We start from the raw sequence: 56,770 nt of genomic DNA, 5'->3' as shown, positions 1-56,770 counted from the left end.
CTGACAATAATAAATAATATCATGATTAGTGCGATGAGACAGAAAAGGATTCCCAGCAAAGAAGAGAACACGAGAGGTACGGTGGTGAAAGCGAGGATTCCGTCCAGCGCATACACCAGGAGCTTCCAGAAGGACCATTTTGTCTCGCCGGCCACTCTTTCCACATTTTCGTATTCCAGCCATTTCTTTTTAAAACCAACCCAGCCAAAAATACCCTTTGAGAAACGATTTTTCTCCGGCATGCTGAGAATCGCGTCGACTACTTTTCTCCGCATCATCTGAAAATCTCTCGCGCCATCCACAACGTCTGTTTTGGACATACGGTTGATCATTCTATAAAACAAACGCGCAAAAAACGAGCGGATAGGAGGCTCTCCCTTCCTGTCAACGCGGCGGCTTCCTACACAGTCAAACCCTTCTTCTGTGATGAGACGGTACATTTCCGGAAGCAGCGACGGGGGATCCTGTAAATCCGCATCCATAATCACAACATAGTCTCCTTTTGAATATTTCATTCCCGCATATATCGCAGCCTCTTTCCCAAAATTTCTGGAAAAAGACAGATAACGAACCTTTTTATTTTCTTCACTTAATTTTTTCAGCACCGCAAGGGTATTGTCTGAGGAACCGTCGTTTACAAAAAGATACTCTACATCCACCGGCATCCGTGATGTATATTTCTCTGCTTCATTGAGAAAAATTTCTATGGTTGGCTCCTCATTGTAGGCCGGCACGATAATTGATAAAAATTCCCTTTTCATCTTCTTCCTCCTGTATTCAGACAGCAAATAAAAAGTATGTTTTATGATATCCCATAAAAACTCAAAAATTTTATCTGTTGTCCTATATTACAATAATATTTAGAATTGTACTCTCTTGCTTTTATTATTGCAATAGCTATCTATTATATGAAAGAAAAATAACATATCGTTATAAAAATGAAAGAATTATAATACAAAACAGCCGTCAGATTCTTCCTTCCAATCAAGACCAGTGGATATGCAGGAAAATCCTGCATCCGCGCTGTCCTGATTGAAGGCCTCATCTAAACGGCTGCCTTAAAATATATTTTTCAAATTAATCACTTAAAAATCCTGTGTAATGTCTTACCAGCATCTGTGATTCAATCTGTTTGATTGTCTCCAGTACAACTCCGGCGATAATGATCAGAGATGTTCCACCGAAGGAAACGTTTGCTCCAAAAACTCCATTGAAGAAAATAGGAATCACTGCGATGATACACAAACCGATTGCTCCAACAAAAATAATGTAATTGAGAATCGAATTCAGATAATCAACAGTTGGCTTTCCAGGACGAATACCTGGAATAAAACCGCCCTGTTTCTTCATGTTATTTGCAATCTCCAACGGATTAAATGTGATGGATGTATAAAAATATGCAAATAACACAGTGAGGAGCAGATAAACAACCAAACCAACAGAACGCTCCGGATGCTCCGGATCACACCAGTTTGCCTGATTCAGACAAGCAAAAATGAATCCTGGAATACCATCCGGGTTTGCCCCCACAAGCTGCTGTATTACCAGCGGAAACTGCAGCAATGAGGATGAAAAGATAATTGGAATAACACTGGCTGTATTTACCTTGACCGGCAACACAGAACCCTGTCCGCCAATCTGCTTTCTTCCCTGCAGCTTCTTTGAGTACTGAACCGGAATACGTCTCTCCGCATCATTTAACAGTATTGTCAATACAAAAGTTCCAATAATGATAACCAAAATCACTGCCACCGCAATCACGATACCGCCAATCTGTTTTCCCTCTATAAACTGTTGATACAGACTGTAGAGGTCTCCCGGAATACGTGAAACGATGTTGATAAGGAGGATAATAGAGATACCATTTCCCACTCCCTTATCGGTGATCTGCTCACCCAGCCACATAACAAATACGGCGCCGGCTGTCAGACATACAACCATCTCGATAACAATCAGCGGACTGAAATCGGATAACAATCCCTGACGTCCAAATCCAATGGCGAGACCAGCACTTTCCAGAACTGCCAGAGCCAGTGTCACAAATCTTGTGATATTGTTTATCTTCTTACGTCCGTCTTCTCCGTCCCGGTGCATCTCTTCAAGCGCCGGGATGGCAATAGTAAGGAGCTGAATGATGATCGACGACGTAATGTACGGCGTTACATTCAGCGCAAATACGGACATAGACTCAAACGAGCCGCCAGTAAAGGAATTCAACAGGTTAAAAGAATCTCCCAGCAGCGAATTCAGATACTCGCTGATGCGGGCGCTGTCAATTCCCGGAATCGGCAACTGACTGCCCAGCCTTGTTATGATCAAAATGAAAAGCGTAAAGAGAAGCTTTTTTCTGATGTCCTTTACTTTCAGAGCGTTTCTGAGAGTTTCAAACATTAGATCACCTCAGCTTTTCCACCAGCAGCTTCAATCTTAGCAATCGCGCCTTTGGAGAACGCATTTACCTGAACTGTAAGCTTCTTGCTTAAATCTCCATTTCCAAGAATTTTTACACCATCAAAAGAGTTCTTTACCATTCCTGCCTCTTTTAATGTTTCAATTGTTACTACGCTGTCTGCCTCAAATCTCTCCAGATCGGAAACGTTAATTCCGATGATTTTCTTGGAGTTGATGCAGGTGAATCCTCTTTTCGGGATACGTCTGTATAAAGGCATCTGACCGCCTTCGAAACCTACACGGACCTTTCCGCCTGAACGGGATTTCTGTCCTTTCTGTCCTCTGCCTGCTGTTTTGCCATTTCCTGAACCGTGTCCACGGCCTACACGAAATGCATCGCTGTGTTTAGAACCTGCAGCAGGATGTAAATTGGATAAATTCATTTACGGATACCTCCTTATCTGCAACTAAATCTCTTCTACTTTTACGAGATGTCTAACATGCCAAATCATGCCGCGGATGGCATCATTGTCAGGCATTTCAACTGTTTTGTTTAATTTTTTAAGTCCCAGGGCTGCTACTGTTGCTCTCTGTTTTGGGATAGCACCGATAGGAGACTTAACTAATGTGATTCTTAATTTATCTGCCATCTTCGTTCCCTCCTTTTAGAGCTCGTCAACGGATTTGCCGCGCAGTCTTGCGACTTCCTCCGGTGTTTTCATAGCTTTCAGACCTTCGATCGTAGCAAGTACAACGTTCTGTTTGTTGTTGGAACCCAGTGCTTTCGCACGGATGTTTCTGTATCCGGCCAGCTCCAGTACGGCACGGGATGGGCCGCCGGCGATGATACCGGTACCTTCCGGAGATGCTTTTAACAGTACGGATGCACTGCCGAACTTACCAATAAACTCATGTGGAATGGAACCCGCTTCATTTACAGGTACCTCAACCAGTTTCTTCATAGCAGCTTCTTTTCCCTTGCGGATTGCTTCAGGGATTTCGATTGCTTTTCCTAAACCAGCTCCAACATGACCGTTTTTATCACCAACGACTACCAGTGCAGCAAAACGCATGTTACGTCCACCCTTTACTACCTTGGTAACACGTTTGATTGACACTACTGTTTCCTGTAATTCTAATTGACTAGCATCAATTAATTCACGCTTCATGTTTTTTCCTCCTTGTTAGAAATTCAGACCAGCTTCACGAGCTGCTTCTGCCAGAGCCTGAACTTTGCCCTGATAAATGTATCCGCCTCTGTCAAAGACAACTGTTGTAATACCTTTCTCCAGCGCTCTCTTGGCAATAACTGTTCCCAGGTATTTTGCTGCAGCAACATCGTTGGTTTTTTCGAGTTCTGCCTTTACGTCCTTCTGTACTGTAGAAGCTGAAACGAGAGTATGCTGAGCGACGTCGTCAATAATCTGAGCGTACATATGATTGTTACTTCTAAATACGGCTAAACGTGGAGTAGAAGCGGTTCCGCTGATACGGTTACGAAGTCTTCTATGTTTTTTAACACGTACTTCACTTCTTGATTTTTTACTAATCATTCTTACGTCCTCCTAATTATTTCTTACCTGTCTTACCAACTTTACGTCTGATAACCTCATCAGCGTATTTGATACCTTTGCCCTTGTACGGCTCAGGTCTTCTCTTATCTCTGATCTCAGCTGCGTACTGACCAACTTTCTGTTTGTCGATACCTTTGATCGTGATCTTGTTCTGTCCGTCCAGTACAGATTCCAGACCTTCCGGGTCTTCCATTTCTACCGGATGAGAATATCCGAGGGAGAGGATAAGTTTCTTACCCTGTTTCTGTGCTCTGTAACCAACACCGTTGATCTCCAGAACTTTTTCGTATCCCTTTGTAACACCTGTTACCATATTTGCGATCAGGGTTCTTGTAAGACCGTGTAAAGATTTCATTTTCTTTAAGTCGTTCGGTCTTGTAACTACTACCTGATTATCTTCCATTTTAATGTCCATCTCTACAGGAAGACTCTCTGTCAGAGTTCCTTTTGGACCTTTCACAGTCACTACATTGTTCTCTGCGATGGTTACTTCAACACCGGCAGGGATCTCAATAGGTAATCTACCAATTCGTGACATAGTGCACCTCCTTAGATTGTCGGAAGAGACGAGTATGTCTCTTCTGTTTTCAGCAGTTTATTTATATATTTAAATCTATAATCCGGCTGCCGCTTTCAAAGCGGCGCCCGTCAAATATCAGCTTTCGCTCAGTTCAGACTGTTGTCCTTCTGATTACCATACGAAAGCAAGAACTTCGCCGCCCACGTTCATGGAACGAGCTTCTTTGTCTGTGAGTACGCCTTTGTTTGTGGAAATGATAGCCACACCTAAACCGTTGAGTACTCGTGGAAGGTTCTCAACGTCAGCGTAAACTCGAAGTCCCGGTTTGGAGATTCTCTTAAGACCGGAAATAATCTTTTCATTTTTATCTGCACCGTATTTTAATGTGATACGGATTGTTTTAAAAACACCATCTTCGATTACATCGTAGCTTTTGATATATCCTTCTTTTAAGAGGATATCTGCGATGGCAAGTTTCATTTTAGATGCCGGAACATCTACTGTATCGTGTTTTGCAGTATTTGCGTTACGGATTCTCGTAAGCATATCTGCAATAGGATCGCTCATTGTCATATTGGTTTTGCCTCCTTCCTGATTCTCTTGGTTTACCAGCTTGCTTTCTTAACTCCAGGTATCTGACCTTTGTATGCTAATTCACGGAAGCAGATTCTGCAGATTCCGTATTTTCTTAAATAAGCATGTGGACGGCCACAGATTCGACAGCGGGAATATTCTCTTGTAGAAAATTTCTGTTTGCGCTGCTGTTTAATTTTCATTGCTTTTTTAGCCATTAGAAATCCTCCTAACTATTTTGCGTACGGCATTCCGAATAAAGTAAGTAATTCGCGGGCTTCTTCATCAGTGTGAGCGGTTGTAACGAAGATTACATCCATACCTCTGACTTTTTCTACCTTATCGTACTCGATTTCAGGGAAGATAAGCTGTTCCTTAATTCCCAGTGCGTAATTACCTCTTCCATCGAAAGCGTTAGGATTCACGCCTCTGAAGTCACGTACTCGCGGTAAAGCAAGGTTGATCAGACGATCAGCAAATTCATACATTTTCTCGCCTCTTAAAGTTACTTTACAGCCAATCGGCATTCCTTCTCTTAACTTGAAGTTCGCAACTGATTTTTTTGCTTTACAGATAACGGCTTTCTGACCTGTGATGATCTGCATGTCGTTTACAGCCGCATCCAGTAATTTATGATTATCTTTCGCATCACCAACACCCATATTGACAACAATTTTTACGAGCTTTGGAATCTGCATTTCATTTTTATAGCCAAACTTTTTCATCATGGCAGCTTTAATCTCGCTGTCATACATTTCTTTCAGTCTACTCAACTTTGTCAGCCTCCTCTCTTAAATTAGTCAATAACTTCGCCGGTGGATTTTGCGAAACGAACTTTTTTACCGTCAACAAATTTGAAACCAACTCTTGTCGGCTGACCTTTATGAAGAAGCATTACGTTGGACACGTCAATCGGTCCTTCCTGATGAATGATTCCGCCAGCCTGGTTCTGCATACTTGGTTTCGTATGTTTGGTAAGCATGTTGACGCCTTCCACGATGACTCTGTGGTTCTTTCTGTCAACTGCGATGACCTTTCCTTCTTTATCGATATCTTTACCGGCAATCACTCTTACCATATCGTCTTTTTTAATCTTCTGAGCCACGAAAATACCTCCTTATAATACTTCCGGTGCTAAGGAAACGATCTTCATAAATTTCTTTTCACGAAGTTCTCTGGCAACCGGTCCAAAAATACGTGTTCCTCTTGGGTTCATATCATCTCTGATAATTACTGCAGCATTTTCGTCAAATTTAATATAGGAACCGTCTTTACGGCGAGCACCTTTTTTCGTACGAACAACAACGGCTTTTACCACGTCGCCCTTCTTTACAACACCGCCTGGTGTTGCATCTTTAACCGTAGCAACGATGATATCACCGATATTAGCATATCTTCTTGTTGAGCCGCCCATAACACGGATACAAAGCAGTTCTTTTGCTCCTGTATTGTCAGCAACTCTGAGTCTAGATTCCTGCTGAATCATGCTGTTTCCTCCTTCCGTGCTAACTATTTAGCTTTTTCAACAATCTCGACAAGTCTCCATCTCTTATCTTTGGATAAAGGTCTTGTCTCCATTACTCTTACTCTGTCACCGATTCTGCACTGATTCTCTTCATCATGTGCTTTTAATTTATAGGTTCTTTTTACGATCTTACCGTATAAAGGATGTTTCACATTATCAGTAACGCTGACAACGATAGTCTTATCCATCTTGTCGCTTGTTACGAGACCTACACGAGTCTTTCTCAGGTTTCTTTCCACAACAAATTCCTCCTTCCCGATTACTCAGCATTCTTCTCAGCGATGATACCCTGGATTCTGGCAATGTTTCTTCTGACTTCTTTGATTCTGCTGGTGTTATCTAACTGATTTGTTGCGTTCTGGAATCTTAAATTAAATAATTCCTTTTTAGCAGCTACTAATTCCTCATTAAGTTCTGCGATGGATTTTGTTCTTAAATCTTCTACATACTTAGTTGTTTTCACTGTTATCACCGCCTTCTAAATCTTCACGAGAAACGATTTTACATTTTACAGGCAATTTGTGCATTGCAAGACGTAAAGCTTCTCTCGCTGTCTCCTCAGGTACTCCAGCAACTTCAAACATTACACGACCTGGTTTAACTACTGCTACCCAATATTCCAGTGAACCTTTACCGGAACCCATACGGGTTTCAGCTGGTTTCGCTGTAACCGGTTTATCCGGGAAGATTTTAATCCAAACTTTACCGCCACGCTTCATATAACGTGTCATGGCAATACGGGCTGCTTCAATCTGGTTGGATTTGATCCATGCCGGATCCTGTGCTACCAGACCAAACTCACCGTAAGTAATTTTATTTCCTCTTGTAGCCTTTCCAGTCATGGAACCACGGAACTGTTTACGGCGTTTCACTCTTTTTGGCATTAACATTATTTATCGCTCCCTTCCTTAGTTTCCTTTGTAGGAAGTACCTCACCATGGTAAATCCAAACCTTTACACCTACTTTTCCGTAAGTAGTATCAGCTTCGGCAAAACCATAATCAATATCTGCTCTCAATGTCTGCAGAGGAATTGTTCCCTCGCTGTAGAACTCTGTACGCGCCATATCAGCACCGCCCAGACGTCCGGAACAGGATGCTTTGATACCTAAAGCGCCGTTTCTCATTGTTCTCTGCATGCAGGACTTCATAGCACGACGGAAGGAGATACGGTTCTCCAGCTGCTGTGCGATGTTTTCTGCAACCAGCTGAGCATCCTTATCCACATCAAATCTCTTAACCTCTTTGATTTCGATCATGAGCTTTTTGGATGTGAGTTTCTGAAGCTCTTTCTTTAATTCCTCGATTGCGGAACCGCCGCGGCCGATAACGATACCTGGTTTAGCGGTGTGAATGATGAGTTTTAAGCGATCAGACGCTCTCTCGATTTCCGTTCTGGAAATTCCAGCGCTGTATAATCTTTTTTTGATATATTTTCTGATTTTATCGTCTTCAACAAGATTGTCTGCAAAATCTTTCTCTGCATACCATCTTGAATCCCAATCCTTAATGATTCCGACTCTTAAACCATGAGGATTAACCTTCTGTCCCATCTGTAAACCTCCTTATCTTTCATCCAGAACGATGGTGATGTGGCACTGTCTTTTCTCGATTCTGTACGCTCTGCCCTGTGCTCTCGCTCTGATTCTCTTCATTGTCGGTCCTTTGTTCGCATAACACTCTGCGATGTAAAGGTTCTCTTTGTTCATTCCGTTATTGTTCTCTGCGTTGGCAATGGCAGATTTCAGTAACTTGCCAATGATTTCAGATGCGTATCTTGGATTATATTCTAAAATACCCAAAGCTGTCTCCACGTCTTTGCCTCTGATGGCATCCAGTACGAAACATGCTTTTGTCACAGAACATCTTGCATAAGAAAGCTTTGCAGATGGTCTTGTATCTTTATTTGCATTTCTTTCTCTCTTAATCTGGGATCTATGTCCTTTTGCCATGGATGAACCCTCCTTTCAGGCTGTCAAACTATCTAACTTTACTCTTCTTCTCGTCTTTACCATGTCCTCTGTAGGTTCTGGTGGAAACAAATTCTCCTAATTTATGTCCAACCATATCCTCTGTAACATATACCGGCACATGTCTTCTTCCGTCATGTACGGCAAATGTATGACCTACAAATGTCGGGAAAATCGTAGAACGGCGGGACCATGTTTTAATCACACTCTTGTCGCCGGACTTATTCATCTCATCTACTTTTTTTAATAAACTTTTATCAGCAAATGGTCCTTTTTTCAGTGAACGAGCCATGTGTTACCTCCTTATTTATTTAACGTTCTTTCCGTCTCTTGTTCTTACAATCATCTTATTAGACTGTTTGTTTTTCTTTCTGGTCTTCAGGCCGAGAGCCGGTTTACCCCATGGAGTACATGGACCTGGACGTCCGATACCTGCTTTACCTTCACCACCACCGTGTGGATGGTCATTAGGGTTCATAACGGAACCGCGAACTGTAGGACGGATACCCATGTGACGTTTACGTCCTGCCTTACCAATGTTGATCAGGTCATGGTCAATGTTTCCAACCTGTCCGATGGTTGCGCGGCAGTTTAAGGATACCATTCTCATTTCACCGGATGGAAGTCTTAATGTGGCATATTTGCCTTCCTTAGCCATAAGCTGTGCGGAGTTACCGGCGGAACGAACCATCTGTGCTCCTCTTCCCGGATGAAGCTCTACGTTGTGTACCTCAGTACCAACCGGGATGTTAGCCAACGGCAGGCAGTTTCCGATGTGGATTTCTGCGTCAGGACCATTCATGATGGTTGTGCCGACTTCCAGTTTATAAGGTGCGATAATATAGGATTTTACGCCGTCTGCGTAGCAGATCAGTGCGATATTAGCTGTTCTGTTCGGATCGTATTCGATAGCAACAACCTTAGCCGGAATACCGTCTTTGTTTCTCTTGAAATCGATCATTCTGTATTTTCTTCTGACTCCGCCTCCGCGATGTCTTACTGTAATCTTACCCTGATTGTTACGACCGGAGTTTTTCTTTAAGGAATAAGTCAGGGATTTCTCCGGAGTAGTCTTTGTGATCTCAGAGAAATCAGAACCGGTCATATGTCTTCTGGAAGGTGTATATGGGTTATATGTTTTGATTCCCATTACTGTCTCTCCTTTCGTTTCCGAATATTTAGTCTCACGCTTCTATTGCGTATAATGTCTCGTCGTTTTTACAGACCTTCAAAAATCTGAATATCTGCGCTGTCCTCAGTAAGCTGAACGATTGCTTTCTTTCTTTTTGCAGTCTTTCCGTAAACCATACCGCGGCGTTTTTTCTTTCCGTCCAGGTTCATGGTGTTGACCTTAGCAACCTTTGCGCCTTCGAACATTTTCTCAACAGCCTCTTTGATCTGGCTCTTGTTAGCGTCCGGATTTACATAGAATGTATATTTTTTCTCTGCCATAGCAGTCATACTTTTTTCTGTAACGACTGGTTTTAAAATGACGTCATAATATTTTAAATCTGCCATTATGCGTATACCTCCTCAATCGTTGCAACTGCTTCTTTGGTAACAACAATTGTATCGTATTTCAGGATATCGTATACATTGATGTTATTAAGAGCTGCAGTTTTTACTGTTGGTAAGTTGTTAGCGGACTTAACCACAACATCGTCTTTCTCTTTTGTCACGATTAAAGCCTTCTCAACTTTCAGATTATCTAAAACTGCTTTGATTCGTTTTGTCTTGATCTCCGGTAATGTGAGCTCTTCTAAAACGATGAATTTATTCTCATTTACTTTCTCAGATAAAACAGACTTCATAGCGAGCTGTTTCTCTTTTTTGTTCATTTTTACGGAATAATCTCTTGGCTTCGGTGCGAATACCATTCCGCCGCCAGTCCACTGTGGTGCACGAATGGAACCCTGTCTTGCGTGACCTGTTCCTTTCTGTCTCCATGGTTTTCTTCCGCCGCCGCGTACTTCGGAACGTGTTTTTGCGCTCTGTGTACCCTGACGTTTATTAGCAAGCTGTGCTACAACAGCCTGATGAATTAAATGTTCATTAACCGGCACTGCAAAGATAGAATCGCTTAACTCGATTGTACCAACCTGAGCACCTTCCATATTATAAACAGATACTGATGCCATTTGTAAGTTCCTCCTTCCTTAAGCGCCTAGGCTTTTACTGATGTTTTTAATGTTACTAAAGCTTTCTTCGGTCCAGGAACAGAACCCTTTACCAAAATAACATTATTCTCTGCATCTATTTTAACTACTTCAAGATTCTGAACAGTAACTTTTACGTGTCCCATCTGACCAGGCATCTTTTTGCCTTTCATAACCTTGGACGGATCAGATGCCATACCGTTGGAACCTGCGTGACGATGGTATTTAGAACCATGAGTCTTAGGACCGGTATGCTGTCCGTGTCTCTTGATAGCACCCTGAAAACCTTTACCTTTTGAAATAGCAGTTGCATCTACTTTGTCGCCAGCCTCGAATACGTCGACTGTGATCTCCTGACCCAGTGTATAGTTCTCTGCGTCATCCAGTTTAAACTCTCTTACAAATCTCTTTACGGATGTGCCTGCTTTTTCAAAGTGACCTTTCATTGGTTTGGTGGATAATTTTTCTCTCATATCCTGGAAACCAACCTGTACAGCGCTGTAACCGTCGTTCTCAACTGTTTTAACCTGTGTTACCACACATGGTCCAGCCTGTAACACTGTAACCGGAATTAATTCTCCATCTTCTGCGAAGATCTGAGTCATGCCGATTTTTGTTGCTAAAATAGCCTTTTTCATTCTGTCTTCCTCCTAATTTCTACAGCGGATTGCAGCTGCTGCCGCAATCATACTAGTCTACAGCGGATTACCCAATATCAACCCGGGGCAATCATACTAGCCATAGGACATAAATTATTTGTTTTTCATCTTGATGTCGATGTAGACACCTGCTGGCATCTCAAGTCTTGATAAAGCATCAACCGTTTTCTGCGTAGGTGTGATGATATCAATCAATCTCTTGTGAGTTCTCTGCTCGAACTGTTCTCTGGAATCTTTGTATTTGTGAACGGCTCTAAGAATGGTAACTACCTCTTTCTTAGTCGGCATCGGAACCGGTCCGCTCACCTTGGATCCTGTTTTCTTGACAGTTTCGATAATGCTTTTTGCAGATGCATCGATTAATTGATGATCGTACGCTTTTAACGTGATTCTCATAATTTGACTTGCCATAAAAAAAGTCGCCTCCTTTTCGCACTTTTCATTCAGTACGACAAGCGGTGACTGTACACTCCTCCGTGTGTATCATACTTGATACCACACTGCGTCTCTACGCATCTGTAGATTGTATCTATTGTACAGTGACTTGTCGCCAGTATCTTGACTTGACATTCGCTCCACGGAAAACCTGCGCCATGCGCAGCAACCTCACGCTTCATCGCTATCATGTCACACAACATGTTTTATTATACACATATTTTACAGGAAATCAAGCACTTTTTAAAAAAAGTTCAGCTATGCGGCTGGCATGTGCAAAAACACCCGGAAAGCTTCTGCCCTCCGGGTGCTGCCATGCATTCTTCTCTGCTGTGCATTCTCTCTGTTATATGCATCCTTTTATATAGAAGAAATATTTAATCCTGCGGATTCACCAGAACATATCCTCCGGAGTTCGCCGTGCTGGAGAAATAGTGAGTCTTTACCGAGGAGGTACAAGGAATCATGTATTTTACGATTTCTTTTACCGTCGTATATTTTATCCTCTGATTCTGTCCCGACCATTTTCTCTGGGAGGAGTCTGCCACAATGACCTTACCGGTATCAGTGAGTCCCAGAAGAACCATCGTGTGCTTGCTGCGGGACCATCTGGTAGTGGTCTTGCTGCTGAATCTTCCATTGCGCTGGGTACGGTTATTGGTTTCTATGACCACAACATTTCCGGTTTTCAGATGCTTCTTTATCTCTTTTCTGGCACTCTTATTGTTAAATGTACGAACATACTTTGTATCTATTCCGACAGATTCCAGAACACGGGAAATCCCGTACATGGAAACCGGCATCTGTTTCATGATCGTCTTGCTGTAGTTTTTATTCCACACTGCTGTCCCGAAAACTTTTTTCTCAACGACATCTCTCACCTTCTGCGGCGTATAGTTTCTGTACTTCTTCGTGTATCCGGAGAGCACCGTGGTCAGGGAACTCACAGCGCAGCCATGGAGCGCAAGATATTTATCTTTCTTCCACGGTTTCTTATGCTGTCCGAAGATAGTGAAGTTCCTGACGCCTTTATCTCCGTTTACCGCCACTGTGATCTGACCCACATCGGAGTCTGAAGGCAGGCTGGCTTCCGGCGTCGTCACCGCTTTGGCCTGTGCCGCCGCCGGCGCCGCCAGCGACAGCGCCAAAGCGAAGGCCAAAGACCTAATTACTTTGTTTCCTGTGTTTCTTCTTATTTTAAATAGTCCAGTCTTATTCAATAGTCCAATCTCTCTTTTTATATCTTTTTATAATGCAGTTTTTATTTTTAGTTCCTGATATGCAGGCAAAACATTTCCTCTGTATCATCCCTGCGGATTGATCAGGATATATCCGCCGCTGCTGGATTTTCCTCCCCAGTAGATGGATGTGGAGGTAGCATTGGTGCACGGGAACATATATCCCAGCAGCTCGTAAAGTGACGCATACTTAATCCGCTGATTATCTCCGAAGATACTGGAGGAACGGTCAACAGAGTCTGCCACGATCACCTCTCCGGTATCTGTCATGCCCAGCATGGTCATGCAGTGATAACCGGTAGTCCACCTGTTGGCGGTGCCGCCGAATCTGCTGGTATTATCTACTATGAAGATAACCGGGTTGCCCGTCTTTAAATGCGCCTCGATCTCTGCCAGCGCGCTGGCGTCGTCGAATTCTCTGACCAGCTTGTAACCCACATTGTAGTTATCCAGCACCTTCGTCATACCATAAAGGCTGATCGGCATCGGACGGCTCTTGCTGGAATTAGTATCTTCCTTACTGTAATTTCGTACCCAGTCATCGCCAAAAAGATTTCTCTCCACGGTCTCCACCAGATATTTCGGATCTTCGGTATATCCGGCGTACGCGCTGAGTACGGTTGCCAGAGAGGAGGCTGAACAGCCGTGCCCCTGCATGTAATGCGGGAAGATCTCGCTGATATTATCTTTTCCATTCTGCTTCCAGATATTGTAGGTTCTGCTGGACGGATAACTGTTGATCGTCACCGTCAGCTTGTCTGTCCTGGTGTTAGACGGCAGATCTGACTTTTTGGTAGTGATGTTATTTGGGTTTATTACCTTAAGCTTGTAAGAAAGGACAGCCTTTCCGGTCTTGCACTGGATCGTCGTATCACCTTTCTTGATGGCCTGTACCGTACCGTCGGCGGCGACTGTCGCCACATCCGGGGATGAGGAAGTCCATGTGCAGGAATTACCCGTATTTAACGCCTCTACCTTATAGGATGTGCCTATAACCGCCTCGCTGACCGCATTGTTAAGACTTGCCACATAAACCTTACATTTAATCTTTCTTCCGCCGGAAGTAACGCAGACAATGGTTGTCTTTCCTGTCTTTTTGCCTTTTACCACGCCTTTGGAAGATACCTTCGCAACCTTTGTATTCTTGGAATACCATCGAACTGCTTTCGCATTGCGCAATTTCAAGGTGTATTTGTCTCCGTGAGCAAGAGTCAGTTTCTGCTTATTAAATCCGATAACGGTAACTTTACACCGGTAAACACGGTTTTTATATTTAGCCTTCACATAAGCAGAACCGCTCTTTAAAGCGTATACCTGTCCTCTCTCATCGACAGAAATCACTTTTTTATTACTGCTGGACCATTTTACCTTTTTGTTCTTAACCTTACGAAGCTTCAGCTTCTTTGTTTTTCCGGCCACCATAGTTATGCTGGTTTCGCTTAACTGTGTCGGTTTTCTGGCAGCACAGCCACTCTGAGCAAATATCACAAAAGCAGCCGCAAAGATCAACAGTGCCAGATAATGCTTTCCAAGTTTCTTCATTATTATTCTTCCCCCTTTACTGTTGAAAACTCTCCCTCTCTGAGCGCCGGACCGCGTTCTCTCAACAAAAACGAAGTCTCCTCTGCGCCTGTACTATTTATTGATCCTGTTCTATAAATTGATTCACATAATTGTAAATCATTTTATTTACCTTATCAGAAAAATGAAGCTGATAACTGGAGCTTTCTCTCATATAACGAACATTCGTCGTCCTATACTTCAGAGCATATCTGTATGCGCTCTTTTTATGGATCAGCCCCTGCTTTTTAAAAATGTTTTTATAAGTATCCACATAAGATACATTTTCAAACGAGGATTTAGCGATCAGGCTCTTCATCTTCTTGTTAAAGCGAACCACTTTGTCGTTGGTCACCGAGTTGCCTCTGTAATACAGCGCACTGTACACCGGATTCATGGATGTAATATAAAAATGATCCTCCGGATATTTCTTAATATAATTCTTCTTGTATAATTTCCAGTATTTCTTAGCCAGTGTCTCCGGACTTGCTGTCACTTTTTTTCCATTTACCCGGGTGGAAAACGGATTAACTTCCGTCTTATAAAGGTCATTTAATCCGGAAGAAAATACAACATTCTGCCGTCCCTCTTTATCAACTACACTTTTTATTTTGGAATCAGCCTTTAATACCAGGTCATACCCGCTGCCTCTTGCAGCATAGCAATCCCGGTAGGTAAGATACAGATATCCTCCGGAAACTCTTGCTTTATTTCTGTATGCCGTTCCGTTGGGCGCTTTCATATTCAGATCCTGATAGATCAGAACCGTCCGGGAATCACCTACCCATAAAGAAATGTCATCCTGTGTATCCACATTCTCTGCAGCCTGCGCCGTCATACCGCCGCCAAATAAAACGGCTGCTGCCATCAGCGCCGCCGCAGTCCGCGTTAACCAATTTTTATTCATAATTTTCCTTTCTGTCTCATATTAACTGTCATTTTTTCCGGCTGATGCTTTCCGCATCATTTTTCTCCAAAAAGGAGGAGCCGGAATATCCAAAATCTGCGAAGAATATATCTGGCCGACATAAAAGATCCCGCCACTCCCAGAAGGAAGCACAAGATCACAACCAGTATATTCGGTATATGCAGTATGTTCCACAATAGCAATCGCAATACCGTCTGCACGGGATCTGACAAAATATAGATATCCATACTGCTCTCACCCAGCGTTTTCAATCCCGCGGCAAGGCCTCCGGTAAACGTGCCGAACCAGAGAGATAGAATAATGCAGAGTATGCTCCCTGTCACAGAAGTAATGAATTCTGCCGCAGAAAAGCCTCCGTACAAAGCAGCATTACACCCAAGAAACAGTGCAGCCGCCAGAGCGACACACCATTTCTTTTCTTTCCAATGCAAAAATTCTTCATAATGTTCTCTTATACAGAGTCCTAAAATAAAGAAAAACAAATACTTTGGCGTCCGGATTCCCCAGTCAAAAGAAAAAGCAGCCGCCGAGAGTATAAAACTCAACGCGAGCATCGGAAGCAGCACTCTCCTCTTCACAAAGAACAATGCCGTTACCGATACCCAAAAGAGAGTGTACAAAAACCACATGGTAGTATTGGGATTAATCCCGATCACCAGCTTCCAGGCCGCGGAAAAATCATAGGGATTTCTGGCAAAGCGAGATAAAAAATATTTTAAAGGCATATAGAGAATACCCATGACAAAATACGGAAGCAGGAGTCTCAACATTCTGCTCTTGATATAACGGATATATTCCTCCGCCTTTGTGTACTGCAGAATCTTTACTGAAACAAAACCAGACAGAACAAAAAACAATGGCATATGAAAACTGTAAATCACCTCAATGAGCACATCCACCGCCGTATTGGTCACCCCGGTCTGTTTCAGAGCATGTCCCAGTACGACAAGGAGAATTCCGATTCCTCTTGCAATGGTGATCTCATCAAAATATTTTCTGTTTTGCTGTGTCATATTTTCCATCATACTTTCCCTTTATTATTGCCCTCTATTGTTACGGCCTGAATCACATTTTCTATTTTTGATACAAAACTGTTGTAGCGCAGCACCTTTTTCAGCCACTCGATCGCCACTGAAAGAACGAAATTATCCAAAAGCAGCACAAGAACGATCAGCCACCAGAAACGGAAGGAATAAGAAAAATCTTCAAACCATCTGGCGCGGATAAAGTTATGCAGTAAAAATATATTCATCGAATATCTTCCAAGCACAGCCAGAATCTCCCGCAGGTAAGGAATACCTGTCAGAAACAGCCAGGTAAACACAATCACCGCCAGCGGCGTCACACTGTCCGTGATATTTTCATGAGCCTGTCCAAAATCAGAATTCTTGAGCCACACAGTTCCCAGAATAAGCACTGCCAGCAGCGCAAATTCCACTGTCCTGGTAGCCGCTGTCCCTGTATGAGGAATCCTCCACCGTGCAATCCTTGGAAAAAGATTTTCCTGCGCGAACCAGATCCCCAGCACCATGACCGGAAGGTAACGCACAAGATTGGACATCTCCAGCGACAATGCCATCGGAAGGAAAACACTTAAAGAAAGGGTAAGAAACGCGCCGCACCGCCGGTATATATAATACAGCAGCGGGAGAAGCATAATTTCCACAAAAGCCAGACTCAGATACCACCAGGTTCCAATCAGTGTAGGAGTCCCGAACAAATCAGCCAGACCAAGAAAATCCAGAACCACATGGATGATCCGCGTCAGTCCCTGTCCATATACTTCAAAGCTGTCCGGCGCCCACAGGGCACAGCCCAGCACCGCCAGAATGAAAACCGGCCAGAAACCAGCAAGAATCTTCCATATTCTCCTGGCGGACATCCCCGATAGATTACTTCTGTCAAACTGTCCATTGTCATAAAGCCGCTTCAAAGCCAGCGTGATTCCATAAGCGGAAAGAAACACAAAAATTCCCACACACACTTTGGACCAAAGCGCCAGAGAAACCACAGTCCCCTTTGAAAAAGGCGCAAAAGAAACGCCATGCGCTTTGAAACTTACACCTGTCACATAACAATGATGGAAGAGCATCGCAATAATTGCAACGCCCTTCACAACATTTGTATCTTTTTTAGAAAACTGCATGTTTATAATCTCCTCTTCCCCAAAAGAACGGATTATTCATCAACAGAAAAAGGATTTGTCGGGAACAGAGCCGGATCTGTCGGGTCTGTCTTTCTTGAGCTTTTCAGTTTCCCTGTGGAATCTTTTAATTTAACAACTCCGAAAGGCCCTTTATTATTATTCTTTACAATATTAACCCACACACGCTCTTTTGTATTTGTCTTTGTAGCGACGTCATAAACAATCTTGGCATTTACTGCCTGCAGGCGGACACAATAGGAAGTATTGCTGCTGCCCAGTGTATTATAGTAGTCTGCGATCAAAGACTTGTTGTTTCCATATTGTCTGTAAACACTGCTGTGAATCAGTGTCGGGGTACCCGCGATTCGGACAGCCCACTGATATTTACGGGTTGTATTGTTCGGAACATGTACCCATCTCTTGGCTGAAGTTTTCATGAGGAAAAAGTGTCCCCTCGGCGTTCCGTTCGACTTGGCTGAAGTGGAACAGATAACCGTCTTAGCCGGGATGATATATTTTTTGGACTTCTTATCATACAGATAAAATGTCAGATTATGCGTCTTTGTGTTGATTTCGATGGTCATTTTACTCTTGATACATTTGTTGTATCCCCAGTCTTTAAATAAGTTTGTGGAAAGAGAACCATCTTCATTGAAATAATATTTGTATTTTTTCTTATCTCCTGTATAGCTTTTTAATTTCTTAAAGCCTTTTTTTCTGGCCTTGCCGTTTTTTAAATAATATCTCTTGCCGTCGACTTTTTCCCAGCCGTTGGCGTCGCTCTGGAATACGCCGTCAACATAGTATTTTCTGTCCTTAACTCCGGTGAATGGCTCTCCATTTTCATACAGGATTCCATTATATTCTCCGCTGCCGGTGAAAGCCGTCTCCTCGGCCTGCACCCTGGTCATCTTCTGTACATTTCCCGGCACAGCGGTAAAGCTGAAAGCATACAATGCCGCTCCCGCCATGACACCTGCCAGTACTGTTTTTTTCATGTTCATTGTTTTCATAAAATCCTCCTCTAATTTTTTTAATATACCTACTCTATCCTCCTGACCAGAAAAAGTCAAGCAAACCTCTTTCTTAATTCTTTCGCTTTTTCAACGATTATTTCTTTTTCGTAACTTTTCTTTTAAAAAACAGAAAAGAAGCGAATACCAGAGGCATAGCATAAATAATCGGAAATGCGTATCTTGGATGCCCTTTGATAACCGGCGCCAATACAATGATCGCATCACTCAGCAGAAGGGGCATCAAAACCATGACCATTTCCGGTATTCTTTTTCTTATGGCACCATAACATAAATAAATTAAAATCAAATTAAAAAACGCCATGTTTGCCAGCAGCCCAAAAACAGGCAGCGAAAAGAGCTCTTTATTGAATCCTGTTCTCCATTTATCTAATTTTTGAATGACCGGTATCTCGTGTATTCCCAGTTCATCTGCCAATTCTTTCGCCGCGGTTTTCTCCGGCGCGGTCGTATCATAAAGGGTATTATTTTCCACCAGCGGATATACCAGATAATAATTTTGATTCATCGTCGCCTCAATATAGGTGACCGGATGTTTCAATCCCTGTTGTATCCAGACCATGAAATAATTTTTCAGATCATCCATGGTTGCCTCTTCTTTATATGTCGCCTTCACCGGATCCGATATCTTGGGATCATACCGCTCTGCCAGTTTATTATAGCCAAGAACCGCCTTGATCGCCTTTTTTTCTTTTTTTGTCACCTCGTCCCCATGATCTCTCACGTAACGCGCCGTCTGCTGAAAAGGCAGCGATAACGCCTCTTTGATACTTCCGTCTTCAATCTGATAATGATGAACCATAGCGCTCTGCAGGCCGGACGCAGCGCCCGCTGACAGGACAAGGACTGCAAATGCCGTCAGAACAACTTTCGTTCCCGCCTTTTTCCTGTTTTGTATCACAAGCATAATGAGTATCAAAAGAATCATCGGATATATGACGTATTTCCCGTTATTTCTGAAAAGCACAGAGCCAATTATCGAAATACCCAAAAGAAGAAGATGCTTTTTCTTCATCCAGTATTCCTGCTTTAACACGATCATATATACAATCTCAATCACAAAAAGAACGATAAAATAAGAATAAATCGTATCTTTTATAATCATTCCAATGTATTGCGTATAATATGGCGAAACCACAGCGACGATTACTGTAAGCGTCCTCAGCCATACCGGGGCAGCCAGCTTTCGCATCGTTTCAAGCATATAGGCCATGATCAGCGCAAATAACAAGGTCTGCAAAAGGACATACAAAAACAGTCCCAGATTTCCGCTTCCAAACAGCTGCCCTGCTTTTTCTGAAAGTCCTGCCAGCACCGTATGCGCCGGCGGATGATGTGTCGTGAACTTTTGAACTCCAAAAAACTGGAGCATCTGATTCCATACATCAATGCACATTGTTGCCGGATACGATAAAAGCAGATTAGGCAGCCAGCACACAAATAAACCTGCAAAAGAAATCATAAAAGAATGCTTTGCATAGAGACTGCGCCAGCGGCTTTTTTCAGCCGGCCGCCAGTCCCATCCCGACTCCAGAAAAGCCGACAGCAATGCGGCCAGTCCTGCCAGCAGCCAGGTCACCCCGGCAATATACACAATGGTTTTTACCGCCTGTCCGGCTCCGGCATGGAGCAGCGCCAGCGAATCCACTCTCCGGAAACTTTCTCCCATCGCCCAGATAACCGCCAGAAAAAAGCAGATGACATATAAAAACCAGTCTCTCCTCGCTTTTTTGCTGTGCAAATATTTCTCAAGTATCACCAGGGCTGCAAAAACAGCTGTCGCGGCCGCCATGGTTCCCGTCAGACTAAGCTGAAAATTATAAAATATGTTCAGCATGCGGCTCCCTCCGGCCAGGGCATTCAGCTCTTCCGGCAATTCAAACCGCATGCATAACGCAACTGCAGTAATAAAGCACATGATCAGACGAACAATCATTTATCTGTCTCCTTTCCAACCTTCCCATAACTGTCCCACGCAAACGATTATACATACTTCCGCGAAAAAAGTCATCCTCCATTTTTAAATTGCTATAATTATGTTTGTATGATAAAATAGACACATTGTTTTTCAGGGGTTCTGGCAACTCACCACTGCCCCCGCAATAATATAAAAGGAGAAATCAATATGGATAAAATCGCAGTATTAATTCCCTGTTATAATGAAAGCAAAACCATAGAAAAAGTAGTTTCAGATTTCAGATCAGCCCTTCCGGAAGCCGTCATCTATGTTTACGATAACAACTCCACTGACGACACTGCCGCACTGGCAGAAAAAGCCGGCGCTGTCGTAAGGCACGAGTATCAGCAGGGAAAAGGGAACGTGATCCGCCGGATGTTCCGGGAAATTGACGCGGAATGCTACATCATGACCGATGGCGATGATACATATCCCGCCGAATATGCCCGTCAGATGACCGATCAGGTTCTCGAGAAACATGTTGATATGGTTGTCGGCGATCGCCTTTCCTCCACTTATTTTGAGGAAAACAAACGTCCGTTCCATAACATGGGCAACACCATCGTCCGTCAATCCATCAATTTTTTATTCAAAAGCAAAATAAAAGACATTATGACAGGATACCGGGCATTCAGTTATCAATTTGTAAAAAGCTTTCCTGTTCTTTCCAAAGGCTTTGAAATCGAAACGGAAATGAGCATCCATGCTATTGATAAAAATATGTACATTGAAAATGTCATCATTGAATACCGTGACCGCCCGGAAGGCAGCGAATCCAAATTAAACACATATTCTGACGGACTTAAAGTTTTATTTACAATCCTGCGGTTGTACAAGAACTACAAGCCGTTAAACTTTTTCAGCATTATCTCTTTGGTACTGACGATTATTTCTGCTGTATTTTTTATACCGATCCTGATCACCTATGCCAATAGCGGACTGGTTCCTAATTTTCCAACTTTGATCGTCTGCGGATTTATCGTAATGGCCGCGATTATCTCATTATTTGCAGGAATCATTCTTCAGACACTACGTCAAAAGGACCGGCAGCAGTTTGAGATGCGTTTGATCCAGATATCTGACTTAAAAAAATTTCACAATATATAAGACAAAAGCGTATAAGTCCATGAAAACTTATACGCTTTTATTTTATAATCCTTTAATTCGAATGACAAACGCGATTTTGTGCTTATTTAAATAATCATATGTCATTATCTTATCAGCACGGTAATAACGTCTTACGCTTCCTTTTGTTGTTGCGGCGGAACCTCCGTCGAGCCAGAGCTTCTCACCTTTTGCATTCTCGCCGGCGTAAATATTTGTATGAACGATGTCGCCCCATGCAACAATATCGCCCGGCTTTAAATTCTTTACTTTGCTTGTCTGCTTATTAATCCGGATGATCTCCACTTTTCCTCTCCAGGATTTAAATCTCTTAACGAGCCTTCCTCTGTTGGTGTAAAAAGTCTGTCCTTTTTTTAATACGCCAAACTCCTGCAGACACCAGGAAACATAAGATGCACAGTTTGCTTTTCTTCCATTTTTGACACTTTTTGCAAATGTGGACTTGCTGTGACTTCCGTATGTAAAATTGTACTTTGTCAAATCTTTCCCAACCTTCTGACACGCCTCAAGCCAACCGCCAATGTCCTGAGAATAATCAGACGCCTTCGCTTCCACCGATACTGGTTTAACGGCAAGAACCGCCACAATCATAACCATTGCGACCGCCGATATTCGAAGGCAGGTTTTCCAGTTTGCAAAATATGTTGTTATCATGATTCATTCCTTTCCAAGCATAATATTCTGTAACTTATCTGTAACAAATAATACACCAGATATTAACACTTGTCAAGGATATATTTAACACTTTTGTAATCTTCTAATCTAATTGTTACAAAACTGTTAAATAATTTATAAAATCTGTGTTTTTTCATGTATCCCTACATGTTTCGGAAATGCGTCGCCATGACCTGGTCTTTTTACACATGTTCTATATTATAACAGAATTTATACTGTTTTTCAAGAAATTATTTTATAACATGCAAAACCGTGCATGCAAAACTGCAAAACGATAGCACGCAAAACGCGCATATCAAGCAAAAGCGTATAAGCCGGCAAAGACTTATACGCTTCTATCTTATTTATTATCTTATAATCCTTTGATTTATACGCCTCTATCTTATAATCCTTTGATGCGAATGATAAAGGAAATCTTGTGGTTATCAAGATAATTATACGGTAATATCTGGTTGGCTCGATAATATCGTCTTGGCCGTCCGGGAGCCGTTGCTGCGGAACCGCCATCTAACCAGAGTTTTTCCCCATAAGAGTTCTCCCCGGCATAAATATTCATATGGACGATATCCTTCCATCCTACAATGTCGCCCGGCTTCAGATTTGTCACCTTTCCGGCCTTCTTCTTAACCTTGATGATCTTTACCCGCCGCTGCCACGTATCAAACCTTGTCACAAGCTTGCCGCCTTTTGTATACAGCGTATCTCCTTCTCCGACCACGCCGAACTCCTGCAGACACCAGGAAACATAAGCGGCGCAATTCGCTTTCCTTCCGTGTTCAATTCCCTCTTTTAAGGTATCCCGGCTTCGTATACCATATGTAAAGCTATGCTTGGTGAGCTTTCTTCCGACCTTTTGACATGCCTGGAGCCAGCCTTTCGTACTGTGAGGATAATCAGCGGCCTGAACAAGTGCCGGCTGAGTCGCGAAAACTGCTGTGAACACCGCTGCCGCGACTGAAATCCTGGCGAAGGATCTCCACTTTGTAAATAATGTTGCTTTCATACTTCCCTCTCCTGTAATTATAAAATATTGCTGTTTGCTTCTAATATATAAATTACATTGGTTATGGTCATATGTCAAGCGCCGATTACAGCTCCATTTACATTTCCTTCCATTTGCATTACCGCTTATTTTACCGTATAGTCCTCGTTCAGAAGTTCAAAAGCGTCTCTCAGCCCATCGGTAACCGTCACATTCTTGTCTTTGTCAATAAAAACCCCTTCCATTCCGTATTGCTCCAGCAATTCCATACCTTTTTCCTCTCCCAGCACAAAGCAGGCGGTACAAAGGCCGTCTGACAACAGCCCGGCATAGTTTTCCCATTCTCCTTCATCCGGGCAGACAACCGTGACAGAAGACAGACCGCTCTCTGACGGATATCCGGTGGATGGATCTAAAATGTGATGGTAGCGCTTTCCATCCTGCACAAAATATTTCTCATAATCCCCGGAAGTAGAGACACAGACAGTCCCGGGCAGACTGAGCACTCCCATATACTCGCCGTCCTCCTTCTCCGGATCCTGAATGGCCACATTCCAGTCTGTGCCGTCCGGCTTATCCCCATAGGCAAGAATACTGCCTCCTACAGCGATAACCGCTCCGGATACATCCTGCTGCTGTTCCAGATAATCTCTGATCACGTCACAGCCTATTCCTTTCCCCACGGCTCCAAGATCCAGGGTACATCCCTGTTCCATGGAAATCCCTCTGTCCTCATCTTCTATATTAATATAACGATATCCAACATGAGTAAGGGTCTCGTCTATTTTGTTTTTTTCCGGCACTACCGGATTTTCACCCTCAATATTCCAGAGGCGGGTCAGATTGCCGATGGTCGGATCAAAGGCCCCGCCGCTTCTCTCCGCCAAATCCAGAGACACTTTCGTCCAGTTGTAAAAATCTTCGCTCATGGCGACTCTCTCACCTTTTGCACAGCGCGCATTAATCTGCGCGACCTCACTGTCTTCCTCTCTCCAGGAAAGCTGCCCGGTTTCTATCTCAGTCAGACGATCGGCAATCTCCTGTGTCACATCCGTCTGACCATATACTGTCTCCTGCAGCACTGTATCCATAACAAAATTTGTTGCTGAAAATGTTTCCGTTTCTTTCCCGTTCTGCGTTTTCGCAGCACAGCCAGACAGCGACAGCAACACCCCCATCACCAAAACAGGTGTTATTGCCCGAACACCTTTCGGGAACATTATGCCGTTTCTCTTTGTATGCCAATGCCGGAAAATATGCAGTCTGTTCTTTCGTATTTGTTCCATCCTGTATTTCCTTTCTTCTTATTCCATCGTCTGCCGGATTACCGGAGCCAGACGGCGTATCAGAAAACCACTCAGAAATCCGATGATGAGACCGGCAACAAGACCGGCGACGATCAAAATCGGGAGATAATAGACCAGCGCTCCTGTCTCAAGCACCAGAATCGCCACGAGAATCTGCCCTGCATTATGGAAAACACCGCCAGCCACACTGACGCCGATGTAAGAAAACTTATCTGTGCTTTTCAATAACATCATAACCAGAATACTGAGCACCGCGCCGGCTGCACTGTATACAATTGAAAAACCAGTGCCGAACAAAATGCCTGACAGTAAGATCCGGACGGCTGTAATGCCCGCTGCCGGCCTGGCTCCCAGCGTATACAGCAAAACCATGGTCACAATATTGGCAAGCCCCAGCTTTACGCCAGGCACTCCCAGATTGACAGGTATCAGCTGTTCCACATACCCCGCCACCAGCGCCAGCGCCAGAAACATTCCATAAAATGCGGTTTTTTTCCCATTCTTCATTACCTGCTCTCCCATCTTCCGGAAGCTCCGCATGGCAGCACCAGGCCGCTGGCACTCACAGGCAGGCCGATTTCTTCTGCCTCCACGATACCTCCGTTTTTTTTTGCCACCGCGCTTCCAAGCATATAGGAAAGCACTGCCGGCTGCAGGCCGGTGGTATAGGAATTGATCAGGAAAAACAGCGGATTCTCTGACAAAAGCTTCTCACAGAGACAAACAAGAGAATAAATCTTCTCCTCAATCTTCCACACCTCCCCTTTCGGTCCTCTGCCGTAAGATGGAGGATCCATAATAATTCCATCATAGTGATTGCCCCGGCGGATCTCACGTTCTACAAATTTCACACAATCGTCCACCAGCCACCGGATGGGAGCCTCGGACAATCCGCTGGCAGCGGCATTTTCTTTTGCCCAGGTTACCATTCCTTTGGAAGCGTCCACATGGGTGACAGCGGCGCCGGCGGCAGCGGCAGCTAAAGTAGCGCCTCCTGTATAAGCAAACAGATTCAACACCTTCACAGGGCGTCCGGCATTATGGATTTTCTCAGAAAACCAGTCCCAGTTTACCGCCTGCTCCGGGAATAGTCCCGTATGCTTAAAGCTGAATGGTTTTAAATGAAAGGTCAGGTTCCTGTAATGCAGATCCCACTGTTCCGGCAAATCAAAAAATTCCCATTGTCCGCCTCCCTTTTTACTTCTGTGATAATGGGCGTTCAGACGTCTCCAGCGTCTGTCCTTCTTTTCCGTATCCCATATAACCTGAGGGTCCGGACGCAGCAGGACATATTTCCCCCAGCGCTCCAGTTTTTCTCCCGCGCTGCAGTCAATCACTTCATATTCTTTCCAGTTTCTGGCTATCCACATAATCTTTCCTTCCTTTTCCTTCTGTATATATTCACAAAGACGAACTATCTCTGGCTAATCATATCACAGGATGTTTTTGGTGACAAGAATGCCTCCCGGGAAGTTCTTCACATTTTTTTATCAAAAAAAGACTGCACACAGAAATTGTTTGTTCTCTGCCATGCAGTCTCCTGAGAAGAAGGATGAAAGTTATGAAGAATCTTTTATTATAAATTATTTTTTGCAAATCAGCCCGTTCTATAGAAAATGTTCGTACTGTTTGATAATCCCGATGCCAATGGCATGCGGCCCGGTGTGTACGGCAATGGTAGCGCCAATCTGAATAAAGCTGATATCTTTGTCGGCGGCCGAAGCATGGATCTTCTCCGCTGCTCTGTCATAAAACGCTCTGCCCTCGTCCATATCGTACCCGTATCCCACAGCAAAGCTATAATCTTCCATGGACTCTCCTTTATCTTTAAAGTAGCCTTCCATGAGACTGATCGTCTTTAATACCGTCTTTTTGCGGCTCCGTCCAATACCGGACGCTTCGATGGCGCCGTCTACCAGCGTAATCAGCGGTTTTAAAGACAGGGCGCTTGTTGCCAGCCCCGCCAGCTTTCCTATTCTTCCGCCGTGTTTCAGATAATCCACACTGCCTACCGTAAAGAAAATACGGTTCGTCTTTTTCATTTCTTCCAGAATACGGACACAGGTATCGTATGGAACATTATCCATGCACATCCGGCCCGCCTCAATGACCATCAGCCCTTGGGATACCGTCGCCGCCTCCGAATTAATGACCGTAATCTTCGCCTCCGGATGTTCCTCGCAGACAATCTCCCTGGCATTACAGGCACTGTTGTAGGAACCGCTTAATGACGGCGTGAAACAAATACAGATAACCGGTACATTTTCATTAACATATGGCATAAATGCATCGATATAATTCTGCACCGACGGCAGAGAGGTCTTTGGATACACATGAGGATTATTTACCATGCGTTCATAAACATCCCGGATCCCTATCTCTTCAATCTCCTTATAGTACGTTTCATCGTCAAAGGAAATGTAAAAAGGGATAATATGAAGCTGGTATTTTTCTATGATATCCTTACTCAAATCACAGCATCCGTCACTGATAATTTTATAATTCATAGTGGTCTCCTTTTTCTTTCTACAATATGACTTCCATACAAGAAGACAATCGCATCGCATTTTACAGAGTGCCCTGCATCATATTCTTGTTTTACATTCCACATAATGTAGTTTTTATTTCTATATTGTAATATTATCAGTACCGTTTGTCAATATGCTGTCAGAACTTCACAGTGAAGAATTCCACAAAACAGGATTCGCCGTCCGCAGCGGTCATTAATAAATCAATATGCGGGGATTTGCCGCAGGATCAAGCTTTTTCAGCACACGTTTCATATATTTTTTTGAGATGGCCACACATCCTGCCGTAGCTCTGTTTCTTGAGCAGTGAAGGAAAATCGCACTGCCCCTGTTTGCTTTTCCCTTTTTATTATATCCGATGGAAACCGCGTAATCATATACGCCCCTGTAATCAATCAGATGTTCCCCTGTGCACTCATGCCCCGTTTCATCCCGGCGAATCAGCTTATTATAATATCCGCTGTAAGAATCGCCGCACCAGTAATGCTGACTGTTTACTTTTACATAAGGCATTTTAGTACCGGGATTGCCCAGAATTCCGAAACCCTGATCAAGAGAATAGAGACCGGTCGGCGTCTTCTGATCTCCCTCTCTCTTTTTGTCGATACCACGTCTTCCGACCCATGCCGTACATACAAACTTTTTCTTCCATTTACCCTTGCTGTTTTTTATGTAAAATCGAAATCGTCCTTTGCTGTTTCCTTTATACCGGACCACCGCAAGCTGGGAAACCTTTTCCGGTACAGAGTATTCTTCCGGAATATTCAGCGCATTCACCTGCATCCTTCCCATAAATACCCCCGCTCCCACGCACAACATGCCGAGAAAGACCATCCGTCTTCTCTTCGGGAACACAACAAACTTTCTTCTTATATTATTCAATTCATTTTCCTCCATTCCTGTTCGCCGCAGACTTTCATCTGCTATACAAAACCCTGCAGACCGTTATTCTGTTTTTCAGTATATCATAGAAATCTGTATTTGCAGAAAATTTACAACTTTTTTCATTGACAATTTTTTGAATTGATTTACAATGAAAGTACGAGCAATAACTAACCATTTAACAAGGAGTACTACAAGATGAGAAAAACAAAGATTATTTGTACACTGGGACCTGCCACGGACAACGATGATGTCCTGGAACAATTAATTATTGAAGGAATGGACGTGGCAAGATTTAACTTTTCTCACAATTCCTGTGAAGAACAAAAAGAAAGAATGGACAAGGTCAAGGCTTTGCGAGCGAAACATCATCGTCCGGTTGCCTGTCTGTTGGATACCAAAGGCCCGGAGATTCGTATTAAGACCTTTAAAAATGGCAGCATCCATTTGGAAAGGGGCCAGGATTTCTGCCTGACTACCAGAGATGTGGAAGGAACGGAAGAGATTGTAAGTGTAACTTACGAAGACTTCATTAAAGATATTTCCATCGGCTCCAGCATTTTGATCGACGATGGTCTTATCGAGCTCACCGTTACTTCCATTGATGGAGAAGACGCACACTGCCAGGTTATCAACGGCGGAACGATTTCCAACCGCAAAGGCGTAAATCTGCCTGGCGTGAAGATTTCCATGCCATATTTAAGTGAAAAAGACAAATCTGATATTCTGTTCGGCATTCAGGAAGATGTTGATTTTATCGCTGCTTCCTTTACAAGAAATGCAGACGATATCCGCCAGATCCGTCAGCTCTTAAAGGAAAATGGAGGCGAAGATATCCGCATTATCGCTAAGGTGGAGAATGCCGAAGGCATCGAAAACATTGATGAGATCATTGAGGTTTCTGATGGCGTCATGGTAGCCCGCGGCGACATGGGCGTAGAGATTCCGGAAGAGGAAGTACCGATTCTCCAGAAAATGATCATTACCAAAGTATGCGCCGCCGGCAAGATCGTTATCACCGCGACACAGATGCTGGATTCCATGATCAAAAATCCGCGCCCTACCAGAGCGGAAACCACTGACGTTGCCAATGCCATCTTTGACGGTACGAGCGCTATCATGCTCTCCGGCGAGACTGCGGCCGGCGCTTACCCTGTAGAGGCTTTAAAAACCATGTCCAAGATCGCTATGCGTGCTGAGAGAGCCATCAACTATCAGAAACGTTTCAGCGCTCTGACATTAAGCGAGAACCCTGGCGTGACCGACGCCATCTGCCACGCAACCTGCAGCACAGCTTATGACTTGAACGCCAAGGCTATTATTACGGTAACCAAATCCGGTTTCTCCGCAAGGATGATTTCCAGATACCGTCCGGCCTGCGATATTATCGGCTGCGCCATTGAAGATAAAGTCTGTCGGCAGCTGAATCTGTCCTGGGGTGTTCGTCCAATTCTTCTGAAGGAGGAATGGGAAGTATTTGTTCTCTTCGACCGCGCCATCTCTGCAGCTAAAAAGAAAGGCTACCTGGAAGACGGTGATGTGACTGTCATCACCTCCGGCGTTCCGATCGGACGTTCCGGAACTACAAATATGATGAAGGTTCAGGTTGTGGATTAGTCCATATTCATTGCCGCTCCATTTTGCGGCATATGCAAATGCATAAAAGCACCGGCCATTGTGATGATTTGCCATCACAACGGCCGGTGTTTTTGATTTCCTGTTTTTTAGTTTTCCGCTTTTCGTCTTGCCATTTCAGAAATAAAGTGAGATAATAATAAAGTTTGAGAAATTTAAAGGAGGAAAACGTATGAAATCATTTTATTCATGGTACAAACAGCACATCACCGGGGCTATTTTCATCGGCCTGGTGCTTGGAATCCTGACAGGTTTATTCCTGGCCGGACGCTTTGAGCCAGTCCTGACGATCACCGGTCTCGTGGGCGGCATCTACATGAACGCCCTGAACATGATGATCTTTCCGCTGGTTTTCTGTTCCATCATTATGGGAATCTCCAGCATCGGCAACATCCGCACCACCGGAAAGATTACCGCGTCCACTATGGTCTACTTTCTCTGTACGACAGCTCTTGCCAGTCTGGTTGGCCTTATCATTCCACGTCTGATCGATCTGGGAAAAGGCGTCACATTTGAAATGTCCACTTCTGATATTCAGGCAACAGAAATGACAAGTATCCTCGATACCATCGAGAATCTGATTCCTGCCAATCCCGTCACCGCTTTTGCGGAAGGAAATATGCTTCAGGTACTTGTATTTGCCGTTATCATCGGATTTACCATCATGGCAGTCGGCGACAAAGGACAGCCTTTATTAAATCTCATTGATTCCATCCATGAAATCTGCCTGAAAATCATCAGCACCGTTATGTACTTTACTCCTATCGGTGTATTCTGTACCATTGTGCCGGTTGTTGAATCCAACGGAACATCCACCATTATCTCTCTGGCGACCCAGCTTATCATTCTGTACATTGCCTTCTTCGGATTTGCTTTTATCGTGTACGGTCTGTCGGTGAAGTTTCTCGGAAAAGGAAGTCCCGTCAAATTCTTTAAGGCTATTCTTCCTGCCGCACTGAATGCCTTCGGCACCTGTTCCAGCTCGGCAACCATCCCGATCAGTAAAAAATGTATGGAAGAAGATTACGGCGTCTCCGAAAAGATTACCAGTATCGTCATTCCTCTCGGAGCTACTGTAAACATGGACGCAGTGTCTATCCTGATGTCTTTCATGATCATGTTCTTTGCCAACGCCTGCGGCGTTAATATCAGTATCGGACTTATGGCTGTACTTCTTCTTGCAAATGTACTGCTCTCCATCGGTACTCCCGGAGTTCCGGGCGGCGCCATCGCATCTTTTACAGCTCTGGCTTCCATGGCCGGTCTTCCTGCAGGAGTCATGGGTGTGTACATAAGCATCAACACTTTGTGCGATATGGGTGCCACCTGTGTCAACGTCATCGGCGACCTGTCATGCTGTGCAGTACTGAAAGACAGGATAAAGTTAGACAGCAGAGCAGACCATTAAGCAGATTATTACTGTGCCTGCGTTTTCAATCTGCCAGATTATAAACACATTGTCACATGGTCTGCCGGTTCATGCCGAATTCTTCACAGAGCGCTGCAAAGCGCTCTTTTTCTTTCTCTTTCACTGCCTTGGACAGATCATTCATGCAGTGATGAATCACATCGGCATCTTTCAGTACCTCATCCATCGGCCCGTTTTCCACCAGTTTATCATCGTGATGATAAATGGCAGAACAGATGATCTCCGTCTCCTCACCGCTGGTGAGACCAAGATCTGTCAGAATCTCTCTGGCCAGTTCTGCTCCCTTATGTGCGTGATCGTCATAGGAACCTGTTTTATACGCATGCATATCATGGAGCATGGCTGCCATGGAAGCAAGTTCCGGATCCTCTCCCCGTTTCTTCGCAATCATTGTGGCTGCCAGCGATACCCCATATAAATGCGCTGCCGCACTGATCATTTTTTCTTTGTTTTCCATCTGCAATAATTCAGCATCTACGTATTTTCTCAATTCTTTTAAACGACTCATTTTTTCTCCTTTCTCCCGTTTATTCACAGCCAGCCTGTTTATCATTACCGGAATAATCTACATGTTTCCTCGCCATGCCATTTCAAGTATATGTCTGGCCTCCCGTATCACATTGCTATCGGTCCGGTAAATTTCAAACTCACTGATTCCCGGAAGTCCCATACTCACCTTTGGATTACGCCACTGCATCTCACTTTCCATCACCTTTTTTCCCGACATGTGGAAATGTCTCGCCGGCATCTTTGCAAGAAACAGACGGATAATCTCCGGTGTCACACCGGCGCCGATCAGAATATCAAGTCCCTCAGGCGCTCCCTCTATAAGCTTTCCCAGAACTTCCATGCCTGCCAGGCAATCCGCCTCCTGCCCTGAGGTCAGAATCGTATCCACACCCAGCTCAGCCGCCTGCTCCATCACTTGAAAAGGCTCCCGGGACACATCGAATGCCCGGTGCAGGGTAATGCGGCAGTCACCCGCCGCCGCAATCATCTCCCGCATCTGCGGTATATTCAGACTTCCATCCTTCTGAAGACTTCCCATAACAATCCCATGGGCCCCTTCTCTCGCAAACGCTTCTATCTCCCGGCACATGATCGCAATCTCATGCCCCGTATAATGAAAATCACCGAACCGAGGGCGAATCAGCACATTGATATCAATATCCGACTCTGACCGGATCTCCCGAAACAGTTCCAGCCCCGGCGTTGTTCCCCCAATGACCAGATCCGCGCACAGTTCCAGCCGCGTAGCGCCGCCTGCCGCTGCTTCCAGTGCAGATTCTGTACTGTCCACACAGACCTCAAGGGTGAATGGTCGACGTTTCTCTTTTTTTAACCTTGTATCCGACATCATAAATAACGAATTCCTTTCTGCTACGTTCATATTCCGGCATACAGACACGTTTATAGAAATTATTTTAATACATTTCCACAGGCATAACAACAATATTGTTACAATAATTTTTATATTTTTTCTATTGTTTTTCTTGAAAAAACTGTTATAATAAATACATCAAAATATATTGAAAATCCAATGCACGTTACACATCACAAAATAACAGGACACATCTGAAAGATGCATAAAAAATATCAAAATCTTTATGAATCATCAGGCAGCGGGCACATTTTGGAAACACTCCTGCCGCTGCCCGCCTGGAGAGACGCAGCCGACAGCAAGGAGGGATCAGAATGGCTGCGCAGCACACTACTTACGATGATGTCTTTCGTACCATACTCAACGACTGCCGGGATCTTATCCACCCTCTCTTAAATGAGATTTTCGGAGAACATTACTCCGGCAGGGAACCCATCCACTTCGGGACCAACGAGCATTTCATGAACCAGCAGCACGGACAAGGTGATAAACGCATCACCGACAGCAGCTTCACTGTCTCCGGCATCGTTCTCATCCGTTACCACCTGGAATGCCAGAGCACCGGCGACGCCACCATGGACCGGCGGATGTTCGAGTACGATTCACAGATCGCCCTGGACAACAGCGAGAAGCTGGACGACTCCCTCGTTCTCTCATTCCCGAAGTCCGCCGTACTGTTTCTAAGGCAGACGGCAGGCACCCCGGACAACATGCAGATTCGTTTGAAACTGCACAATACACAAAAAGAAGTCACTTTAGAGATACCAATCTTATCCATTGTAAACTATACCACCGACGAGCTGTTTCAGAAGAACCTTCTGATTCTTCTTCCTTTTCATCTTTTTTATTACGAGAAGCAATTTCCGAAGATGGAGCAGGACACAGCTCAGCGGGGGCACCTGAGAGAAATCTATAGCAACATACGATTACGCCTGGAAGAGATGGCCAGACAAGGCACGATTACAGAATACACCTGCCGGACCATTCTCGACCTGAGCCGGCGGATCGCCGAAAGCCTGTGCCAGAAATATGACAACATCAGAAAGGAGATCATTAGTATCATGGGTGGAGAAATACTGGAATATGAAGCAAAAACAATATTGAACGAGGGTAAAAAACAGGGATGGATCCTCGGACGCGAGTCCGGGCTGGCCGAGGGGCATAAATCCGGACTAGCTGAAGGACGTAAATCCGGATTGGCCGAAGGACATAAATCCGGGCTGGCCGAGGGTTTATCCACTGGACGCATGACGACGTATCTGGAACTTGTCAAAGAGGGCATATTAAATATCAAAGATGCGGCCAGGCGTATTCCTATGGATGAGGCGGAGCTTCAAAATTTACTAAACAAATGAAATTTCAAAAATAGTCTATAAATAAAATTTTAATCCAATTCATCACAACATATATTTACTGGACAATTGCAGAAATTCCCGGAAATACTGAACTGCCCTCCAAAAGTTAGTTTTTGGCTCCAACTTTTAAGGGTACCTCATACAACAATTCCGGGAGTTTCTTTCAGCATTATCCGCTGTTCTCACTTAATATACTTCAATAGACTTTTTATTCATCTATTTTAATTTTCTGAAACGGAAATACCTTCTGGCATATTCGCATTGTCACCATCCGACATTTGCTCTGCAACTGCTTTCTCTTCTTTCGGCTTCCGGTATATCAATTCTACCGCCACAAAAGCTGTAATCGGAACAGCAAGAACGATACCCAGACTGCCGGCAAGGCTCTGCATGATCTCAATGCCGATGTTGTTGGAGTTGATGAGCTGATTATATCTTAAATCGTAGGCGTAGTTGGTAACAAGCGTAGAAAGAGCAGTACCCACGTAAGCCAGAATTAAAGTATCCACCATGGTTCCCATCATATCTCTTCCCACATGAATACCGGACATGAAAAGTTTCCTCTTACCCAAGTTCGGATCTGTTTGATGAATTTCCTGAATAGTAGATGCCACGGACACACCCACATCTGTGACTGCGCCAAGGGCAGAAATAATAATTCCGGAGAAAAGAAGTTCGCCAATTTTAATCGGTGTCAACTGTGCCACATAATTTAATGTTTCAATATCTGATACGTTATATCCGCTGATTCCTGCAAAATGTCCAAAGATCAATGCCGCTACCGCTGAAGCAATCACTCCAAAAATCGTTCCAATGGTTGCCGCCACTGTTTTTGTCGACAATCCTCCAATCATCGACATGGAAAACACAGTGGCAATAGCACAAATGATTACGGACATTAAAATTGGAGAATATCCTCGATATATCAATGGGAACAGAATGAAAAAAATCGTAACTCCTGTAAAAGCAAGACTCAGAATGGATTTAAATCCTTTCCATCCTCCAATCAGACAGACGCAAAGTACAAAGAAAGCTACAAAACCATAAATTGCCATACTTCTGTCCTGACTATATACAGTCACAACATTCGTATTACCTGAAATGCTGACAATGGCGATAACATGCATTCCTACCTCGCAGTCGGCTCCAAAAAGCTGTCCATTAGGGCTGGTGGCTTCTACTTCCTGTCCTTTCAATTCACCACTTTGAATTTTTAATACAACTTCCTGATTACCATACCGGTTTCCATCTTCTTGAATATTATCTCGAATAATTTCCGTAACAACTGCCTTCTCATAACTTTGTCCGGTCGTTGAAATTAATTCTGCCTTTTCAATGTTATTACAATATATTAACACAGCAATATAAATTATCGCCATAAAAATGATTGCTGTGATTTTTTTCCAATTCATTTTTATTTTATTCATTGTTTCACTCCGTTTTCAACTTTCATGACATATTCTCTCAATTCTGATTTACAAACACATTTTTAATCTATATTTCAAAAACAGACAACCGGGATATCCCTCCATGGACATCCCGGCTATCTTCAAATTAAATGGAATATTTCCTAACGAACGTTAAGTTTCTTCACTTTACTGAAATTGCCAAATACTTTCTGTCCGTTTACATTCTGGTAAGCGCGTACTTTTACGTAAACTTTCTTACCGACTTTCATTTTCTTTAGCACCTTGGAAGACTTAGAAGCTTTATTGACATTAACTGTCTTCACTTTCTTTTTAAAGCCTTTCTTGTATGTATACTGGATCTGGTATCCGTCTGCACCATTGACAGTATTCCATTTTACTTTAACTTTGTTTCCAGCTTTATTGGTAGCCTTAACACCTTTTACCTTACTTACTGTTGCTGTAGCAGCTGCAGGAGTCTGTGTATTCTGCGCACCGTTATTTACATTTGCATTATTGTCAGATCCTGTGTTTGTATCAGTATTGGTGTTATTGTTATCATCTGCCGGCTGCTGTGGCTCTTCCTGCTGATTATCAGTTTTAACGATTGTATATGTGGAAGAACCTTCTACTCTTTCCTGAGTAGTTGCATCGTAAGTTGTTACGGAGAATGAATCATCTGTTACGCTGATTACAGAGTATGTAGGAGTCCATGTCTGACTTCTCTCTGCGATGTAATCCTGCTGAGTCGGAATTAATTCATAGAATTTGGAACCTGTTGCAGAGTTTGCTTCATAATACACTGTTCCTTCCGGATTTGTAATCGTTCCGCCTTTTACATCACTCTTTAATTCATAGCAAAGATTCTCGCTCTGATAATTTTCATCGCCACTCCAGTTGCTGTTGTCGTATGCAGCATGCTCCTGTCCGTCTCCGGTCAGCTGATAAGTTCTGGAATAAGTATGGTCATGTCCCTGCAGAACAACATCGATGTCGTATTTATCCATTAGTGGAGTAATCTGTGTACGGAGGACCATACCGTCTGAATCAGAATGATCTGCACCAGAACCGTAAATATCCTGATGGAACATTACAACACGCCATTTCGCATCCTGGTTTTCTTCTACAGCTTTTTTAATTACATTTTCATGAGTCGCACAGTTGTAGTTGTTAGTATCCAGGATAATGAAAAGAACATTACCATAAGTATAGTAGTAGTCTGTTCCTGCTGCAGTTTTTCCTGCTGTATAATCATCACCTGCATTTTCCTGTGTATTAGGATTATTATAGTGATAAGAATACTGCGGTGAACCAGAATCATGGTTACCAATTGTTGTTGCCACTGGTAAAGATTTTAAAGCATTTGCTCCCAGATATCCCGCATACTGAGCCTCATTATTGTTGGTATTTACCTGATCTCCTGCAGATACCATAAAGCTGACATCAGGATTTTCCTTCATGGCTTTATTCAGTACCTGGTTCCAGTTATAAGAATCATTTCTGGCCGCTAACTCTATACCATTATCCTGATTCATACCCTCGCCTTCTGCGTTTGTCTGACCACTGCTGGCACCAATCTGAGGGTCACCTACATAGAGGAAAGAAAAATCTGAGAAGGAATTGGTCTTGTAAGTTTCCACATTCTGCCATACTCCATTCTGGCACACCTGATAATAATATGTGGTGTTCTCTTCCAGACCATCAACAGTAACTTTGTTGGAATACCAATGATCATTCTCACCAATATAGTTATCATTATAATCATATCTATCAGAATCAAAAATTGATTTTAAGCTGCTTGTGATTTCTTCCTGTTCTCCGGAGAATAATCTCGCATTTCTCATTGACTGATTTGTAGCGATTCTTACCTGCGGTGCCTGATCTGTACGGCTATACCACGCAAAGTTTAATTCTGTCTCATTCTCACCTGGTGTTAAGGATACATTTTCCCAGTCAGATTTGATGGTATCCCATTTTTTCTTATAATTTTCCCAGCTTCTTGTCTGTGAAGCGGACGCATCATTCCAGTGCTCTGTTGCAGCGCTAGCTCCCATCGGCATTGCCGCTGCGCCAAGACCAAGACATAAAGATAAAGCTGCTACGCCTGCAAAAGCTCTAAATTGATTCTTTCTCATAACTTAAATTACCTTTCGCCCTTTCTGTTTTGTTTTTGTAGATTTTCTTCACATGCATGTTATCTTTATTTTAGGAATGCATCGTAAAGGATTCTACCTTGCTTTCGTAAAAAAAAAGTAAAAATTAACAGAAAAAGCAAAAGGTAATTGGCTTTTTTCTTTATTAAATTTGCTATTTTATGTTTATTTCCTTTTTAATATAAAATGGCGCTTTTTGGGATACAAGTCAAAAGGAAGTCCATAATTGACTGATAATTAATATATCTTTTTTAAATATTTCGCCAGTTTCTTGCAGGCTGTTTTGTTCAGGTCGGCGTAATCGAAAACGATAATGCCGTCTATGTCGTTTTTGACCACGTATTTCGCCATCTTTTTGAGGAGCGTCTTGCTTTTCAGCTCTTTCCGCTCCGCTTTTGTGGTTCCGTTGGACGGCTGACCCATTTTGTAGGCAGGGATTCCGATGTAGAGTTTCACCTTGCTCTGATCCACCATGTCGGCCCAGCGGTCTGTCATTCTGTCGAACTTCGCGGTCTTGTGGGAGAAGCCCCAGTATATCTGCGGAGCGATGTAATCAACAAATTTTGTAGAATTTGTCCATTTTTTGATGTTGACATAGTAGGAATATTTGCTGTTCAGGCTGTCGATGTTGCCAGCCGGGCTGATGCCGAACACCACGTCCGGATCAATGGCGTCGATGGCTTTTTTGATGCCTTTTACCAGCTTGTTGACCTGTTTTCTTCTGTAGTTTTTGATGGACATACCGTTCTGCTTCTCAGTGGAGGCGTTATATTCCTGGGCATCAAATGTTTTGTTGTAGTTGCTGGATGAGAAGCTTGGATAGAAGTAGTCATCCATATGTATGCCGTCCACGTCATAGTTACGCACAATCTCTTCCACGCCGTCGATGATCAGCTGGCGCACCTCCGGTTTGGAAGGATTATAGTAGAGCTGACCATTGTAGGACAGTACATTTCTCCGCTCGGAAGCGTTGCTGGATTCGTGCCATTTTCTGGCCGGATTATCTTTGGAAAGCTGTGAATAGCTGGTGTTAAAAGATACCCGGTACGGATTAATCCACGCCTCAATGGCAAGACCCTGTCTGTGAGCCTCCTCCACCATGATTTCCAGCGGGTCGTAGGAAATGTCCCGTCCCTGTTTTCCGGAAATGTACGCGGAAGTCGGGAAGATGTCAGAATCATAAATGGCGTCGCCGGTCGGACGAACCTGCACGATGATTCTGTTCATTCCACGGGTTTTACATTTACTTACTACGTTCCGAAAGAAGCTGGTAAATTCTGATGCATTGTTGGAATCCGCAGAGTCCAGATACTCTTCATAATCATAATAAGAAAACCACACAGCTCTGTAATCGTCTGACGATGCAGCCGCTTCCGTCTGTACCGGAGCCAGGATGCCGCAGACCATAAGAAGAGCCAGCAGTATAGCTGTAATACGTTTTTTCATTATCTTCCTCCTACTCGTTTTGTTCTTCTCTTCGTCTTATTCTTTGCCGTCAGGCTTCTGTCACACAGGGCTGCTACAGGACAAAGCGCAGCAGTCCCAGAATCAAAAGGTGAACCGGATAGAACAGATAGAAAAACCACTGAAAAAATTTTCTTCCCCTTTCCATCCGTTTTCCGTTGTACCAATACAGAATGCAGTAAGCAGACAGAGCTACTCCCGCTGTCGCCCCCAGCGCATAAAAAAGCAGCCCGGCCGGTGTGAAGCGGCCGATGCCGGAGAGCAGCGTGAAGACGCCGAACGTTCCCACCGCCCAGGTGTATGCCGACCGTCTCCTTTCCTCCGAACCGTCTGCCCAGACAAACAGCCAGGTAAATACGGCTGCAAAAACAGCCCAGTCACAGAAAACGGTGCAGCACGTCAGAAGGAGCGCAGCACCTTTGCTCTGAGCCGGGTTTGGAATCTGCTTCAGCGCACAGACGATGAGGAAACAGAAAAACAGGGTGAACATCATATTCAGACTGGAATATCGAAGCTTCCCTCCTTCTGCAAAAGCAAGGCTGAACGGAATCTGCGACAGCAGTGCAAAAACAAGGAGCCGGAGCGCGTATTGTTTTCTGGAATGGGTATAATGCCAGCCTTCCACCAGAAAATAGCACATGGTGATGGCTGTGAAATATCCGATGTCCAGGAACAGTTCGTAAAGAAATGTTCCCGGCTCCATAAACACTGTCGCCACATGATTGAGCAGCATGGTTCCCATGGCGATGAGCTTGATCTCATCCCGGTTCAGTCCACGGCTCATCTGCGGTTTCCCCCTTTATTCTTCATCGTCGTCATCTTCTTCCGGAAACAGTATGGCCTCCATTACTTCCGGATCGCTCATATAATCGGCAATGTTGTTGATCACATTATCAAGGTATCCGTTGTCGGCCATCTCTTCCATGAGACTTTCGAACACGTCCTCAAATCCCTCGTCCAGTGCGGATTCCGGATTCATAGCTGCCACTACTGTGTGGAAGAACTTTGTAAATTCTGTCTGGATCACGCCGTCGAAGATGGAGACCAAATCCTGCTCTTCATCCTCATCTTCCACCGGAATATGTAAAAACAGAGCAGCCGGAACGCCTTCCTTCTTCCGGAAGATCTCTGTATTCTTCAGGAAATCATGAAGCACATCCGGGCTGAGCATCGGCGCCATCAGAGACTCCTGCGCTTCCACATCCACCGGATAATAGAAATAATCCTGCGCCGTCATCATCTCCATAAAATACGGACTGGTGACAAACAGCCCTGTGACCAGATCTTCATGCGGCACTTCCAGCTCTACAGAAATCTCTTCCTCCTGCTGATTCTTCTTAGGCATATTGTCATTGGAATATACTTTGAATTTATCCTTGTTGTTTTTCATGTTGTCCTCCTTAAAATCTTTTTTGTCTGGAATACAGCCCCATTATACCGGATTCACAGGAAATATGCCATAGAGAATTTTACCACAATTCTGTTTTGATAGAATTTATCTTACACCGAAATTATTTCAGTAATATGATATTCATAAAAATCCCCTTTTCACAGAAAATGTATTCTGCAAAAAGAGGATTCTTTTTATTCCACGTAATATACTCGTTTTTCTTTTCTCGGCGCGGCCTCCTTCGCCGGCTCGTCGGCATAGCCTAAAATACAGTGACCGATGCCCTCGTACTCTCCCTCGATGCCAAGGCTTTTCAGCAGTTCTTTACCTTCTTTCTGTTCAAACTCTTCTTTTGCCCTGTGAATCCAGCAGCTCCCGATACCCTGATCGTGAGCGGCAAGCATGAGGTTTGCCATCACAAGGCTTCCATCATAGAGATAGGTCGGAACCTTTTTATCTGCCAGAACTACAAGCACCACCGGCGCGCCGTAGAACGGATCGGTTCCATCCGCTCCCATGATACCCGCGTTGAGTTTGGAGAGACGGTCTCTGACCTCCTTATTTGTAACAGCCAGAATGATGACCGGCTGACGTCCCATGCCGCTCGGCGCATACAGTCCGGCCTCGATGATCTTGTCGATGGTCTCCTTCGGAATCATATCCGGTTTGTATTTGCGCACGCTTCTTCTCGTAATCATTTCCTGAATCAAATCACTCATTGTCAAACCTCCCTTTGTACCGGCATATTTTTATTGCCAGAATCTATTATAGTCCTTTTGAAAGAAATGTGCCAGAGTGAATTCCATTCTCATATTTTGCCGCGCTAAATCCCATCTCCTCATACTCTGTCCCGCCAAGTTTTATTTTCACACCATAGTTTCATCTTTCAATATTTCCACAAGGTCTCCCTGGCAGATACTTCTGGCCGCCGCCAGATAAGCAAGGCTCACTGCGCCCGCCGATATACAGAGAAAAATCAGAACAGGTACGAGAGGCAGGTGACTTATAAACTGCCCGGCAGTAGGCGGCGACATCTGTAAGAGCAGCGCCGTAACAGGGACATCAATGATCACCGCCATCAGGAACGGTCGCCCGATGATGAAAAGTCCTTCCAGAAAGAGGAGTTTCTGCATATCTTTCGGTGACACGCCCACGGAAAGATAGCGGGCAAATTCCTTCTTTCTCTGATAAATCTGTCCCAGCGTGGCGGAAAGGATTCCGGCGATTCCCACGCAGGCAAGCAGCGCCGCCAGCACGCCCATGACGATCCGGAGCCCTTTTCTGGCCGCCTGGTCGGAAGCCTCCTCCTGGATCCTTCCTTCCAACGTGTAGCCTTCATCCGGCGTCAGAGCCGCAATTGCTTCCCGGACAGCCTCGCTCTCAGCTTCCTTTTCCCGGATGGCTTCTTCCAGATAAATGTTATAATTGGTCTCTGCGCCTGAAAATGTACCGGCTTCTGAGAGCAGCGCTGCCAACGGCCGGAACGCATTTTCTGAGAGGACGAGATTCAAAGCTTTCTGTTCCAGTTCCTCCCGGATTGCAGGAATCTCGTTCGTGCAGGCGTCATAATAAAGAACAGGCTCCGATGCATTTTCACCCGGATATAACTCTCCGGAGTCATCCGCCACAAACGGCAAATATTTCCGGTTCATATAATCGCTCTCCCGGTCATCCCAGAGGAGATTGACCGCCACAGCTCCTGCATCGGAGGAAATGTTATGGTCCTCGCAGTACCCGGCAAAGCTCTGTTCATCCAGCACAAACAAATGCACAGCCGTCCGCCAGCCTTCCTGCCCGGCAACATTCGCCCGCTCCGCTTCCGGCAGCAGCGTCTCCACGCCAATCTGCTTCAGTTCTTCACTGAGCATATCCTCCGGCAGAAACAGCGTAGTATCGATAACCTGATAGGAAATGCACCGGCTGACGCCCGGAACGGCGCGCAAGGTTTCCAGAAGGGAATCTGCGCTGGCGGACTGCGTGGTCTGGGCGTTGCCAACTTGCGCTGCGTCGGCGCTCTGCTCATTTTCCGGGCCGGCCTCCCGCGTCAGCATAAGATCCCATACATCGTGATATTTCTCATAATAAGTTTCCTGAGTACTCAGACCGGAGATGGTCTCCGCACTTAAAAATATAAAAAATCCGATGAACGACAAAAACAGCACAAAGGTCGCCGCCCGCATGGACTTCCTTCTGTTGTAAATGGATTTGCGCGCCAGCTCGCCGTAAACGCCGAATGTCTTTGATAACAGACGGAAGGAGCGCATTTTCTCTGCCTGCGGCTCGACGCCGCCAAATATGGCCTCCATGGGCGAGAGACGGCTGATCTTCCGCGCCGGAATCCAGGCGGAGAGAACGGCGGTGAGAAAGGCCGCCGCCAGAGAAATCACTGCCACCAGAATGTGGTATTCAAAGCTCACGTTGTAATCCACATCCAGTCCCAGGCTCTGCCCAAGCCCGATGGTCTGCTCCACAAACATATAGCAGATGCCCACGCCGATGGCTGTTCCCAGCAGAATGGGCAGCACACAGAGAGCCGCCGCTTCCTGCACAAGAAATGTACGAATCTGCCTTGGTGTGGCTCCCACGCTTTTCAGAATACCCAAATGCTGGAGACGGCTTCCCATGGACACGGCAAACGCATTGTGAATCATGGCGATAAGTGCCGCACAGATCAGCGCCAAAACAACACCATACACGATAAAAAGCGTTGTCGGTCTTATGTCAGTGACTCCTTTCGCCGCCTGCTGTTTCACGTAATCCATCCACAGATTATAGGCCAGGGTGGTCATCAGAGAAAGTAAAAGAGAAGACAAAAATGCGGCTCCTGCCAGCAGCAGACTGGCAGTGCGGTTTTCTTTGATATAACGAAAAGAAAAACTATTCCACATATCCATTCCTCCCTTCATCAGATTTTTTCGTCCGAGACGATGCGACCATCTTCCATACGGATGATACGGCCGGTCTGCAGGGCGATGCTCTCATCATGAGTGACGATGAGCGTGGTCTGTTTATATCTGCGGTTAGAATATTTGATCAGCTCCATAATTTCCTGACTGTTCTTCTCATCCAGATTACCCGTCGGCTCGTCGGCAAGGAGCAGCGCCGGAGCGTGAATCAGCGCCCTCCCGATGGAAACCCTCTGCTGCTGGCCGCCGGAGAGCTGTTTCGGCAGATGTTTCCTCCGGTCCGAAAGGTCCAGCAGCTCCAGCAGCTCATCCAGATGTTCCTTATTGATGCGCTGACCGTCCAGCCGCAGGGGCAGGGTGATATTTTCCACCACATTCAGCACCGGGATCAGATTATAAAACTGATAGACCAGCCCCACCTTCCTCCGGCGGAAAATCGCCATTTCCTCCGGCGTGCGGCCATAGACCTCCTGCCCTTCCACCAGCACCTTTCCGCCGGTGGGACGATCTACCCCGCCGAGAAGATGCATCAGCGTCGACTTGCCGGAACCGGACTTGCCCACGACCGCCGCCAGCTCCCCTTTCTCCATGGTAAAAGAAACGTCATCAAGGGCACGAACCTCCGTCTCGCCTTTCCCATATATTTTTGATAAATGCTCTACACGTAAGATTTCCATGGCGTACCTCCCCTTTTATTGATCTCATATATTTTTTATTATAGCATTCTTCCGATGACAGCTCCGTGACTGTATGATGACAAAATTGTCACAAAACCAGGTTACCTGCACAAAGTTTAAGGAAGCCATCTATATGACTCCCTTATAAAAACGTATCTGAAATTTTGCGCCGCCTCCGGGGCGATTCATGGCCTCAATGGTTCCGTTTTGCGCCCGGATAATCATCTGCGCCAGAGCCAGGCCGATGCCTGCGTGCTCTCCGGCGCCGCTGCTCTCATCGCCAGATATATTGCCCCGGTAAAACCGCTCAAACAGATGCGGCAGCTCCTCCGGCAGGATACCCGGGCCGTTGTCGGCAACCGTCAGTTCCGTGTAAAGGGGATTCTCTGCGGCAGTTATCCACAGGCAGCCTCCTTTTTGCAGATGTTCTGCACAATTTTTCAGCAGGTTACCCACCGCTTCCACCGTCCAGCTCTCATCGCCCCGGAAGGAAATGTGCTCCGGCACGTCCGTCCGCAGGGCGATTTCTTTTATATCCGCCAGAATAACCAGAGGTTCCCAGGCTTTTTCCACTGTTCTTGCCACGGAAACCTCATTTTCTTCCATGACAATCGTACCCGATTCCAGCCGGGCGATTTTCAGCAGTACGGACACCTGCCATTCCATACGGCTTAGCAGGCTGCGGATTTCCCGAATGCATTCCATATCTATTTCTTTTCCATCACAGGCTTCCCGGCGCTGCAGACGGGACAGCAGCAGACGGATGGCTGTCAGCGGTGTCCTGATCTGATGTGAAATATCCGCGATGGAATCTTTCAGATACTCCTTATCCCGCTGCATTTCTTCCGCCTGCTCCGTAAGGCGCAGCGTCAGCTTCTGTATCTCGCTGGAAAGGAGCGCAAGCTCCCCTTCCTCATCGGGCACAAACTGCAGGGCTTGCTGCGAATGAAGGATCTGATCCAACTGCTGTGACAACGCAGACAACGCCTCGTACCTCTTCTTAGCGGCGCACCAAAAAAGAACGGCGCCCGCTATGCTGAAAACTGCCACATAAAGCGCCGCCGGCACGCCAAAACAAAAACCCGCGCCCGCCGCTGCCAGCAGCGCCAGAATGACATAGATGTTTCCATACTTTCTTATCTCAGGATTTCTCCAAAGCCACATGAATGACTCCTCCGTTCCACCGATATTTCTCTACTTCTCCATCAGATACCCCAGCCCCCGCACGGTCTTTATAATGTCCGGATGCGCCGGATCTTCCTCAATCTTTTCCCGCAGCCGCTTGATATAGACAGTGAGCGTATTATCATTGACAAAATCTCCCGCCACATCCCAGATTTCTTCCAACAGGCGGCTCCGGCTTAATACCTCGCCCCTGTGATTTAAAAAGGTAAGCAGCAGGCGGTATTCAAGCGCAGACAAAGGCACATCTTTTCCCGCCCGGGTCACCGCCGCCCGCAGGGTGTCGATCCGGAGGTCTGCAAATGTATAGACGCTCTGATTTTTTCCGCTGCGCCGCAGTACATTTTTTATCCTGGACAAAAGCTCCATGGGCCGGAACGGCTTCGTCACGTAATCGTCCGCGCCAAGATCAAAGCCGGTGACCACGCTGGCTTCGTCGTCCATGGCTGTCAGCATGATAACCGGCGTGTCCAGCCGCTGCCGTATGAAAGTACAGAGGGCGTAGCCGCTGCCGTCCGGAAGCATCAGATCCAGAAGGATCAGCGCAAATTCTTCCTGTCCGAGCAGCGTAAGAGCCTCCTGTCTGGTCGATGCCGATCTGACTGCATATCCTTCTTCTGTCAGGAGAATTTCCAGATTCCTGACAATCTCACGGTCATCTTCCACTATAAATATTTTTATTTTTCTTTCAACTTCGTCCCCTCGCATATGTACTCCTTCTTTCCGCACAGCTCATAATAGAAAATGTACTGCTGCATCACACCCTGAAATCCTCTGTAGCGTCTGTTAGGGAATCCCCGTTTGTAATGCTCCGCCATGGCCTGTTTGATGTGAGTATCCATAGGAAATGCCTGAAGATGGTGGAGTGCAAACAGGCAGATACAGTCCGCCACTTTTTCACCAACCCCGAAAAGCTTTAAAAGCTCTTCCTTCGCCTTCCGGTAGGACATGGCGCTGACCGCCTCCGGATCAAATTCCCCGGACACCACGCTGCGGGCCGCCCGCACCACATATTTGCTGCGGTAGCCGAGATTACATTCTTTCAAGGCGTCCTCCGGCAGACCGCAAAGTGCCTCGGGAGCAGGAAAGGCATGATAGCGAATTTTCCTGTTTTCTTCCTGAGAAGATATAAGCTGCCGGCTTTTTTCCGGCGGCTGCGGTACCCAAATCACTTTTTCCTCCCCATATTTTTCGCAGATATTTGCGATGCACCGGCGAATCCTCACAATATTGTTCTGCTGTGAAATCAGAAAAGACACGATCATCTCCCACAAATCCTGTTTTAAGATCCGCATACCGGAACCAAAGGCAATGGCGCGGTTTAAATATGCGTCATTGGGATTGGCCTGCGCCATATAAACGCTATAATCATTATCCAGATCAAAATAGTCTTTCCAGAACTCGTCATATTCCTCTTCGCCGCAGTAAAAACGGCAAGATTTTCCATTCTGCCATATTTTTATACAGCGGTCTCCGGCATAAATCGTAAATAGATCGTCCTCAGTCTCTTCCATACGAAAACATTGTCCGGACCGGCAGATCTGCGCCAGGCTAAAATTTTCTATCTCTTTTTCAACCATACTTCCTCCCTCATTTTTCCTGCTATCATAAAAAGTGCCCAGATCAGGCTGATTCCTATCGCCACCGCCAGGGCATACTCTGCTGTCAGCGTACCGTATTTCCACGCCCCGTTTCCATCTCCCCAAACCAGGCTGCTCATGGTAAAAAACAGCATCCTGCCCGGCGCCGAAGTGGCGATGGCCGGCAAAAGCAAGATGGTGGCCGGAACTTTTAAGATACGAGCCAGACACTCGGCATAAACTGCTGTCACCATGGAACACAACAGACATGGGAGAATCTTTTCTCCGACTGTTTCTGAGACTGCCAGAAAAACAATACGGTTCAACAGCCCGCCCAAAGCGGCCGGCAGAAGCAGACCGCCGCGCAGGTGGAACAGGATTCCAAGCCCCAGAGGGCCGAAAAATGCCGATGCCAGTTCTATAAGTTCTCTTTCCATAGCCGTCCTCAGCCTCCTTCAGAAATATACTATGCCGCCAGCCAGATTGCTCCCATAAACCCTATGACCAGCGCACCGGTCCAGATGAGACTCTCCGTCAGCCGCATGATTCCGGAAATGGTGTTGCCTGCCAGCACATCCCGGACGGAATTCATCAAAGAAAGGCCCGGCAGAAGAAGCATCATATCGCCCATAATTACCCTGTCGTACTGAAACCATTCGGTCTGCCTGGAAAGAAGGCAGATGAGAAGACCGAAGAGAAATGAACAGATACTATAAAAGGTTACCTTGTTGGGACAAAATTTTTCAAACCGGCTCTGAAAAAGACAGATGAGCGGTGCAAAAGCCGCTGCTGCCAGCCCCTCCACCAGGCTTCCCCCAAAAAACACGGCAAAACTTCCTGTTACCAGGATACTTCCCAGATACCGCTCACGCATATTTTCTGCTCTTTTCCATTCCTGCAGAGCCTCCCCCAGCGTTTCTCCGATCCGTCCGTCTTCCCTTACGCACTGCCGTCCGGCGCAATATTCCCGGCTCAGCCGGTTCAGCGCCTCCAGCTTCCGGAAATCATATCTGGGCGAGCGGGGAATTCTGCGAATCTGTGTTACCCGTATCCGCCCCGGAAACTCCATGGTCGCCATGATACTTGAGATTATCACGAAGATATGGACACTCTGTGCCCCGCTGGCCATTCCCATGCGCGTCAGCGTATCCTCCACCCTTTTTACCTCAGCTCCGGAAGACAAAAGCATCTCTCCCATATCCAATATATTTTTTAAAAAATGCTCCGCCGCTTCCCGTCTCGCTTTCATTTCTGTCCTTTCTGCCTCCGTCTGTGATTCTTCCTGTTTCCGCGCGCGGCAATATAATTCATTGTACCACAAAAACCCGGCAGACATACATGGTTTTGTATATATCTGCCGGGTGCGATTCACAAACTGCAGCCGGATATGCCGCTCAATTTTTCATTTTTGTGTACAATCTATCCATTATAACGAAGCGCATCAATAGGTTTTTTCTTCGCAGCCTTATTGGCCGGATAGATGCCGAACACCACGCCGATGAAGATAGAAAACGCCACGGCGATCCAGAAGACGCCCGGTGAGAGGGCGAAAGTCATGGTATCGCCGCCAATGACCGCGATAACCCGCAGAGTAAGCCAGGAAAGTAAAATACCTATGGCGCAGTCCATAAGACTGATCATCAGCGCCTCTATCAAAAACTGCAGCATTATGACATTCCGGCCGGCGCCAATTGCTTTCCGGATGCCGATCTCTCTTGTGCGCTCCGTGACTGACACCAGCATGATATTCATGATGCCGATACCGCCCACCAGCAAAGAAATCCCGGCGATACCGCCGAGGAGGAGACTGAGAATCGAATTCACACTATCCATGGCTTCCATAATAGTTGACTGATTGATAACTGTGAATGCGTCTTCATCCTGTTCAAAACGATTCATAAGAGTTTCCGTCACCACAGTCTCCGCCGGATCCAGACTTTCCTCACTGGCCGCCGATACATAAAAAGACGTAATTTCCATGGATATGCTGTCTGTCAGTCTGACCAATGAAGTATATGGAATGTAAGCTTCGTAAGTCTGCGTCGTAGAGGTATCACTGTCATCAGCCTGCAAAACGCCCACAATCGTATAGGAAATGCCATCCAGTTTCATGGTCTCTCCCACCACGTCCATCCTGCCGAGAACTTCCGTGGCAAGTCCCGCATTTATGACCGCCACATTTGTATGATTGTCTACGTCGGTATTTTTCAGGAAACGTCCCGCATAAAGCTCCTGCTGCATGATATCTGCGTAGGCTCCCGTTGTGCCGTAAATGGTCGCCGTCTCCTCGGAGTAGGTGCTGGCGGCAGTGCCGCTTGTCTGGGCCACAGGGGCCGCTTCCTCAATCTCCTCTTCCGCCGCCAGCTCTTCCAGATCCGTGAACTTAAGCGGTTTATCTTTATCATCTGCAATGGACACCTGGAGCAGATTTGTACCCATGCTGGAAATCTGGTCATTGACGGAGCTGGTGGCCCCGCTGACCAGAGAGACAAGCACAACCAATGCCAGCACTCCGATGATAATCCCCAGCATGGTGAGAAAGGAACGCATCTTGTTGGAAGAAATAGCCTTCCATGCCATTTTTACGGACTGCCGGATCATGCGTTCACCTTCTCTCGGCCAGAAAATGCCACGGCATTTCTTCGTTTTCCATCGGGTTTCCCGGCATCCACTACTCTGCCATCCAGGATATGGATGCTGCGGCTTGCCTGTCTGGCAACCGATTCATCGTGGGTGATGAGTACAATGGTATTCCCCTGTGCATGAAGCTCATGAAATAATTTCATAATTTCTTTTCCAGTGGCAGAATCCAGATTTCCCGTGGGCTCATCGGCAAGAAACAGCGACGGACGGGAAGCAATCGCCCTGGCGATAGCCACCCTCTGCTGCTGCCCTCCGGACAGTTCGTTGGGCCTATGTTTTTTCCGTCCCTCAAGCTTGACACGTTTCAGAGCCTCTTCCACTCTTTCCCTTCGTTCTTCCCGGGGCACTTTCTGGTAAATCATCGGCAGTTCCACATTTTCTTCTGCGGTAAGATTGCCGATAAGATTAAAGCTCTGAAAAATAAAACCGATTTTCCGGCTCCGGATCTTTGCCAGCTCTGTCTCCGAATAATCTTCTATGGGCTGGCCGTCCAGAAGGTATCTGCCGCTGTCCGCCACGTCCAGACATCCGATAATGTTCATCATAGTAGACTTTCCGCTGCCGGATGGTCCGATGATACTGACAAACTCTCCGTCTTCGATACGGATACTGGCGTTATCGAGGGCGTGTACCTGAGCGTCGCCGATCTGATATACTTTCGATACATTTTCAAATACGATCATATCTCTCACCTCCACCTACTCACCGGAACCTCCAGGACTGCCTCCACCCGGTCCCCCGGAATTACCTCCCGGCATTCCGTTTCCTCCGCCGGATCCGCCCCTGCCGCCGGACGGCATTTCCCGAACCACCGGAGTAACCGCCGCCGCTCTGTCCGCCTTCTCCTGCAGTATTGGAATTATTATTTCCCGTAGTTCCATTACTGTTTTTTTCCGCCTTATCTTCAGAAGAACTGTTTCCATCTTCCGTTGTCCCGGACGTTGATGAACTGCTTCCCGTGCCGGAACCGCCGGCCGTGCCCGTTCCACTTTCAGAACCCGTAGCTGTGGTGCCATCCGTGTTTCCGCTCTCTGTAGTATCTGAATTTCCCTCCGTGCTGGCGGTTTCTTCGGTGGAATCCTCCGCGGTCGCCGCAAACGACGCTGTAACTGTCAGCGTCTTTCCATCACTGCTCATTTCTTTTGCCGTTGAAGCAGCTCCTGAAACAGTTACCGTCGTATCAGATGAAAAACAGTATCCCTCATTGGCTGTCAGAACAATGGTAGCGGTGTATACGGTTCCCGCCAGTTTCCACTTATTCTTTCTCTTCATTTTTCGCAGACGATTGATTTTATCCTGCATAAATTCTATCATCTTTTGCGCAAAATCTTTCACCCGCCTCATGGCATTTCATCCTTTCTGATTCTACATTTGATTTATCCTGACAGATTTACCGCCAGGCAGACCTGTCACCTTCTAAGTATAGAAATGCCACTTAAATTCAACTTAAAAAATTTCCGGCGTTCCTGTGAAATCTTTGTGTCGTTCACAAAATCACCTGTATCGTCAGCGATTTCCCATCCGGAGAAGCAGCGGTAATTCTTCCTTTATGAGCACTCACAATAGCTTTGGCAATAGACAGTCCGATGCCGTGTCCTCCAGTTTGTGAATTACGGGAAGCATCCACCCGGTAAAAGCGGTCAAAAAGATGTGCAAGATGCTCTCTGGAGATAAAATCTGCCGTATTGGATACATTGATATAAATATTTCTTCCCCGCCGTTCCAGCCGGAAAGAAATACGTCCGCCTTCCGGAGAATATTTCAGCGCATTATCCAGAAGAATAGAAAACAGACGCTGGATATTTTTCATTTCTCCAGTGTAAGATACCAACGGTTCAACACAGCTCTCGAACATCTTTCCCTGCAACATTGCCAGAGACTGAAACGAACGGGCAGTCTCCAGCGCCACCTCGGAGATGGGGAATTCCACGCATTCCGCATCCCCACGCCTTTCCTCCATTTTGGACAAAAAAATCAAATCCTCCGTCAGCTCTTTCAATCGCTGAATCTGCTTCCTGATATCCTCTACCCACTCGTTTTCACCCGTTTCCAGCGCTATGATCTCCGCGTCGGCGTCAATGATCGTCAGCGGCGTCTTAATCTCATGTCCGGCGTCAGTAATGAACCGCTTCTGTTTCTCATAACTTTCCACATAGGGTTTCACCGCTCTTTTGGAAAAAAGAATCAGCAGCAAAAATACCGCCCCGGTTCCTGCAGCGGCCACAGAGGCGCTGACTGTGAGAAATCCACGAACCTGAGCCAGACTTCTGCCGCAGTCCAGAAAAATAACCATCGGCGTGCCGCCCTCATCTGTTTTTACATAACGGTAATTATACAGAAATCCCCGATTTCCGGGCCGTTTATTTACCTCCTCGGCATAGGCTGCCGCCTCGCTTTCATTCACCGCGGCAATCCTCCCCACATCTGCCCGGATCACATCTTCGTCCTCATTGAAATATACTGTGAAATATCTGCTTTCATAAGGAGTTTCCGGCGATATGCCAGGGGGAGCGCCTCTTCTGTCCCTCTCCGGCTCTTCTTCCGGGACGCCTCTCTCCGGAAAGCTGCCGTTATTCTCCGCCAGGATATCAAGAATCCGGTCCACATCTCCTACGACCTGCCGGTAATTCATCCAATTGACCACTCCCAGAATTACAAACAGCACCGCAGCCACGGAACAAACCGATACCATGACAAATGTGCACCGCAGCCGGCGGATCATGCCTTCACCTCCAGAAAATAACCGGCGTTTCTCGCTGCCTTAATCTGCACGTCGGCATCAAGCGCTTCAAGTTTCTTCCTGAGATAAGAAATATATACCCACACCACGTTGATCTCCGCTTTGCTGTCAAATCCCCAGATTTTCTCCATAAACCTCTCCGTAGAGATCAGATGTTTTGGGTGACTCATAAGATATTCCATCATCTGAAATTCTTTATTTGTCAGATGAAAACTGCCGTCCGGCGATGACAGCTCATTGGTGGCACGGTTCAGCCGTACATTTCCCACCCGAAGAATCGAATCCTGCCCCGCTGTAGTCTCTCTTGTCATGGCACGAATTCTCGCCAGCAGTTCTTTCATGGCAAAAGGCTTGGTCAGGTAATCGTTGGCGCCGCCGTCAAGCCCCGCCACCTTATCATCTTTCCGAAACTTGCTTTGATTCCTTTTGCACTTTCTAATTTTGCATTTTTATCTGCTCCCCGGCAGCCAGCGGATACCGCAGCAGCAAAACGCTGTCCAGATTCTCCCTGCGCATATCCACCGCCGTGATCTGCCGGTTGCCGTAGGTTGTGTAATAATAAATTCCTTTCTCCGCATTGCAGCAGGACGTATATATGGTCATCTCATAGTCGTTTTCTCCCACCCGGCAGCAGCCTTTTGTCTGATTCACTGCTCCTAAAATATGAAAAAACTGACTGACATTTTCTTCCTCGGAACTTCCGGCCACTGCGTGCATTCTGGTAAATACTGCCCGGACGAAACGGGACTGGGAAGATAAGTCTCCCGGAAGACCCAGGGCTCCCATGCCCCTGCTGTACGTCTTTAAAGGCAGCCGGTCACAAAACAGATTCTCCGGCTCCCTCGGTGAGATGTGCATGTAATTATTAAGCTGGAACATCTGCTCCGGAAAAGGCGGATTGTTGGTGAGGACGCCCGCCGGATTATCATACATCCGCAGCCCTTCCTGTACCGCCTCTATGGTGACCGCCTCATTTTTATCTGCCAGCAGCCAGTGAAGCTGCGCCGGCAGAAGTCCCGGGGCAAAAGCCTCACCGGTCACCGTCAGTCTCTCCAGCCGCCGTCTCGCCTCTTCCACCGTGGCGCACTGTCCGAGAATCCACGGAATCAGCTCGAACTGCGCCACATACTCCCGTCCGGCCATCACCTCTTCAAAGTCCTGATAAAATGCATTTCCCACAAAATTAAGACCCGCCATGGCGAGCCCCTTTTCGTTGACTGCCTCATAGTAAAGGGGATACTCCCGACTGACCGAAGACGTCTCTTTTCCGCCGGAATTGTGTCTGCCAATTTCCCATCTATTCTCCCTTTCTGGCCGAGAACCATCCAGACAGTCTTCCGTTTTCTCCACACAGGCCATTCCGATGATGGCATAATGGTTGTGCATTTCTCCCATATGCCGGAACAGGAACGGATAATTTCTCGGGGTGACGACGACCTCCTCGCCCCGTGAAATCGTGTCATCCAGTGTCCGTCCGAAATAGAAATCCTTTGCCGTAAAAGTAATCGCTGTACACATAGTTTTTCCTCCGTTCTTCATATTGCGCCGCAGTGCGATCCTCGCGGAACATTTTTTATTTTGTAGAAACACAGTTTTCTATTAAAAAAGATACCTGCACATAAAATATACAGATATCTTCTCGATTATACGTTTTCGTTATATTGGGGGCTGCCGCCGCTTCATCTTCTAAGGCAGTTCCGCTCCGCAGATCTCTTCTGGTTTCAGACAATACTATTCAGTTTGCTCACAGAAATGTAATTGCCAAGCAAAGCCTCCGCGTCGGTACCCTCCGGCGCAGTCTCCTTCTTCTTATGGATGGAATTTGCCATATAGATGTTCTCATCCATCTGTTCCAGTTCAAAACGGTCATGATAGAACTCCAGCTTCGCCGGAACCCGGTCATAGAGAGTGCCTTTCACCTCTTCCGCCGCGCAGTTCGGGAAATTCACGTTCCAGATCTGCCCCTCTCCGATCTTCTGCTTCAGGAGAATCTCTGTCAGCTCCCCGAAATATTTCTCCACCACGGCGTAGTCCGCAGTATCATCCTGGGAGTAGGCTATGGCCGGCACCCCGTGCACCAGCGCTTCCATGGCAGCTCCCACGGTTCCCGAATACAAAATCTCATAGCCGATGTTGTAGCCTTTATTGATGCCGGAAAATACCACGTCCGGCTTCTCTTCCAGTACATTTCTGATGGCAAGCTTCACGCAGTCCGCCGGCGTGCCGTCGATGCTGTACGCCTCCACGCCTTCCACCGGAAAATCCACCTTTGCAATCTCCATACCGAGATTCACCGTGATCCGGTGGGACATGCCGCTGCACTGCCGTTTCGGCGCTGCCACCGTCACCTCGCCAAACTCTTTCGCCAGCTCTGCCAGCTTCCGGATGCCCGGCGCCTGAATACCGTCATCATTTACCACTAATATTCTCATATGTACGCTCCTTTGATGCTTCTTATCTTGATATTTCTCATTATGTTATCTTACATATTTTCTACTATAGTAAATCATTGCCGGCAATGCAAGGGATTGTTTGGGCAAATTGTGGGATTTTATTTGGAGGATATTTCCGATAACAGTCATGAGCAGCATTGATCAGAATTTTTGTCAGCCATGTCTTAAAATATTCCGGTTTTTTCACCTTATGTACAAACTGGAAACCTTTCAGGATCGTCTCGCCCACAAGGTCCAGCGCCTGCTCCTGATTATTTACGAGCAAAAAGGCTGTTTTATAAAGATATTCCTTATAATATTCGATTAGCTGCCCATAAGCTTCTGCATTTCCGCGAATTGCTTTTCTGACCAGATGATTCATTTGTTCATTTGAACCTTCCAAGCCCAACACCTCTTTTCTCTCATATGAATCCATACGGGAATCCTGTCCCGTCCGAGAACCGTTTCGCACAGGCGCGCCTTCTTTGCAAATGCGGTTCTGATATCGAAGGAAACATTCCGGAATGTTCTTTCGCTTATTAGACTGATCTCGGCTAAAAAAGGTTACATTTTTTTGAGATTCACTAGATTTTATTATAATTCGTTTACTCTCACCCCAGTTCGCTCACATCCACGATGTAGGCCTCAGTACCGTTGGTAAGCAGCAGTTTCTTCTCACTGACTGTCAGATACATTTCCACATCAAAATACAATTCTTTTGGTATATGTATTTTCATGAAAGTCTGCTGATCCAGATTCACAAGACAGTATGCTGATCCCGGCTGATCTCCGTCATCTTCATCGTAACCGAACAAAAAATAACTTCCTGTGCCGCTTAATATACCCACATTTTTATCGACTCCATTTATGGTAAAGGATTCTCCGGTGACAATATTATCAAACCGCAGCGTATTGCCTTCCGTCCCATAGTCCCATTCCAGATCAAGGTCTGAGGCGCCCGGATATTTCTCCATAATCTCTCCGGTATGCAGGTCGATCTTATAGGTCTGCGAATCCATCCAGAAGGAGCCGTCCGGCAATTTTGTTTCAATGGAATCTCCATACGCCAGCACTGTGTAAGTATCCAGAAACTTAATCTCATCTGTGTGGAGATTCCCCTGCAGGCTGTCTATTCTTTTCTCCGTTCGGGCCGCTATATCAAACACAGACCAATACCCATCAGAGCGATGATTACAGAGAATAATCTTTCCATCCGGTGACATGAGGAAATTACATATCATTTTATCATTGGAGATTTTTGTCACTTCCTCTGTCTGAAGATTGATCTCCACCAGACATTCTTTCCGCACAATGGTGTCTTCTCCCACATGGTACAAATTCGCATAAACGATATCTCCATTTTTATAATGAAACAGTCCTCCAAAATCCCCCGTTCCGTTAAATCCCAGCACTTCGTTTCCGATGACGGCATACTCAAAAGAATAAGGTACGCTGTCATACTCTCCCCGGAACGAATACACAGGCAGTTCCATCAGTCCATTACCCTGAATGGCGTAGACTTTATCGACGATTTCATCTTCTCCGTCATTCTCGTAATGCACTTTGCAGACAAAGCTTTCGTTCACTCCATAAATCTGCATTCCTCTCTCCAGTGAAAGCATCTGATTCTCATCCACCGGGATATCCGGCTGGCTGGTCTCGCCGTCGCCTTCTTTCGTACCCGCTGGCTCATCCGTGGCACCTGGCTCTTCCGCATCGCCTTCGCTGCCAATATGTAGCTCCGTCACCTCGTGGCCAGAAAACATATCGAACAGCCACTCCCGGAAGGCATCCGACGCCGTAGCAAGAACCGATACTCCCATTCCCAATGCCACGATACACAGAAAGATCGCAGCGACCGTCCGCAAGGCGGCGCTGTGTCTCCACAAGCGAGGGATAAATCCCTTCGGGGACGGACTTTTTCTGCTCAGATTCTTTTCTATTCTTTCTGCTGTCTTCTCGATATATTCGTCGTCACATTGATGGATGGCTTCATATAAATCCTTTCCCGTCATAAGTCATAGCCCTCCTTCCGAAGATATTTTTTCAGCTGCTCCCGTATTCTCGAAAGTCGCATGGACGCAGTTTTCTTTGAAATGCCGTGCCGTCCCGCGATCTCTTCCAGGGAACTGGCAAACCAGTACCTTTCCAGAAAGATATCCCGGTTATTATCCGAGAGATCTCCCAGAAACCGGCTGACCGTTTTTACCAGTTCCTCTTTCATCACCGCATC

At 45.7% G+C, this 56,770-nt stretch carries 65 protein-coding genes and 1 pseudogene (1 of these 66 cut by a window edge); 4 read left to right on the top strand and 62 right to left on the bottom strand.

All coding sequences use genetic code 11. The features are described 5' to 3' along the window. The 30 genes from B5F87_RS12945 to B5F87_RS12800 form a co-directional block, all read right to left on the bottom strand. A protein-coding gene (locus B5F87_RS12945; protein WP_087281704.1) for a glycosyltransferase family 2 protein crosses the window boundary here: on the bottom strand, positions 1-761 show its 5' portion. 211 nt of this gene lie to the left of the window's left edge; the window shows 761 of its 972 coding nt (coding positions 1-761); its start codon is at positions 759-761; its stop codon lies off the left edge, out of view. 316 nt (positions 762-1,077) lie between these two features. Continuing rightward, positions 1,078-2,391 carry a preprotein translocase subunit SecY gene (gene secY, locus B5F87_RS12940; protein ID WP_087281701.1) on the bottom strand — a complete coding sequence of 438 codons (1,314 nt, stop codon included), beginning with the start codon at positions 2,389-2,391 and terminating at the stop codon, positions 1,078-1,080. Further along, complete coding sequence (gene rplO / locus B5F87_RS12935; RefSeq protein ID WP_087281699.1) at positions 2,391-2,834, bottom strand: 50S ribosomal protein L15; 444 nt, start codon at positions 2,832-2,834, stop codon at positions 2,391-2,393. Before rplO ends, secY begins: the two co-directional genes overlap by 1 nt. Positions 2,835-2,858: 24 nt before the next feature. Continuing rightward, positions 2,859-3,041 carry a 50S ribosomal protein L30 gene (gene rpmD, locus B5F87_RS12930; RefSeq protein WP_087281697.1) on the bottom strand — a complete coding sequence of 61 codons (183 nt, stop codon included), beginning with the start codon at positions 3,039-3,041 and terminating at the stop codon, positions 2,859-2,861. A 15-nt stretch (positions 3,042-3,056) separates the two neighbouring features. Next, a complete protein-coding gene (gene rpsE / locus B5F87_RS12925) occupies positions 3,057-3,560 on the bottom strand; it encodes a 30S ribosomal protein S5 (RefSeq protein ID WP_087281695.1) in 504 nt (167 codons plus the stop codon). A gap of 15 nt (positions 3,561-3,575) precedes the next feature. Then, complete coding sequence (rplR, locus tag B5F87_RS12920; RefSeq protein ID WP_087281693.1) at positions 3,576-3,944, bottom strand: 50S ribosomal protein L18; 369 nt, start codon at positions 3,942-3,944, stop codon at positions 3,576-3,578. A 16-nt stretch (positions 3,945-3,960) separates the two neighbouring features. Next, a complete protein-coding gene (rplF, locus tag B5F87_RS12915; RefSeq protein WP_087281691.1) occupies positions 3,961-4,503 on the bottom strand; it encodes a 50S ribosomal protein L6 in 543 nt (180 codons plus the stop codon). Between the two features lie 153 nt (positions 4,504-4,656). Then, complete coding sequence (rpsH, locus tag B5F87_RS12910; RefSeq protein ID WP_087281689.1) at positions 4,657-5,058, bottom strand: 30S ribosomal protein S8; 402 nt, start codon at positions 5,056-5,058, stop codon at positions 4,657-4,659. A gap of 32 nt (positions 5,059-5,090) precedes the next feature. Continuing rightward, on the bottom strand, positions 5,091-5,276 hold the full coding sequence (locus B5F87_RS12905) for a type Z 30S ribosomal protein S14 (RefSeq protein ID WP_087281687.1): 186 nt from the start codon (positions 5,274-5,276) through the stop codon (positions 5,091-5,093). Positions 5,277-5,291: 15 nt separating this feature from the next. Next, positions 5,292-5,831, bottom strand: a complete 540-nt coding sequence (gene rplE, locus B5F87_RS12900; protein WP_087281685.1) for a 50S ribosomal protein L5 — start codon at positions 5,829-5,831, stop codon at positions 5,292-5,294. Between the two features lie 23 nt (positions 5,832-5,854). Further along, positions 5,855-6,163, bottom strand: coding sequence for a 50S ribosomal protein L24 (gene rplX / locus B5F87_RS12895; RefSeq protein WP_087281684.1), 309 nt, complete (start codon positions 6,161-6,163; stop codon positions 5,855-5,857). 12 nt (positions 6,164-6,175) lie between these two features. Further along, positions 6,176-6,544, bottom strand: coding sequence for a 50S ribosomal protein L14 (gene rplN, locus B5F87_RS12890; protein ID WP_087281683.1), 369 nt, complete (start codon positions 6,542-6,544; stop codon positions 6,176-6,178). Between the two features lie 23 nt (positions 6,545-6,567). Next, positions 6,568-6,843, bottom strand: a complete 276-nt coding sequence (gene rpsQ / locus B5F87_RS12885) for a 30S ribosomal protein S17 (protein WP_343215767.1) — start codon at positions 6,841-6,843, stop codon at positions 6,568-6,570. Further along, on the bottom strand, positions 6,843-7,046 hold the full coding sequence (gene rpmC, locus B5F87_RS12880; RefSeq protein ID WP_087281679.1) for a 50S ribosomal protein L29: 204 nt from the start codon (positions 7,044-7,046) through the stop codon (positions 6,843-6,845). Before rpmC ends, rpsQ begins: the two co-directional genes overlap by 1 nt. Beyond that, positions 7,033-7,473, bottom strand: coding sequence for a 50S ribosomal protein L16 (rplP, locus tag B5F87_RS12875; RefSeq protein ID WP_087281677.1), 441 nt, complete (start codon positions 7,471-7,473; stop codon positions 7,033-7,035). The genes rpmC and rplP overlap by 14 nt, the downstream gene beginning before the upstream one ends. After that, the gene (gene rpsC / locus B5F87_RS12870) at positions 7,473-8,135 is read right to left on the bottom strand and encodes a 30S ribosomal protein S3 (protein WP_087281675.1); all 663 of its coding nucleotides are present in this window, start codon (positions 8,133-8,135) and stop codon (positions 7,473-7,475) included. Before rpsC ends, rplP begins: the two co-directional genes overlap by 1 nt. Positions 8,136-8,147: 12 nt before the next feature. Then, the gene (gene rplV, locus B5F87_RS12865) at positions 8,148-8,534 is read right to left on the bottom strand and encodes a 50S ribosomal protein L22 (protein ID WP_087281673.1); all 387 of its coding nucleotides are present in this window, start codon (positions 8,532-8,534) and stop codon (positions 8,148-8,150) included. 28 nt (positions 8,535-8,562) lie between these two features. Beyond that, positions 8,563-8,844 (bottom strand): 30S ribosomal protein S19, encoded by a 282-nt coding sequence (gene rpsS, locus B5F87_RS12860; protein WP_087281671.1) that lies wholly within the window; start codon positions 8,842-8,844, stop codon positions 8,563-8,565. 15 nt (positions 8,845-8,859) lie between these two features. Beyond that, positions 8,860-9,702, bottom strand: a complete 843-nt coding sequence (rplB, locus tag B5F87_RS12855; RefSeq protein WP_087281669.1) for a 50S ribosomal protein L2 — start codon at positions 9,700-9,702, stop codon at positions 8,860-8,862. Positions 9,703-9,770: 68 nt separating this feature from the next. Next, positions 9,771-10,070, bottom strand: a complete 300-nt coding sequence (gene rplW / locus B5F87_RS12850) for a 50S ribosomal protein L23 (RefSeq protein WP_087281667.1) — start codon at positions 10,068-10,070, stop codon at positions 9,771-9,773. After that, a complete protein-coding gene (rplD, locus tag B5F87_RS12845; protein WP_087281665.1) occupies positions 10,070-10,690 on the bottom strand; it encodes a 50S ribosomal protein L4 in 621 nt (206 codons plus the stop codon). Before rplD ends, rplW begins: the two co-directional genes overlap by 1 nt. A gap of 26 nt (positions 10,691-10,716) precedes the next feature. Next, positions 10,717-11,346: a 50S ribosomal protein L3 gene (gene rplC / locus B5F87_RS12840; protein ID WP_087281663.1), complete on the bottom strand. Its 630-nt coding sequence runs from the start codon at positions 11,344-11,346 to the stop codon at positions 10,717-10,719. 114 nt (positions 11,347-11,460) lie between these two features. After that, complete coding sequence (rpsJ, locus tag B5F87_RS12835; protein WP_087281661.1) at positions 11,461-11,778, bottom strand: 30S ribosomal protein S10; 318 nt, start codon at positions 11,776-11,778, stop codon at positions 11,461-11,463. 401 nt (positions 11,779-12,179) lie between these two features. After that, positions 12,180-13,022 (bottom strand): C39 family peptidase, encoded by an 843-nt coding sequence (locus B5F87_RS12830; RefSeq protein WP_158097050.1) that lies wholly within the window; start codon positions 13,020-13,022, stop codon positions 12,180-12,182. Positions 13,023-13,106: 84 nt separating this feature from the next. Next, positions 13,107-14,582, bottom strand: a complete 1,476-nt coding sequence (locus B5F87_RS12825) for an Ig-like domain-containing protein (RefSeq protein ID WP_087281657.1) — start codon at positions 14,580-14,582, stop codon at positions 13,107-13,109. Positions 14,583-14,679: 97 nt separating this feature from the next. Beyond that, entirely contained in the window at positions 14,680-15,507 is an 828-nt protein-coding gene (locus B5F87_RS12820) for a hypothetical protein (protein ID WP_087281656.1), read from the bottom strand. 56 nt (positions 15,508-15,563) lie between these two features. Beyond that, a complete protein-coding gene (locus B5F87_RS12815) occupies positions 15,564-16,553 on the bottom strand; it encodes an acyltransferase (RefSeq protein WP_087281654.1) in 990 nt (329 codons plus the stop codon). After that, positions 16,550-17,674: an acyltransferase gene (locus tag B5F87_RS12810; protein WP_087281652.1), complete on the bottom strand. Its 1,125-nt coding sequence runs from the start codon at positions 17,672-17,674 to the stop codon at positions 16,550-16,552. Before B5F87_RS12810 ends, B5F87_RS12815 begins: the two co-directional genes overlap by 4 nt. Before the next feature lie 32 nt (positions 17,675-17,706). After that, the gene (locus B5F87_RS12805; protein ID WP_087281650.1) at positions 17,707-18,687 is read right to left on the bottom strand and encodes a L,D-transpeptidase; all 981 of its coding nucleotides are present in this window, start codon (positions 18,685-18,687) and stop codon (positions 17,707-17,709) included. Positions 18,688-18,784: 97 nt separating this feature from the next. After that, entirely contained in the window at positions 18,785-20,644 is a 1,860-nt protein-coding gene (locus B5F87_RS12800; RefSeq protein WP_087281648.1) for a DUF6020 family protein, read from the bottom strand. 189 nt (positions 20,645-20,833) lie between these two features. Between B5F87_RS12800 and B5F87_RS12795 the strand changes: the two genes are divergently transcribed. Beyond that, on the top strand, positions 20,834-21,772 hold the full coding sequence (locus tag B5F87_RS12795) for a glycosyltransferase (RefSeq protein WP_087281646.1): 939 nt from the start codon (positions 20,834-20,836) through the stop codon (positions 21,770-21,772). A 42-nt stretch (positions 21,773-21,814) separates the two neighbouring features. On the opposite strand, the gene B5F87_RS12790 is transcribed toward B5F87_RS12795, so the two are convergent. The 7 genes from B5F87_RS12790 to B5F87_RS12760 all read right to left on the bottom strand — a co-directional run bounded on the left by B5F87_RS12790 (position 21,815) and on the right by B5F87_RS12760 (position 28,164). Beyond that, positions 21,815-22,444: a hypothetical protein gene (locus tag B5F87_RS12790; protein WP_143405254.1), complete on the bottom strand. Its 630-nt coding sequence runs from the start codon at positions 22,442-22,444 to the stop codon at positions 21,815-21,817. 403 nt (positions 22,445-22,847) lie between these two features. Further along, on the bottom strand, positions 22,848-23,468 hold the full coding sequence (locus B5F87_RS12785; protein ID WP_087281642.1) for a hypothetical protein: 621 nt from the start codon (positions 23,466-23,468) through the stop codon (positions 22,848-22,850). A gap of 125 nt (positions 23,469-23,593) precedes the next feature. Continuing rightward, complete coding sequence (locus B5F87_RS12780; RefSeq protein WP_087281640.1) at positions 23,594-24,733, bottom strand: FAD:protein FMN transferase; 1,140 nt, start codon at positions 24,731-24,733, stop codon at positions 23,594-23,596. A gap of 18 nt (positions 24,734-24,751) precedes the next feature. Further along, a complete protein-coding gene (locus B5F87_RS12775) occupies positions 24,752-25,261 on the bottom strand; it encodes a Gx transporter family protein (RefSeq protein WP_087281638.1) in 510 nt (169 codons plus the stop codon). Then, on the bottom strand, positions 25,261-26,124 hold the full coding sequence (locus B5F87_RS12770) for a class I SAM-dependent methyltransferase (RefSeq protein WP_087281635.1): 864 nt from the start codon (positions 26,122-26,124) through the stop codon (positions 25,261-25,263). Before B5F87_RS12770 ends, B5F87_RS12775 begins: the two co-directional genes overlap by 1 nt. 237 nt (positions 26,125-26,361) lie before the next feature. Beyond that, positions 26,362-27,261 (bottom strand): DegV family protein, encoded by a 900-nt coding sequence (locus B5F87_RS12765; protein WP_087281633.1) that lies wholly within the window; start codon positions 27,259-27,261, stop codon positions 26,362-26,364. Between the two features lie 216 nt (positions 27,262-27,477). Further along, on the bottom strand, positions 27,478-28,164 hold the full coding sequence (locus B5F87_RS12760) for a L,D-transpeptidase family protein (protein WP_158097049.1): 687 nt from the start codon (positions 28,162-28,164) through the stop codon (positions 27,478-27,480). A 198-nt stretch (positions 28,165-28,362) separates the two neighbouring features. Between B5F87_RS12760 and pyk the strand changes: the two genes are divergently transcribed. After that, a complete protein-coding gene (gene pyk, locus B5F87_RS12755) occupies positions 28,363-29,781 on the top strand; it encodes a pyruvate kinase (RefSeq protein WP_087281629.1) in 1,419 nt (472 codons plus the stop codon). 190 nt (positions 29,782-29,971) lie between these two features. Then, complete coding sequence (locus B5F87_RS12750) at positions 29,972-31,207, top strand: dicarboxylate/amino acid:cation symporter (RefSeq protein WP_087281627.1); 1,236 nt, start codon at positions 29,972-29,974, stop codon at positions 31,205-31,207. Between the two features lie 52 nt (positions 31,208-31,259). Here the strand turns inward: B5F87_RS12750 and B5F87_RS12745 are convergent, their stop codons facing one another. Together B5F87_RS12745 and B5F87_RS12740 are read right to left on the bottom strand one after the other, a co-directional pair. Further along, a complete protein-coding gene (locus B5F87_RS12745) occupies positions 31,260-31,736 on the bottom strand; it encodes an HD domain-containing protein (RefSeq protein ID WP_087281746.1) in 477 nt (158 codons plus the stop codon). A gap of 57 nt (positions 31,737-31,793) precedes the next feature. After that, a complete protein-coding gene (locus B5F87_RS12740; RefSeq protein WP_242964472.1) occupies positions 31,794-32,588 on the bottom strand; it encodes a copper homeostasis protein CutC in 795 nt (264 codons plus the stop codon). A gap of 335 nt (positions 32,589-32,923) precedes the next feature. Here B5F87_RS12740 and B5F87_RS12735 point away from each other — a divergent pair, with 335 nt between their 5' ends. Then, the gene (locus B5F87_RS12735) at positions 32,924-33,964 is read left to right on the top strand and encodes a hypothetical protein (protein ID WP_087281625.1); all 1,041 of its coding nucleotides are present in this window, start codon (positions 32,924-32,926) and stop codon (positions 33,962-33,964) included. 221 nt (positions 33,965-34,185) lie between these two features. Here B5F87_RS12735 and B5F87_RS12730 read toward each other — a convergent pair whose 3' ends face one another. From B5F87_RS12730 to B5F87_RS12620, 23 genes and pseudogenes are all read right to left on the bottom strand, one after another. Next, the gene (locus B5F87_RS12730) at positions 34,186-35,391 is read right to left on the bottom strand and encodes a YibE/F family protein (protein ID WP_087281623.1); all 1,206 of its coding nucleotides are present in this window, start codon (positions 35,389-35,391) and stop codon (positions 34,186-34,188) included. Positions 35,392-35,534: 143 nt separating this feature from the next. Beyond that, positions 35,535-37,505, bottom strand: a complete 1,971-nt coding sequence (locus B5F87_RS12725; protein ID WP_087281621.1) for a metallophosphoesterase family protein — start codon at positions 37,503-37,505, stop codon at positions 35,535-35,537. A gap of 255 nt (positions 37,506-37,760) precedes the next feature. Further along, positions 37,761-38,969: a family 10 glycosylhydrolase gene (locus tag B5F87_RS12720; RefSeq protein ID WP_087281619.1), complete on the bottom strand. Its 1,209-nt coding sequence runs from the start codon at positions 38,967-38,969 to the stop codon at positions 37,761-37,763. Between the two features lie 73 nt (positions 38,970-39,042). Continuing rightward, positions 39,043-39,771 carry a TraX family protein gene (locus B5F87_RS12715; RefSeq protein WP_087281617.1) on the bottom strand — a complete coding sequence of 243 codons (729 nt, stop codon included), beginning with the start codon at positions 39,769-39,771 and terminating at the stop codon, positions 39,043-39,045. Between the two features lie 15 nt (positions 39,772-39,786). Further along, complete coding sequence (locus B5F87_RS12710; RefSeq protein WP_087281615.1) at positions 39,787-40,377, bottom strand: hypothetical protein; 591 nt, start codon at positions 40,375-40,377, stop codon at positions 39,787-39,789. Positions 40,378-40,571: 194 nt separating this feature from the next. Then, the gene (locus tag B5F87_RS12705; protein WP_087281612.1) at positions 40,572-41,096 is read right to left on the bottom strand and encodes a nitroreductase; all 525 of its coding nucleotides are present in this window, start codon (positions 41,094-41,096) and stop codon (positions 40,572-40,574) included. A gap of 147 nt (positions 41,097-41,243) precedes the next feature. Continuing rightward, positions 41,244-43,265, bottom strand: coding sequence for an ABC transporter permease (locus tag B5F87_RS12700; RefSeq protein WP_158097048.1), 2,022 nt, complete (start codon positions 43,263-43,265; stop codon positions 41,244-41,246). Positions 43,266-43,282: 17 nt separating this feature from the next. Beyond that, a complete protein-coding gene (locus B5F87_RS12695; protein ID WP_087281608.1) occupies positions 43,283-43,960 on the bottom strand; it encodes an ABC transporter ATP-binding protein in 678 nt (225 codons plus the stop codon). Between the two features lie 129 nt (positions 43,961-44,089). Then, positions 44,090-45,124, bottom strand: coding sequence for a HAMP domain-containing sensor histidine kinase (locus B5F87_RS12690; protein ID WP_087281606.1), 1,035 nt, complete (start codon positions 45,122-45,124; stop codon positions 44,090-44,092). A 30-nt stretch (positions 45,125-45,154) separates the two neighbouring features. Continuing rightward, entirely contained in the window at positions 45,155-45,850 is a 696-nt protein-coding gene (locus B5F87_RS12685) for a response regulator transcription factor (RefSeq protein ID WP_087281604.1), read from the bottom strand. Beyond that, positions 45,820-46,722, bottom strand: a complete 903-nt coding sequence (locus B5F87_RS12680; protein WP_087281602.1) for a DNA glycosylase — start codon at positions 46,720-46,722, stop codon at positions 45,820-45,822. The genes B5F87_RS12685 and B5F87_RS12680 overlap by 31 nt, the downstream gene beginning before the upstream one ends. Further along, positions 46,704-47,159 carry a threonine/serine exporter family protein gene (locus tag B5F87_RS12675; protein ID WP_087281600.1) on the bottom strand — a complete coding sequence of 152 codons (456 nt, stop codon included), beginning with the start codon at positions 47,157-47,159 and terminating at the stop codon, positions 46,704-46,706. The genes B5F87_RS12680 and B5F87_RS12675 overlap by 19 nt, the downstream gene beginning before the upstream one ends. A gap of 29 nt (positions 47,160-47,188) precedes the next feature. Then, entirely contained in the window at positions 47,189-47,971 is a 783-nt protein-coding gene (locus B5F87_RS12670) for a threonine/serine exporter family protein (RefSeq protein WP_158097047.1), read from the bottom strand. Positions 47,972-48,141: 170 nt separating this feature from the next. Continuing rightward, the gene (locus B5F87_RS12665; RefSeq protein ID WP_087281596.1) at positions 48,142-49,323 is read right to left on the bottom strand and encodes an ABC transporter permease; all 1,182 of its coding nucleotides are present in this window, start codon (positions 49,321-49,323) and stop codon (positions 48,142-48,144) included. Continuing rightward, entirely contained in the window at positions 49,320-50,048 is a 729-nt protein-coding gene (locus tag B5F87_RS12660) for an ABC transporter ATP-binding protein (RefSeq protein ID WP_087281592.1), read from the bottom strand. Before B5F87_RS12660 ends, B5F87_RS12665 begins: the two co-directional genes overlap by 4 nt. A 61-nt stretch (positions 50,049-50,109) precedes the next feature. Next, positions 50,110-50,709, bottom strand: a complete 600-nt coding sequence (locus B5F87_RS21010; RefSeq protein WP_087281590.1) for a hypothetical protein — start codon at positions 50,707-50,709, stop codon at positions 50,110-50,112. Positions 50,710-50,851: 142 nt separating this feature from the next. Beyond that, positions 50,852-52,087, bottom strand: coding sequence for an ATP-binding protein (locus B5F87_RS12650; RefSeq protein WP_087281588.1), 1,236 nt, complete (start codon positions 52,085-52,087; stop codon positions 50,852-50,854). After that, a pseudogene (locus tag B5F87_RS12645) lies at positions 52,084-52,506 on the bottom strand (response regulator transcription factor); the annotation flags it as partial. The gene B5F87_RS12650 and the pseudogene B5F87_RS12645, both read right to left, overlap by 4 nt. 34 nt (positions 52,507-52,540) lie before the next feature. Beyond that, the gene (bsh, locus tag B5F87_RS12640) at positions 52,541-53,623 is read right to left on the bottom strand and encodes a choloylglycine hydrolase (RefSeq protein WP_087281586.1); all 1,083 of its coding nucleotides are present in this window, start codon (positions 53,621-53,623) and stop codon (positions 52,541-52,543) included. A 203-nt stretch (positions 53,624-53,826) separates the two neighbouring features. Further along, positions 53,827-54,537: a 5'/3'-nucleotidase SurE gene (surE, locus tag B5F87_RS12635; RefSeq protein WP_087281583.1), complete on the bottom strand. Its 711-nt coding sequence runs from the start codon at positions 54,535-54,537 to the stop codon at positions 53,827-53,829. 64 nt (positions 54,538-54,601) lie between these two features. Further along, a complete protein-coding gene (locus B5F87_RS12630; RefSeq protein ID WP_242964470.1) occupies positions 54,602-54,973 on the bottom strand; it encodes a sigma factor in 372 nt (123 codons plus the stop codon). Positions 54,974-55,148: 175 nt separating this feature from the next. Further along, on the bottom strand, positions 55,149-56,552 hold the full coding sequence (locus tag B5F87_RS12625; protein WP_087281581.1) for a hypothetical protein: 1,404 nt from the start codon (positions 56,550-56,552) through the stop codon (positions 55,149-55,151). Beyond that, positions 56,549-56,770: sigma factor-like helix-turn-helix DNA-binding protein (locus B5F87_RS12620; RefSeq protein ID WP_275532339.1), on the bottom strand; the 222-nt coding region annotated here is incomplete at its 5' end. The genes B5F87_RS12625 and B5F87_RS12620, both read right to left, overlap by 4 nt.

It is taken from the genome of Eubacterium sp. An3 (genome assembly GCF_002159465.1).
GTDB classification, from domain to species: Bacteria; Bacillota; Clostridia; order Lachnospirales; family Lachnospiraceae; genus Anaerobutyricum; species Anaerobutyricum stercoris.
This window is presented reverse-complemented; position numbering and strand designations above follow the sequence as displayed.

What these genes read in the sequence shown, in the direction of transcription:
- B5F87_RS12660 (WP_087281592.1), bottom strand. Translation starts at nt 50,048, where the DNA reads ATGATCGTATTTGAAAATGTATCGAAAGTATATCAGATCGGCGACGCT.
- B5F87_RS12720 (WP_087281619.1), bottom strand. Translation starts at nt 38,969, where the DNA reads ATGAAAAAACGTATTACAGCTATACTGCTGGCTCTTCTTATGGTCTGC.
- B5F87_RS12665 (WP_087281596.1), bottom strand. Translation starts at nt 49,323, where the DNA reads ATGATCCGGCAGTCCGTAAAAATGGCATGGAAGGCTATTTCTTCCAAC.
- rplN (WP_087281683.1), bottom strand. Translation starts at nt 6,544, where the DNA reads ATGATTCAGCAGGAATCTAGACTCAGAGTTGCTGACAATACAGGAGCA.
- B5F87_RS21010 (WP_087281590.1), bottom strand. Translation starts at nt 50,709, where the DNA reads ATGAGGCGGGTGAAAGATTTTGCGCAAAAGATGATAGAATTTATGCAG.
- surE (WP_087281583.1), bottom strand. Translation starts at nt 54,537, where the DNA reads ATGAGAATATTAGTGGTAAATGATGACGGTATTCAGGCGCCGGGCATC.
- rplV (WP_087281673.1), bottom strand. Translation starts at nt 8,534, where the DNA reads ATGGCAAAAGGACATAGATCCCAGATTAAGAGAGAAAGAAATGCAAAT.
- B5F87_RS12725 (WP_087281621.1), bottom strand. Translation starts at nt 37,505, where the DNA reads ATGAGAAAGAATCAATTTAGAGCTTTTGCAGGCGTAGCAGCTTTATCT.
- rpsC (WP_087281675.1), bottom strand. Translation starts at nt 8,135, where the DNA reads ATGGGACAGAAGGTTAATCCTCATGGTTTAAGAGTCGGAATCATTAAG.
- rpsS (WP_087281671.1), bottom strand. Translation starts at nt 8,844, where the DNA reads ATGGCTCGTTCACTGAAAAAAGGACCATTTGCTGATAAAAGTTTATTA.
- rplW (WP_087281667.1), bottom strand. Translation starts at nt 10,070, where the DNA reads ATGGCAGATTTAAAATATTATGACGTCATTTTAAAACCAGTCGTTACA.
- B5F87_RS12675 (WP_087281600.1), bottom strand. Translation starts at nt 47,159, where the DNA reads ATGGAAAGAGAACTTATAGAACTGGCATCGGCATTTTTCGGCCCTCTG.
- B5F87_RS12685 (WP_087281604.1), bottom strand. Translation starts at nt 45,850, where the DNA reads ATGCGAGGGGACGAAGTTGAAAGAAAAATAAAAATATTTATAGTGGAA.
- B5F87_RS12780 (WP_087281640.1), bottom strand. Translation starts at nt 24,733, where the DNA reads ATGGAACAAATACGAAAGAACAGACTGCATATTTTCCGGCATTGGCAT.
- rplR (WP_087281693.1), bottom strand. Translation starts at nt 3,944, where the DNA reads ATGATTAGTAAAAAATCAAGAAGTGAAGTACGTGTTAAAAAACATAGA.
- B5F87_RS12700 (WP_158097048.1), bottom strand. Translation starts at nt 43,265, where the DNA reads ATGTGGAATAGTTTTTCTTTTCGTTATATCAAAGAAAACCGCACTGCC.
- B5F87_RS12905 (WP_087281687.1), bottom strand. Translation starts at nt 5,276, where the DNA reads ATGGCTAAAAAAGCAATGAAAATTAAACAGCAGCGCAAACAGAAATTT.
- bsh (WP_087281586.1), bottom strand. Translation starts at nt 53,623, where the DNA reads ATGTGTACAGCGATTACTTTTACGGCAAAGGATTTCTATTTCGGACGG.
- B5F87_RS12630 (WP_242964470.1), bottom strand. Translation starts at nt 54,973, where the DNA reads ATGGATTCATATGAGAGAAAAGAGGTGTTGGGCTTGGAAGGTTCAAAT.
- rplF (WP_087281691.1), bottom strand. Translation starts at nt 4,503, where the DNA reads ATGTCACGAATTGGTAGATTACCTATTGAGATCCCTGCCGGTGTTGAA.
- B5F87_RS12625 (WP_087281581.1), bottom strand. Translation starts at nt 56,552, where the DNA reads ATGACGGGAAAGGATTTATATGAAGCCATCCATCAATGTGACGACGAA.
- B5F87_RS12750 (WP_087281627.1), top strand. Translation starts at nt 29,972, where the DNA reads ATGAAATCATTTTATTCATGGTACAAACAGCACATCACCGGGGCTATT.
- rplP (WP_087281677.1), bottom strand. Translation starts at nt 7,473, where the DNA reads ATGTTAATGCCAAAAAGAGTGAAACGCCGTAAACAGTTCCGTGGTTCC.
- B5F87_RS12815 (WP_087281654.1), bottom strand. Translation starts at nt 16,553, where the DNA reads ATGATGGAAAATATGACACAGCAAAACAGAAAATATTTTGATGAGATC.
- rpsJ (WP_087281661.1), bottom strand. Translation starts at nt 11,778, where the DNA reads ATGGCAAGTCAAATTATGAGAATCACGTTAAAAGCGTACGATCATCAA.
- B5F87_RS12745 (WP_087281746.1), bottom strand. Translation starts at nt 31,736, where the DNA reads ATGAGTCGTTTAAAAGAATTGAGAAAATACGTAGATGCTGAATTATTG.
- secY (WP_087281701.1), bottom strand. Translation starts at nt 2,391, where the DNA reads ATGTTTGAAACTCTCAGAAACGCTCTGAAAGTAAAGGACATCAGAAAA.
- B5F87_RS12785 (WP_087281642.1), bottom strand. Translation starts at nt 23,468, where the DNA reads ATGAAAGCAACATTATTTACAAAGTGGAGATCCTTCGCCAGGATTTCA.
- rplD (WP_087281665.1), bottom strand. Translation starts at nt 10,690, where the DNA reads ATGGCATCAGTATCTGTTTATAATATGGAAGGTGCTCAGGTTGGTACA.
- pyk (WP_087281629.1), top strand. Translation starts at nt 28,363, where the DNA reads ATGAGAAAAACAAAGATTATTTGTACACTGGGACCTGCCACGGACAAC.
- B5F87_RS12730 (WP_087281623.1), bottom strand. Translation starts at nt 35,391, where the DNA reads ATGAATAAAATAAAAATGAATTGGAAAAAAATCACAGCAATCATTTTT.
- B5F87_RS12795 (WP_087281646.1), top strand. Translation starts at nt 20,834, where the DNA reads ATGGATAAAATCGCAGTATTAATTCCCTGTTATAATGAAAGCAAAACC.
- rpsE (WP_087281695.1), bottom strand. Translation starts at nt 3,560, where the DNA reads ATGAAGCGTGAATTAATTGATGCTAGTCAATTAGAATTACAGGAAACA.
- B5F87_RS12710 (WP_087281615.1), bottom strand. Translation starts at nt 40,377, where the DNA reads ATGAAAAACAACAAGGATAAATTCAAAGTATATTCCAATGACAATATG.
- rplO (WP_087281699.1), bottom strand. Translation starts at nt 2,834, where the DNA reads ATGAATTTATCCAATTTACATCCTGCTGCAGGTTCTAAACACAGCGAT.
- rplC (WP_087281663.1), bottom strand. Translation starts at nt 11,346, where the DNA reads ATGAAAAAGGCTATTTTAGCAACAAAAATCGGCATGACTCAGATCTTC.
- B5F87_RS12735 (WP_087281625.1), top strand. Translation starts at nt 32,924, where the DNA reads ATGGCTGCGCAGCACACTACTTACGATGATGTCTTTCGTACCATACTC.
- B5F87_RS12670 (WP_158097047.1), bottom strand. Translation starts at nt 47,971, where the DNA reads ATGAAAGCGAGACGGGAAGCGGCGGAGCATTTTTTAAAAAATATATTG.
- B5F87_RS12775 (WP_087281638.1), bottom strand. Translation starts at nt 25,261, where the DNA reads ATGAAGAATGGGAAAAAAACCGCATTTTATGGAATGTTTCTGGCGCTG.
- rpsH (WP_087281689.1), bottom strand. Translation starts at nt 5,058, where the DNA reads ATGACAATGAGCGATCCTATTGCAGATATGCTTACGAGAATCCGTAAC.
- B5F87_RS12805 (WP_087281650.1), bottom strand. Translation starts at nt 18,687, where the DNA reads ATGAAAACAATGAACATGAAAAAAACAGTACTGGCAGGTGTCATGGCG.
- B5F87_RS12825 (WP_087281657.1), bottom strand. Translation starts at nt 14,582, where the DNA reads ATGAAGAAACTTGGAAAGCATTATCTGGCACTGTTGATCTTTGCGGCT.
- rplB (WP_087281669.1), bottom strand. Translation starts at nt 9,702, where the DNA reads ATGGGAATCAAAACATATAACCCATATACACCTTCCAGAAGACATATG.
- B5F87_RS12800 (WP_087281648.1), bottom strand. Translation starts at nt 20,644, where the DNA reads ATGATTGTTCGTCTGATCATGTGCTTTATTACTGCAGTTGCGTTATGC.
- B5F87_RS12790 (WP_143405254.1), bottom strand. Translation starts at nt 22,444, where the DNA reads ATGATAACAACATATTTTGCAAACTGGAAAACCTGCCTTCGAATATCG.
- B5F87_RS12810 (WP_087281652.1), bottom strand. Translation starts at nt 17,674, where the DNA reads ATGCAGTTTTCTAAAAAAGATACAAATGTTGTGAAGGGCGTTGCAATT.
- B5F87_RS12770 (WP_087281635.1), bottom strand. Translation starts at nt 26,124, where the DNA reads ATGTGGATAGCCAGAAACTGGAAAGAATATGAAGTGATTGACTGCAGC.
- B5F87_RS12705 (WP_087281612.1), bottom strand. Translation starts at nt 41,096, where the DNA reads ATGAGTGATTTGATTCAGGAAATGATTACGAGAAGAAGCGTGCGCAAA.
- B5F87_RS12695 (WP_087281608.1), bottom strand. Translation starts at nt 43,960, where the DNA reads ATGGAAATCTTACGTGTAGAGCATTTATCAAAAATATATGGGAAAGGC.
- B5F87_RS12715 (WP_087281617.1), bottom strand. Translation starts at nt 39,771, where the DNA reads ATGAGCCGTGGACTGAACCGGGATGAGATCAAGCTCATCGCCATGGGA.
- rpmD (WP_087281697.1), bottom strand. Translation starts at nt 3,041, where the DNA reads ATGGCAGATAAATTAAGAATCACATTAGTTAAGTCTCCTATCGGTGCT.
- B5F87_RS12690 (WP_087281606.1), bottom strand. Translation starts at nt 45,124, where the DNA reads ATGTGGCTTTGGAGAAATCCTGAGATAAGAAAGTATGGAAACATCTAT.
- B5F87_RS12820 (WP_087281656.1), bottom strand. Translation starts at nt 15,507, where the DNA reads ATGAATAAAAATTGGTTAACGCGGACTGCGGCGGCGCTGATGGCAGCA.
- B5F87_RS12740 (WP_242964472.1), bottom strand. Translation starts at nt 32,588, where the DNA reads ATGATGTCGGATACAAGGTTAAAAAAAGAGAAACGTCGACCATTCACC.
- B5F87_RS12650 (WP_087281588.1), bottom strand. Translation starts at nt 52,087, where the DNA reads ATGATCCGCCGGCTGCGGTGCACATTTGTCATGGTATCGGTTTGTTCC.
- B5F87_RS12680 (WP_087281602.1), bottom strand. Translation starts at nt 46,722, where the DNA reads ATGGTTGAAAAAGAGATAGAAAATTTTAGCCTGGCGCAGATCTGCCGG.
- B5F87_RS12765 (WP_087281633.1), bottom strand. Translation starts at nt 27,261, where the DNA reads ATGAATTATAAAATTATCAGTGACGGATGCTGTGATTTGAGTAAGGAT.